Source organism: Vibrio clamense (assembly GCF_050337905.1).
GTDB lineage: Bacteria > Pseudomonadota > Gammaproteobacteria > Enterobacterales > Vibrionaceae > Vibrio > Vibrio cortegadensis.
The window spans coordinates 1-57,671 of the sequence record NZ_JAKJTJ010000026.1; the positions used below are offsets into that span (position 1 = coordinate 1).

General features: G+C 43.3%; 51 protein-coding genes and 2 tRNA genes (1 of these 53 running past the window's edge). 43 read left to right on the top strand and 10 right to left on the bottom strand.

The window, feature by feature from the left end; all coding sequences use genetic code 11:
• Together L4C39_RS14390 and L4C39_RS14395 are read left to right on the top strand one after the other, a co-directional pair.
• A tRNA-Asp gene (locus L4C39_RS14390) sits at window positions 1-77 on the top strand.
• Window positions 78-111: 34 nt separating this feature from the next.
• Window positions 112-188, top strand: a tRNA-Trp gene (locus tag L4C39_RS14395).
• Window positions 189-876: 688 nt separating this feature from the next.
• On the opposite strand, the gene L4C39_RS14400 is transcribed toward L4C39_RS14395, so the two are convergent.
• The 3 genes from L4C39_RS14400 to rdgC form a co-directional block, all read right to left on the bottom strand.
• Entirely contained in the window at window positions 877-1,131 is a 255-nt protein-coding gene (locus L4C39_RS14400; protein WP_084654890.1) for a YfhL family 4Fe-4S dicluster ferredoxin, read from the bottom strand.
• Between the two features lie 2 nt (window positions 1,132-1,133).
• The gene (gene trhP, locus L4C39_RS14405; RefSeq protein ID WP_429746574.1) at window positions 1,134-2,537 is read right to left on the bottom strand and encodes a prephenate-dependent tRNA uridine(34) hydroxylase TrhP; all 1,404 of its coding nucleotides are present in this window, start codon (window positions 2,535-2,537) and stop codon (window positions 1,134-1,136) included.
• Window positions 2,538-2,691: 154 nt separating this feature from the next.
• Window positions 2,692-3,606: a recombination-associated protein RdgC gene (gene rdgC, locus L4C39_RS14410; RefSeq protein WP_029203489.1), complete on the bottom strand. Its 915-nt coding sequence runs from the start codon at window positions 3,604-3,606 to the stop codon at window positions 2,692-2,694.
• A 191-nt stretch (window positions 3,607-3,797) separates the two neighbouring features.
• Between rdgC and phoB the strand changes: the two genes are divergently transcribed.
• From phoB to phoU, 7 genes are all read left to right on the top strand, one after another.
• A complete protein-coding gene (gene phoB / locus L4C39_RS14415) occupies window positions 3,798-4,487 on the top strand; it encodes a phosphate regulon transcriptional regulator PhoB (protein WP_017053737.1) in 690 nt (229 codons plus the stop codon).
• A 42-nt stretch (window positions 4,488-4,529) separates the two neighbouring features.
• Complete coding sequence (gene phoR / locus L4C39_RS14420) at window positions 4,530-5,828, top strand: phosphate regulon sensor histidine kinase PhoR (protein ID WP_429746577.1); 1,299 nt, start codon at window positions 4,530-4,532, stop codon at window positions 5,826-5,828.
• Window positions 5,825-6,820, top strand: coding sequence for a PstS family phosphate ABC transporter substrate-binding protein (locus tag L4C39_RS14425; protein ID WP_429746579.1), 996 nt, complete (start codon window positions 5,825-5,827; stop codon window positions 6,818-6,820). The genes phoR and L4C39_RS14425 overlap by 4 nt, the downstream gene beginning before the upstream one ends.
• A 128-nt stretch (window positions 6,821-6,948) precedes the next feature.
• Complete coding sequence (locus L4C39_RS14430; protein ID WP_429746581.1) at window positions 6,949-9,168, top strand: ABC transporter permease subunit; 2,220 nt, start codon at window positions 6,949-6,951, stop codon at window positions 9,166-9,168.
• 38 nt (window positions 9,169-9,206) lie between these two features.
• Entirely contained in the window at window positions 9,207-10,883 is a 1,677-nt protein-coding gene (gene pstA, locus L4C39_RS14435; protein WP_429746583.1) for a phosphate ABC transporter permease PstA, read from the top strand.
• Window positions 10,884-10,885: 2 nt separating this feature from the next.
• A complete protein-coding gene (pstB, locus tag L4C39_RS14440) occupies window positions 10,886-11,704 on the top strand; it encodes a phosphate ABC transporter ATP-binding protein PstB (protein WP_017053742.1) in 819 nt (272 codons plus the stop codon).
• Between the two features lie 43 nt (window positions 11,705-11,747).
• Window positions 11,748-12,446, top strand: coding sequence for a phosphate signaling complex protein PhoU (gene phoU, locus L4C39_RS14445; protein ID WP_017053743.1), 699 nt, complete (start codon window positions 11,748-11,750; stop codon window positions 12,444-12,446).
• 31 nt (window positions 12,447-12,477) lie between these two features.
• Here the strand turns inward: phoU and L4C39_RS14450 are convergent, their stop codons facing one another.
• Window positions 12,478-13,218 carry a copper homeostasis protein CutC gene (locus L4C39_RS14450; RefSeq protein ID WP_171756931.1) on the bottom strand — a complete coding sequence of 247 codons (741 nt, stop codon included), beginning with the start codon at window positions 13,216-13,218 and terminating at the stop codon, window positions 12,478-12,480.
• Between the two features lie 294 nt (window positions 13,219-13,512).
• Window positions 13,513-14,121: a peroxiredoxin C gene (locus L4C39_RS14455; protein ID WP_017053745.1), complete on the bottom strand. Its 609-nt coding sequence runs from the start codon at window positions 14,119-14,121 to the stop codon at window positions 13,513-13,515.
• Window positions 14,122-14,306: 185 nt separating this feature from the next.
• Between L4C39_RS14455 and L4C39_RS14460 the strand changes: the two genes are divergently transcribed.
• The 3 genes from L4C39_RS14460 to aceA all read left to right on the top strand — a co-directional run bounded on the left by L4C39_RS14460 (window position 14,307) and on the right by aceA (window position 18,908).
• Window positions 14,307-15,212: a hydrogen peroxide-inducible genes activator gene (locus tag L4C39_RS14460; RefSeq protein ID WP_113796597.1), complete on the top strand. Its 906-nt coding sequence runs from the start codon at window positions 14,307-14,309 to the stop codon at window positions 15,210-15,212.
• 569 nt (window positions 15,213-15,781) lie between these two features.
• Window positions 15,782-17,419 carry a malate synthase A gene (gene aceB / locus L4C39_RS14465; protein ID WP_429746587.1) on the top strand — a complete coding sequence of 546 codons (1,638 nt, stop codon included), beginning with the start codon at window positions 15,782-15,784 and terminating at the stop codon, window positions 17,417-17,419.
• Between the two features lie 178 nt (window positions 17,420-17,597).
• Window positions 17,598-18,908 (top strand): isocitrate lyase, encoded by a 1,311-nt coding sequence (gene aceA / locus L4C39_RS14470; protein WP_113796593.1) that lies wholly within the window; start codon window positions 17,598-17,600, stop codon window positions 18,906-18,908.
• A 94-nt stretch (window positions 18,909-19,002) separates the two neighbouring features.
• Here the strand turns inward: aceA and L4C39_RS14475 are convergent, their stop codons facing one another.
• Entirely contained in the window at window positions 19,003-19,452 is a 450-nt protein-coding gene (locus L4C39_RS14475; protein WP_371711934.1) for a CBS domain-containing protein, read from the bottom strand.
• A 256-nt stretch (window positions 19,453-19,708) separates the two neighbouring features.
• On the opposite strand from L4C39_RS14475, the gene queA reads away from it, so the two are divergent.
• The 5 genes from queA (at window position 19,709) to secF (ending at window position 25,370) form a co-directional block, all read left to right on the top strand.
• A complete protein-coding gene (gene queA / locus L4C39_RS14480; protein ID WP_136995422.1) occupies window positions 19,709-20,761 on the top strand; it encodes a tRNA preQ1(34) S-adenosylmethionine ribosyltransferase-isomerase QueA in 1,053 nt (350 codons plus the stop codon).
• Between the two features lie 185 nt (window positions 20,762-20,946).
• Window positions 20,947-22,077, top strand: coding sequence for a tRNA guanosine(34) transglycosylase Tgt (gene tgt / locus L4C39_RS14485; RefSeq protein ID WP_429746590.1), 1,131 nt, complete (start codon window positions 20,947-20,949; stop codon window positions 22,075-22,077).
• A 124-nt stretch (window positions 22,078-22,201) separates the two neighbouring features.
• The gene (gene yajC, locus L4C39_RS14490) at window positions 22,202-22,531 is read left to right on the top strand and encodes a preprotein translocase subunit YajC (protein WP_113796583.1); all 330 of its coding nucleotides are present in this window, start codon (window positions 22,202-22,204) and stop codon (window positions 22,529-22,531) included.
• 19 nt (window positions 22,532-22,550) lie between these two features.
• The gene (gene secD / locus L4C39_RS14495) at window positions 22,551-24,407 is read left to right on the top strand and encodes a protein translocase subunit SecD (protein ID WP_113796581.1); all 1,857 of its coding nucleotides are present in this window, start codon (window positions 22,551-22,553) and stop codon (window positions 24,405-24,407) included.
• A 15-nt stretch (window positions 24,408-24,422) separates the two neighbouring features.
• Complete coding sequence (secF, locus tag L4C39_RS14500) at window positions 24,423-25,370, top strand: protein translocase subunit SecF (RefSeq protein WP_017053756.1); 948 nt, start codon at window positions 24,423-24,425, stop codon at window positions 25,368-25,370.
• 236 nt (window positions 25,371-25,606) lie between these two features.
• On the opposite strand, the gene suhB is transcribed toward secF, so the two are convergent.
• Entirely contained in the window at window positions 25,607-26,410 is an 804-nt protein-coding gene (gene suhB / locus L4C39_RS14505) for an inositol-1-monophosphatase (protein WP_113796579.1), read from the bottom strand.
• Window positions 26,411-26,653: 243 nt separating this feature from the next.
• Between suhB and trmJ the strand changes: the two genes are divergently transcribed.
• The 21 genes from trmJ (at window position 26,654) to L4C39_RS14610 (ending at window position 46,449) form a co-directional block, all read left to right on the top strand.
• Complete coding sequence (gene trmJ / locus L4C39_RS14510; protein WP_113796577.1) at window positions 26,654-27,385, top strand: tRNA (cytosine(32)/uridine(32)-2'-O)-methyltransferase TrmJ; 732 nt, start codon at window positions 26,654-26,656, stop codon at window positions 27,383-27,385.
• A 114-nt stretch (window positions 27,386-27,499) separates the two neighbouring features.
• Window positions 27,500-28,006: a Fe-S cluster assembly transcriptional regulator IscR gene (gene iscR, locus L4C39_RS14515; protein WP_017053759.1), complete on the top strand. Its 507-nt coding sequence runs from the start codon at window positions 27,500-27,502 to the stop codon at window positions 28,004-28,006.
• 27 nt (window positions 28,007-28,033) lie between these two features.
• A complete protein-coding gene (locus L4C39_RS14520) occupies window positions 28,034-29,248 on the top strand; it encodes an IscS subfamily cysteine desulfurase (protein WP_017053760.1) in 1,215 nt (404 codons plus the stop codon).
• Window positions 29,249-29,281: 33 nt separating this feature from the next.
• Window positions 29,282-29,662: a Fe-S cluster assembly scaffold IscU gene (gene iscU, locus L4C39_RS14525; protein WP_017053761.1), complete on the top strand. Its 381-nt coding sequence runs from the start codon at window positions 29,282-29,284 to the stop codon at window positions 29,660-29,662.
• Window positions 29,663-29,736: 74 nt separating this feature from the next.
• A complete protein-coding gene (iscA, locus tag L4C39_RS14530; protein WP_017053762.1) occupies window positions 29,737-30,060 on the top strand; it encodes an iron-sulfur cluster assembly protein IscA in 324 nt (107 codons plus the stop codon).
• A gap of 62 nt (window positions 30,061-30,122) precedes the next feature.
• Window positions 30,123-30,638, top strand: a complete 516-nt coding sequence (gene hscB, locus L4C39_RS14535) for a co-chaperone HscB (protein ID WP_017053763.1) — start codon at window positions 30,123-30,125, stop codon at window positions 30,636-30,638.
• A 22-nt stretch (window positions 30,639-30,660) separates the two neighbouring features.
• Complete coding sequence (gene hscA / locus L4C39_RS14540; protein ID WP_429746595.1) at window positions 30,661-32,529, top strand: Fe-S protein assembly chaperone HscA; 1,869 nt, start codon at window positions 30,661-30,663, stop codon at window positions 32,527-32,529.
• 49 nt (window positions 32,530-32,578) lie between these two features.
• Window positions 32,579-32,917, top strand: a complete 339-nt coding sequence (fdx, locus tag L4C39_RS14545) for an ISC system 2Fe-2S type ferredoxin (protein ID WP_017053765.1) — start codon at window positions 32,579-32,581, stop codon at window positions 32,915-32,917.
• A 39-nt stretch (window positions 32,918-32,956) separates the two neighbouring features.
• Complete coding sequence (gene iscX / locus L4C39_RS14550) at window positions 32,957-33,157, top strand: Fe-S cluster assembly protein IscX (protein ID WP_017053766.1); 201 nt, start codon at window positions 32,957-32,959, stop codon at window positions 33,155-33,157.
• A gap of 179 nt (window positions 33,158-33,336) precedes the next feature.
• On the top strand, window positions 33,337-34,632 hold the full coding sequence (pepB, locus tag L4C39_RS14555) for an aminopeptidase PepB (protein ID WP_017053767.1): 1,296 nt from the start codon (window positions 33,337-33,339) through the stop codon (window positions 34,630-34,632).
• 60 nt (window positions 34,633-34,692) lie between these two features.
• The gene (gene ndk, locus L4C39_RS14560) at window positions 34,693-35,118 is read left to right on the top strand and encodes a nucleoside-diphosphate kinase (RefSeq protein WP_017053768.1); all 426 of its coding nucleotides are present in this window, start codon (window positions 34,693-34,695) and stop codon (window positions 35,116-35,118) included.
• A 233-nt stretch (window positions 35,119-35,351) separates the two neighbouring features.
• Window positions 35,352-36,470 (top strand): dual-specificity RNA methyltransferase RlmN, encoded by a 1,119-nt coding sequence (gene rlmN, locus L4C39_RS14565; protein WP_017053769.1) that lies wholly within the window; start codon window positions 35,352-35,354, stop codon window positions 36,468-36,470.
• A 474-nt stretch (window positions 36,471-36,944) separates the two neighbouring features.
• On the top strand, window positions 36,945-37,940 hold the full coding sequence (gene rodZ / locus L4C39_RS14570; RefSeq protein ID WP_017053770.1) for a cytoskeleton protein RodZ: 996 nt from the start codon (window positions 36,945-36,947) through the stop codon (window positions 37,938-37,940).
• Window positions 37,941-37,948: 8 nt separating this feature from the next.
• Window positions 37,949-39,070 (top strand): flavodoxin-dependent (E)-4-hydroxy-3-methylbut-2-enyl-diphosphate synthase, encoded by a 1,122-nt coding sequence (ispG, locus tag L4C39_RS14575; RefSeq protein WP_017053771.1) that lies wholly within the window; start codon window positions 37,949-37,951, stop codon window positions 39,068-39,070.
• A gap of 31 nt (window positions 39,071-39,101) precedes the next feature.
• Window positions 39,102-40,370 carry a histidine--tRNA ligase gene (gene hisS / locus L4C39_RS14580; protein WP_429746599.1) on the top strand — a complete coding sequence of 423 codons (1,269 nt, stop codon included), beginning with the start codon at window positions 39,102-39,104 and terminating at the stop codon, window positions 40,368-40,370.
• 107 nt (window positions 40,371-40,477) lie between these two features.
• Window positions 40,478-41,092 carry a YfgM family protein gene (locus L4C39_RS14585; protein WP_017053773.1) on the top strand — a complete coding sequence of 205 codons (615 nt, stop codon included), beginning with the start codon at window positions 40,478-40,480 and terminating at the stop codon, window positions 41,090-41,092.
• A gap of 12 nt (window positions 41,093-41,104) precedes the next feature.
• Window positions 41,105-42,262: an outer membrane protein assembly factor BamB gene (bamB, locus tag L4C39_RS14590; protein ID WP_017053774.1), complete on the top strand. Its 1,158-nt coding sequence runs from the start codon at window positions 41,105-41,107 to the stop codon at window positions 42,260-42,262.
• A 175-nt stretch (window positions 42,263-42,437) separates the two neighbouring features.
• The gene (der, locus tag L4C39_RS14595) at window positions 42,438-43,922 is read left to right on the top strand and encodes a ribosome biogenesis GTPase Der (RefSeq protein ID WP_017053775.1); all 1,485 of its coding nucleotides are present in this window, start codon (window positions 42,438-42,440) and stop codon (window positions 43,920-43,922) included.
• Window positions 43,923-44,049: 127 nt separating this feature from the next.
• Window positions 44,050-44,925, top strand: a complete 876-nt coding sequence (locus tag L4C39_RS14600; protein ID WP_429746602.1) for an alanyl-tRNA editing protein — start codon at window positions 44,050-44,052, stop codon at window positions 44,923-44,925.
• A 284-nt stretch (window positions 44,926-45,209) separates the two neighbouring features.
• The gene (locus tag L4C39_RS14605) at window positions 45,210-46,217 is read left to right on the top strand and encodes a sensor domain-containing diguanylate cyclase (protein WP_017053777.1); all 1,008 of its coding nucleotides are present in this window, start codon (window positions 45,210-45,212) and stop codon (window positions 46,215-46,217) included.
• Between the two features lie 4 nt (window positions 46,218-46,221).
• Entirely contained in the window at window positions 46,222-46,449 is a 228-nt protein-coding gene (locus L4C39_RS14610) for a zinc ribbon domain-containing protein (RefSeq protein ID WP_017053778.1), read from the top strand.
• Between the two features lie 92 nt (window positions 46,450-46,541).
• On the opposite strand, the gene xseA is transcribed toward L4C39_RS14610, so the two are convergent.
• Window positions 46,542-47,891, bottom strand: coding sequence for an exodeoxyribonuclease VII large subunit (gene xseA / locus L4C39_RS14615; protein WP_429746691.1), 1,350 nt, complete (start codon window positions 47,889-47,891; stop codon window positions 46,542-46,544).
• 222 nt (window positions 47,892-48,113) lie between these two features.
• Between xseA and guaB the strand changes: the two genes are divergently transcribed.
• The 4 genes from guaB to L4C39_RS14635 all read left to right on the top strand — a co-directional run bounded on the left by guaB (window position 48,114) and on the right by L4C39_RS14635 (window position 54,005).
• Window positions 48,114-49,577, top strand: a complete 1,464-nt coding sequence (gene guaB / locus L4C39_RS14620) for an IMP dehydrogenase (RefSeq protein WP_017053780.1) — start codon at window positions 48,114-48,116, stop codon at window positions 49,575-49,577.
• An 83-nt stretch (window positions 49,578-49,660) separates the two neighbouring features.
• A complete protein-coding gene (gene guaA, locus L4C39_RS14625) occupies window positions 49,661-51,214 on the top strand; it encodes a glutamine-hydrolyzing GMP synthase (protein ID WP_113796563.1) in 1,554 nt (517 codons plus the stop codon).
• Between the two features lie 228 nt (window positions 51,215-51,442).
• The gene (locus tag L4C39_RS14630; RefSeq protein WP_171756921.1) at window positions 51,443-53,173 is read left to right on the top strand and encodes a chitinase; all 1,731 of its coding nucleotides are present in this window, start codon (window positions 51,443-51,445) and stop codon (window positions 53,171-53,173) included.
• Between the two features lie 235 nt (window positions 53,174-53,408).
• Window positions 53,409-54,005 carry an acetate uptake transporter gene (locus L4C39_RS14635; protein WP_017053783.1) on the top strand — a complete coding sequence of 199 codons (597 nt, stop codon included), beginning with the start codon at window positions 53,409-53,411 and terminating at the stop codon, window positions 54,003-54,005.
• 139 nt (window positions 54,006-54,144) lie between these two features.
• Here L4C39_RS14635 and L4C39_RS14640 read toward each other — a convergent pair whose 3' ends face one another.
• Complete coding sequence (locus L4C39_RS14640) at window positions 54,145-55,692, bottom strand: alanine/glycine:cation symporter family protein (RefSeq protein ID WP_017053784.1); 1,548 nt, start codon at window positions 55,690-55,692, stop codon at window positions 54,145-54,147.
• 329 nt (window positions 55,693-56,021) lie between these two features.
• Entirely contained in the window at window positions 56,022-57,278 is a 1,257-nt protein-coding gene (locus tag L4C39_RS14645) for a D-amino acid dehydrogenase (protein ID WP_429746607.1), read from the bottom strand.
• 170 nt (window positions 57,279-57,448) lie between these two features.
• Here L4C39_RS14645 and L4C39_RS14650 point away from each other — a divergent pair, with 170 nt between their 5' ends.
• Window positions 57,449-57,671, top strand: the 5' portion of a protein-coding gene (locus tag L4C39_RS14650) for a LysR substrate-binding domain-containing protein (RefSeq protein WP_429746693.1). 686 nt of this gene lie beyond the right edge of the window; the window shows 223 of its 909 coding nt (coding positions 1-223); its start codon is at window positions 57,449-57,451; its stop codon lies off the right edge, out of view.

The following is a 57,671-nucleotide window of genomic DNA, read 5'->3' on the forward strand; positions in this document are numbered from 1 at the left end:
GGAGTGGTAGTTCAGTTGGTTAGAATACCGGCCTGTCACGCCGGGGGTCGCGGGTTCGAGTCCCGTCCACTCCGCCACTTATTCAGAGTTTCAGCTCTTTAAAACTGAGATAGGGGTGTAGCTCCAATTGGCAGAGCAGCGGATTCCAAATCCGCGTGTTGGGAGTTCGAATCTCTCCACCCCTGCCATATATCAAGCCTCAGCAGAAATGCTGAGGCTTTTTTATATTTGAATCTGAGAGTTTCAATACTCTAGAAAAAGCAGCGGATTCAGCTCATTCATAAAATAGCGCGTGTTGGGAGTTCGAATCTCTCCACCCCTGCCATACATCAAGCCTCAGCAGAAATGCTGAGGCTTTTTTGCATTTGAATCTGAGAGTTTCAATACTCTAGAAAAAGCAGCGGATTCAGCTCATTCACAAAATAGTGCGTATTGGGAGTTCGAATCTCTCCACCCCTGCCGTATATCAAGCCTCAGGAGAAATGCTGAGACTTTTTTGCATTTGAATCTGAGAGTTTCAATACTCTAGAAAAAGCAGCGGATTCAGCTCATTCACAAAATAGTGCGTGTTGGGAGTTCGAATCTCTCCACCCCTGCCATATATCAAGCCTCAGCAGAAATGCTGAGGCTTTTTTGCATTTGGATATGAGAGTTTTAATACTCTAGAAAAAGCAGCGGATTCAGCTCATTCACAAAATAGCGCGTGTTGGGCGTTCGAATCTCTTCACCCCTGCCATACATCAAGCCGCAGCAGAAATGCTGAGCTTTATTCGAGAGCATTTAGAAAGAGCTGGGAGTCCGGTTAACTTCGCGGATCTACAAAGCAAAAAAAAGCCCCAACAACTGAGTTGCTGGGGCTTTTATATGATTGGGGTATTAAGCAAAACCTTGGATAATTACAAACTTCTCAAGGAGCTGCTCTTCACTTTCAACATGCTTTGGATCTGTGATTATGCATTTCGTAATAGGGCAAACTGACTGACAAGTTGGCTTATCATAGTGTCCCTTACATTCAGTACATAAATTAGGATCGATCTCATAGATACTGTCACCCATTGTAATAGCACCATTTGGACATTCAGGATCACACATATCACAGTTGATGCAGCTATCTTGAATCAGTAATGCCATTACTACTTACCTGTTGGGTTTCGGGTGTCTTGCCCTTCACTAAGGTTACGCATTAATAAACCGAATTCTAAATCCATATCTTCAGGAACTGGAATGAAGACAAAGTGGCCATTACCTTTCGCATCATCAACATCTTGAGATTTACGGTTTTCCATTTTTTCTAAAGTGAAAACAACATTTCCGTTTGGAGTCATTAATTCTAGGCTATCGCCCTTGATGAATTTGTTTTTAACTTCAACTTCAGCTAACTCACCTTTGCGAACGCCAGTGAACTCACCAACAAATTGTTGAGAGTCTGAAATAGAGTAACCGTATTCATAATTTTGGTAGCTGTCATGAGTATGGCGACGAAGGAAGCCTTCGGTGTAGCCACGGTGCGCTAAACTTTCTAAAGTACCCATTAGGCTTTCGTCAAATGGTTTGCCTTCAACGGCATCATCAATTGCTTTGCGGTACACTTGAGCGGTACGAGCACAGTAGTAGAAAGACTTAGTACGCCCTTCGATTTTCAAAGAGTGAACACCCATCTTAGTTAGGCGTTCTACGTGTTGGATTGCGCGAAGATCTTTAGAGTTCATGATGTAAGTACCATGCTCATCTTCAAATGCCGCCATTTTCTCTTCAGGACGATGAGATTCTGAAAGTAGAACAACTTCATCAGTTGGTTTGCCTAAACCGAGAGTATTGTCTGGACGCTCTTCTTGAACTTCAATCTCTTGAGTTTCAACTTCTTGTATAGCAACACCTGTAGGGTTTGCGGCAACAATTTGGCCGTTCTCGTCTTCTTTAGCTGCTTCAGCTTTATATTCCCAGCGACACGCGTTCGTGCATGTACCTTGGTTTGGGTCGCGCTTGTTCATGTAACCAGACAGTAGGCAGCGACCTGAATACGCCATGCATAGAGCACCGTGTACGAAAATTTCTAATTCAGTTTCAGGACAGTGTTCGCGAATCTCTTCAATTTCTTCTAGCGATAGTTCACGAGATAAGATTACTCGCTCTACGCCTTGAGTTGACCAGAATTTCACAGTTGCCCAGTTAACGGCATTTGCTTGTACCGAAAGGTGAATAGCCACTTCAGGGAAAGCTTCACGAACCATCATGATCAAGCCTGGATCCGACATAATTAGAGCGTCTGGGCCCATATCAACGATTGGTTTTAAATCACGAATGAAGGTTTTTAACTTTGAATTATGTGGTTGGATATTACATACCACATACAGCTTTTTACCTTGAGCATGCGCTTCATTAATGCCGATCTGTAGGTTTTCATGGTTGAATTCGTTGTTACGAACGCGAAGGCTGTAACGTGGTTGACCTGCATATACAGCATCTGCACCGTAGGCAAAAGCGTAACGCATATTTTTAAGGCTACCCGCAGGGGAAAGGAGTTCTGGTTTAAACATTGCTTAATTCTCTAGTTCTGATCACAAGTCAGGTCGATGTCACCGAGTGATATCGAAGGGGCGCAAATTTTACGTCAATTACAAGTGATAGTACAGAAAAGAGAATGCCGAAAGAACATCTCTCGGCATTATATAACGGTTGATGCTTGGGTTGTTACGCTTCTGGGTGAGGAAGGCCACCTAATGTTTCATATAAGTTAGGCAAGAAAGCGCCTAGCTCTGCACACATTAGAGAGAAATCTGCATCAAAACGCGCAGCCTGATCTTCTCTTGGAATATCGTCATTCTCATCTTTCAACTCATCGCAGAATTTGAGTCGCTTGATACTGCCATCTTCAGCAAGAATAAACTCAATGCGATCTTGCCAGTTTAGAGCCAATTTAGTCACAAGCTTATCTGCGTGAATATGGCTTAGAATTTCATCCGCTGAAAGCTCTTGTTTTTTACAACGAATCACGCCGCCATCTTCAAGAACGGATTTCAATTCAGCTTCATCAAGCATTGTTATGCCTTGAGGGGTATCGCCACTCTTAACCCACTCGGTTAAGGTTGTTTCAATAGCTTGCTCTGGGATCGCAGGGACAACAGGCAAGCTGCCCATTGTTTTACGTAAAAGTGCTAAAACATCTTCTGCTTTTTTGTAGCTACCAGAGTCAACGAGGATCATGCCTTGCTTAGGAAGAATAAGAGCAAACGTAAGACTGCTGCGGCTGAAAGCTCGTGGCAGAAGATCGATAATGATGTCTTCTTTTAGGTTGTCTTTCTCTTTTTTCTTTAGAGGGCGACCTTCTTGCGCTTCCATCATATCCACTTTCGCGTTTAACGAATCTTTGATAACAGATGCAGGTAACATTTTTTCTTCTTTTTTAGCACAGATTAGAATGCGATCTTCAGAAGTGTGAGTCATCATGTCGCCATGTCTGCCCATTGCATTTACCCAGCCAAATTTTTGTCTGTCTTGGCTGCCACAAGGAGTGAAGCGAAACTCTTCCAATTGTTTTTCTAGTTGATCTGCATTGAAGTCGATACCGCGATTAAAGCGATACACCATACAGTTTTTAAACCACATATTATTTCTCTGAGCTTGTAAGAAGGAGCCCATGATAGGAGATTTCAAATCTTTTGTCCTACTCCAAATTCAAAATATCACAATGAATATGCTAATAAACTTATATTAATAATTGTTTTCAAAGGTCACAAAAGTGTCATAATTAACCTTGATAATGCTTTGCGTCGATGAATTATAAAGGTTAATCAATAATGTCTAGAAGGATTCTGGTTGTTGAAGATGAAGCACCCATTCGTGAAATGCTGTGTTTTGTTCTTGAGCAGAAAGGCTATCAAGCGATAGAAGCGGAAGATTACGATACCGCGGTGAATAAACTCTGTGAACCTTTCCCCGATCTTGTTCTGTTAGATTGGATGTTGCCTGGTGGTTCTGGAATTAACTTCATTAAACATATGAAGCGTGAAGAGCTGACTCGAAATATTCCTGTCGTGATGCTAACGGCTCGTGGAGAAGAAGAAGATAAGGTTCGAGGTTTAGAAGTTGGTGCCGATGATTACATCACCAAGCCATTCTCTCCAAAAGAGCTAGTTGCTCGCCTTAAAGCCGTAATTCGACGTGTAACACCGACTGCACTTGAAGATGTTATTAATGTCCAAGGGCTGAAGTTAGATCCTGTTTCCCATCGTGTGACAGCGAATGATGAACCGTTAGATATGGGACCAACCGAATTTAAGATGCTGCATTTCTTCATGACTCATCAAGAACGTGTTTATAGCCGCGAACAGCTGTTGAATAATGTTTGGGGTACTAACGTATACGTTGAAGACCGCACTGTGGATGTCCACATTAGACGTTTGAGAAAAGCGTTAGAGCAGGGCGGACATGATAAGTTAGTTCAAACCGTCCGTGGTGCTGGCTACCGTTTTTCTGTAAAAGCGTAATGAAGGACTAAGATTAACTAGAGTGACATATCGGAGATTTGAATGGTTGAACGACTGACCTTAAAAAGGCTGGCATGGGAGCTGGCTTTTTTTTACACCCCTTGGATTATTGTGGGGTGGATCTTCGGTTACATGCCGTGGCTACTCTTCATTGCCACCGCTCTACAATTAGCTTGGCATCTGCATAATCAGATGAAGTTGTCGACCTGGTTGTGGGATGAAAAACGCCTAACACCACCTTCAGGAACGGGGAATTGGGAGTCGCTATTTAATGGTATTTATCGGTTGCAGCAACGACAACGAAAAAAACGCAAAGAGTTAACGAACTTAATCCGTCGATTTCGTAACGGTGCTGAATCTTTACCCGATGCGGTTGTTGTCTTTCGCAGTGAAGGCAATATTGTGTGGTGCAACAAACTCGCCCAGCACCTTTTAGGTTTTCACTGGCCAGATGATAATGGTCAGCCAATTTCCAACTTGATTCGAACCCCTGATTTTATTAAGTATCTCAACAAGCAGGACTTCTCTGAGCCTCTTGAGATGTGCTCTCCATTAAACGTAGAGCGGATGCTTGAATTACGTATCGTGCCATATACAGAAGGCGAGCACTTGATGGTTGTGCGTGACGTTACCCAACTCAAGCAGCTAGAAGGTATGCGCCGTAACTTCTTCGCTAATGTTTCTCATGAACTTAGGACTCCGATGACGGTGCTCAAAGGCTACCTAGAGATGACAGAAGATCCCGATATGGTGGTTGGACCGATGTGGCCAAAGGCTCACGGTGTGATGACAGAACAGCTTAACCGAATGAATAGTTTAGTGAGCCAACTACTCACATTATCTAAAATTGAAGCCGCACCAATGCATGAGTTAGATGAAGTCGTCAACGTTCCATTAATGCTAGAGAACCTTGAAAAAGAGGCTCAAAGCTTGAGCGGTGATAGAGGACATCGACTCGACTTTCAAATCGATCCAAAACTGAAAGTACTTGCCGATGAGGATCAACTGCGCAGTGCGATCTCCAACCTTGTTTATAATGCGGTTAAATACACGCCTGAAGGGGCGGAAGTAAAAGTTCGCTGGTATCAGTCGATTCAGGGAGCGTGTTTGGAAGTGTCTGATAGCGGAGAGGGAATCGAGCCACAGCATTTACACCGGTTAACTGAGCGTTTTTACCGAGTAGATAAAGCTCGCTCAAGAGATACGGGAGGCAGTGGACTTGGTCTTGCGATTGTAAAACATGCGCTTACTCATCATGATTCACACCTTGAAATCCAAAGTACAGTTGGGGTTGGGAGTAAATTCTCATTCATTTTACCTAGTCGGTTGATTGTTAAATGATGAAGAAAATGAGCCCCTTACCTTTTGTAAAAGTGATGACTTGGCTGACTATCACCATGGCTTCTGTGCTGAGCTTTCGAGTCATGGCTCAGTTGCCAGATTATCAACGGGTGTTTGGTGTTTCAGGAAGCTTACTTTCTGTCGGCTCAGACACGCTTGCTGGAATGACAACGCTATGGGTTGAAGAGTTTGAATCGATATACCCTAACGTTAATGCTCAAGTTCAAGCTTCGGGTTCATCTACCGCGCCACCAGCATTAACTGAAGGTACGGCGCATTTTGGGCCGATGAGTCGACCGATGAGATTACGCGAAATTGAGGCATTTGAGCGAGAGCATGGTTATAAACCGACAGTGCTGAAGGTGGCAATTGATGCTATCGGCATTTTTGTCCACCGAGATAATCCGATTCAAGGTCTTAATTTTCAGCAGATTGATAGTATCTTTTCGGTTACGTTAAGGTGCGGGGCGACTAAGTCGTTAAACAACTGGCACGAGTTAGGTCTAGACAGTGATTGGTCGAAGCGAAAATTCCAACTGTTTGGTCGTAATTCAGTTTCTGGTACATATGGTTACTTTAAACAAAATGCTCTATGCGACGGTGATTTCAAAAAAGGTGTCAATGAGCAACCAGGGTCGGCATCTGTTGTTCAGTCCATTGCCTCATCCATCAGTGGGATTGGCTACTCTGGTGTTGGTTATCAAGTCGCAGGGATCAAATTAATTCCAATCGCGAGATCTGGCGATGACTATATTTATCCGACACGTAAAAACATCTTAAATGGGCGTTATCCTCTCTCTCGTTTTTTATATGTTTATGTGAATAAGCATCCAACTAAACCATTAAGTAAGGTTCAATCTGAGTTCATTCGATTTATTTTTTCGAGGCAAGGACAAGAGCTTGTTCGAAAAGATGGGTATGTGCCGATTAGTCAAAGTCTCGCGAAACAGGAGCTCGAGAAAGTTGAATTAACGTTATCTGACCAGAATTGACTAATTCATTGTTATAAAAATAAATTAGTCGGAAATATTACTGACAGAACTCGTCACTTGAGTTGTAATATATCTGTCATTAAAATGACATAAACTTAAGGTTTGCTCAAAAGAAGGTAGAACAGTACATGGCTCAAGCCGAGTTTTCACTCAAAGAACAGGATCGTAAGCGTTTTATTCAAGATCGCCTGATTCGTCTTGTAGTGACATGTGGCGGCGTGAGTGTACTGGGCGCTTTAGTGCTTATCTTTGTCTATTTGGCGATCGTGGTTGCACCAATTTTCTCGGATGCGAATATTGAGCCGGCAGATATCGATACTCAAATCTCTGTTCATTCGCCAGTCGCGATTGGGGTGAATGAGTACGGTGATCATGCTTATACATTTGATAAATCAGGATCATTAAGCTTTTGGTCTTTGACTGATAAAAAACCGCAACCTGAATTTACCCAGAAAATTGCCCCGTCCATGTTATTTGCTCGTAGCGATGCCTCCTCCGGTTGGTTAGCTTCAGTCGATGCAGAGAGCAACATAACTCTCTTCAAGCCAGTGTTTTCAACCAGTATTAATAAAGCGGGTCGCTATTTTGATCCTGATGTTGAGTTTTTCAATAACGGTGCCGACTTGTCGCTTTTCGATGATTCAAACCCACTGAGCTTACTTGGATTGTCAGCACAACCGAGCAGCATGACTTTAGTTGGCCAAGCGAGTGATCGAACGGTGTCCGTCCTGACCTTAAAAAAAGGACAAGGGTTGAACCAAGAGAAGGACGCTTGGTTGCCTCAACGGTTTACCTTCCCGACCGCATTTCCTACCTTGGATCAAATCTTGGTTACACCTAATGGTCAGCAACTGTTCCTACGTTCGGGTTCTGAATTAATGATTGCGATGAAGCGTGGCGAGCAATTCCGCATTCGAGAGATTGTTGATTTGACTCAAGGGGAACCACAGCAACAGGTGAAGAATATTGACCTATTGTCAGGTGAGTATTCTGTGCTCGTCACTTATTCAAACGGTCTTGTTTCTCAGTGGTTTGATGTTCTTCAAAATGAAGTCCGATCACTGACCCACATTCGAAATTTTCAGTTAGCGCCTGAAGTGGACTTTTTACTTCCCGATATTTATCGCAAAGGCTTTTATAGTTTCTATCAAAATGGCACGTTACAAAGTCATTATACGACCAGTGAAAAGCTGGTTTTGTTTGAACGTCCGTATTCAAAATCCCCTGATCTTGCTGCGATGTCTAAAAACGAAAAGCATTTATTAGTCCTATCCGGTCAGCAACTCAATGTTGCGAAAGTGAATAATGACTTTCCAGAGATATCGTTTTCATCGCTGTGGAATAAAGTCTGGTATGAGAGTTACCCGGAACCCGAATACGTGTGGCAGTCGACATCGGCTAGTGATGAATTTGAAGAGAAATTCAGTTTAGTGCCGATTGCGTTTGGTACATTAAAGGCGGCGGTATTTGCGATGATTTTTGCGGTGCCGATTGCGGTGTTAGGTGCGATCTATACGGCCTATTTTATGTCTCCAAGCATGCGCCGAGTGGTTAAACCGACCATTGAACTCATGGAAGCATTACCCACGGTGATTATTGGTTTCTTAGCGGGGTTATGGTTTGCGCCGATTGTTGAAACTCATTTAACAGCAGTAATGGCATTGCTCATCATATTGCCTTTAACAACACTTGTGGCTGGAGGCTTATGGCATTGTGTCCCTCAAGCTGTCACTCGTCGTTTGCCTAATGGTTGGCATGCGGTGATCTTGATCCCTGCGTTGTTGATTTCTATCGTAACCGTATTCTTGTTTGGCACTGATATTGAAACGATACTGTTCGCTGGCGATGTGAAGTTGTTTCTGTCTAGCTATGGAATCGACTTTGATCAACGTAACGCCTTAGTGGTGGGGTTTGCTATGGGGTTTGCGGTGATCCCGACGATTTTCACTATCGCGGAAGATGCTATTTTTTCTGTGCCTAAACATTTGTCTGATGGCTCGTTAGCTTTAGGGGCAACACCGTGGCAGACCTTATTGTATGTGGTGCTGTTAACTGCTAGCCCAGGGATTTTTTCTGCGGTGATGATGGGGTTAGGCAGAGCGGTTGGAGAGACCATGATTGTGTTGATGGCGACAGGGAATACACCGATCATGGACTGGAATATATTCGAAGGGATGCGCACACTTTCTGCCACGATCGCCGTTGAACTTCCTGAATCAGAAGTGGGCAGTTCTCATTATCGATTGCTGTTTTTGGCCGCATTATTACTGTTCATATTTACTTTCGCTGTGAATGCTCTTGCGGAAGTGGTTCGACAAAGGCTTAGAGATAAATACCGTGCATTGTAGCTTTCAATATTGTTCATTTATCAGCACAGAGTTCACTTATGTTTAAGTGGCTTCGATCTGGCTCACCTTGGATTTGGCTCACTGGTGGAGCCGTGAGCATCAGCCTATTATCCGTATTAGGCTTACTTTTATTGATTGGTTGGAAAGGACTCACTTACTTCTGGCCTGCTCCTCTGTATCAATGGGAAGTAGTGAATAACAATATCTTGCCCCAAAGTGTGGAGGCGAACCATCGACTTATCGGTCAACTTTATCAGCGAGACTATATCCCGATTGATCATATTGTGGATGCAGAGAATAAGTTGCCGGCAGCCGTTTTAGAGGAGGGTGTTGTCGGGCGATTGAGTATCAAAGTCGCTAATCGAGAGCTTTATCCCGCAGATTTTGTCTCGGTTCTTGAGCCTGAATTAACGGCGTCGACTCAGCCAGCAGAGTGGGCCGTAATAGAGAGAACTCGAGGTGGCGACTTCTTTGGCAAACCGATAGGCTTTTCCAGTTTAGACGGCATTCGAACTAAGAATATTCACCAAGAGCTGATACGAGGGCTCGACTTTGCGGACTCATTACGATCGGAAATTGATCGTATCAGTAATCAGGAAATTCGTTTAATCAGCTGGCAGCTTGAACAATTGCGTTTTAAAAAACGAAAATATGAGTTGAATGAAGAACTGAATGAAGAGTTCATCGTCTCTTATCAACAAGAAACGCAAGCGTTAAATGAAAAGCTGTCAGAATCAGAAAAAAATCTGGATTTGCTTAACTCACAACTACAAATAGAGTCGTTATTGCTTGAAGACATGAGTGGTCAAAAAACACGAATACCACTTAGTCAGATTTTAGATATTTGGTACCCCAACCAGATGAGCTACACCGAAAAAGTGGCGCATTGGGGAAAGCAGGTCTGGAAGTTTTTGTCCCAAAACCCACGAGAGTCCAACTCTGAAGGCGGTGTTTTTCCTGCTATTTTTGGTACGGTATTTTTGGTGATAGTGATGTCTATCATTGTCATGCCTCTTGGGGTTGTGGCGGCAATATACTTACATGAGTACGCCAAAAGTAACGCCTTTACGAGAATTATTCGGATAGCTGTGATTAACCTCGCGGGTGTGCCATCCATTGTCTATGGTGTCTTCGGCTTAGGCTTTTTTGTTTATACCATCGGTGGATCAATTGATACGCTGTTTTATACCGAGAAACTTCCGGCTCCAACATTTGGCACTCCGGGGTTATTGTGGTCAGCATTAACGTTAGCAGTATTGACATTGCCAGTGGTGATTGTGACGACGGAAGAAGGGTTAACGCGGATCCCAAGCTCAGTTCGGCATGGTTCGTTAGCGTTAGGTGCGACACAGTTTGAAACCCTATGGCGAATTGTCTTGCCGATGGTTAGCCCTGCGATCATCACTGGGCTGATTCTTGCGGTTGCGCGAGCGGCAGGTGAGGTTGCCCCATTAATGTTAGTTGGTGTGGTTAAACTCGCGTCGAGCTTACCTGTGGATGCTCAATTTCCATACGTTCATTTAGAACGCAAATTCATGCATCTGGGCTTTCATATTTACGATATCGGTTTCCAAACATCAAACATTGAAGCTGCGAGACCACTGGTTTATGCCACTTCATTTTTACTGGTGACGGTTATTGTCGGGCTGAATTTAACTGCGATTAGTATTCGTAACAATTTACGCGAAAAGTACCGAACCCTAGGACAAGACTGATTATGTTCTCATTAAGTGACACTCTAGGTTATCAAGCGCCGTTGGATGTACATAAACTAACGGATGAGCAAACCGCGATCTCAATTGAAGGTCTTAATCTTTATTACCAGCAGACTCAAGCGCTTAACGATATTTCAATGCGAATACCTAAAGGTAGAGTCACCGCATTTATTGGGCCTTCAGGTTGTGGTAAGTCGACCCTGCTACGCTGCATTAATCGTATGAACGATTTAGTGGAAGGCTGCCGCGTCGAAGGTGAAGTTAAGCTATACGGAAATAATGTGTATCACCCTAAAGTCGATGTGGCGACATTGCGCCGCCGAGTTGGGATGGTATTCCAGCGTCCCAACCCATTTCCTAAATCGATTTATGAAAATGTGGTGTATGGACTTCGGTTGCAAGGTGTCAAAAATAGCCGAACCTTAAATGATGCGGTTGAACGTTCATTACGCGCGGCTGCGTTGTGGGATGAAGTAAAAGATCGTTTGCACGAAAATGCTTTTGGACTCTCAGGTGGGCAACAGCAACGTTTGGTTATTGCACGGGCCATTGCCATTGAGCCAGAAGTGTTATTGCTTGATGAGCCGACATCCGCACTGGATCCTATTTCTACACTGACGATTGAAGAGTTGATCAGTGAATTGAAAACGCAATATACAGTGGTCATTGTCACTCATAACATGCAGCAGGCTGCGAGGGTGAGCGATCACACGGCATTTATTCATATGGGAAAATTGATCGAGTACTCAGATACCGATTCAATTTTCACCTCACCATTGAAAAAACACACAGAAGACTACATTACAGGTAGATATGGATAAAATAGTCATTATGATGATTGAGCACTCTTTATAAGGAATTTTCATGCAGTTTGGTCGACACATTTCAGGTCAATTTAATGTAGAGCTTGAGTCTATTCGAACCCATGTGTTGACGATGGGAGGTTTAGTCGAGCAACAGCTTTCATTTGCCATGCAAGCGCTGCATAAAGATGACATTGATCTGGCGAAAAAAGTGGTTCGGGATGATCATAAAGTGAATTCGATGGAAGTTTCTATTGATGAAGCATGCACTCGTATTATTGCTAAGCGACAGCCAACGGCAAAAGATCTGCGATTAATTATGGCGATCATCAAGACGATTACCGACCTTGAGCGCATTGGCGATGTGGCAAGTAAAATTGCAACGGTTGCTATTGAAAGTCCACCACTGAAAGATCAAACCTTCCAAATATCTCTTGAGCCTCTGGGGCGACAGGCCATCGCAATGCTACACCAAGTGCTGGATGCGTTTGCTCGAATGGATGTCGATGCCGCAGCGAGCGTGTATAAGCTAGACGATAAATTGGATGCGGAATACGAAGCGGTTATTCGTCAATTGATGACCTATATGATGGAAGACCCTAAAAGCATCCCCAATATTATTCAAGTGATGTGGTCGGCGAGAGCGATCGAAAGAGTTGGCGATCGCTGCCAGAATATCTGTGAATACATTATTTACTTCGTCAAAGGTAAAGATGTACGTCACTTAGGTGAGCAGAGTATTGATGACCTGCTGAAATAGCTAGAAGTGGCTGTTGGAAGCCACTAGTTAGCTAAGAACATAATCTGTCCAAAACCGCTGCGATTTTTTTACTGTCTGTTATTGGAATAGCAAAGTCATCACTATCACCCATCTTGGCTTGGTTCGATACTAACGTCATTTGGCTTTCACGGGTCGATTTTCCTGAAAGGTGCAACGATTTAATGCCAGTCTGCTGAGTAATGTGTAGAGCATTATCCGCAGTGACGCCAGCTCCAGCCATAATGTCTACACGGCCACTGGCTTGAATTACCATCTTTTTAAGCACATCAAGCCCATCAACGGCGGCGGGTGCTAGCCCTGAAGTGAGTATTCGCTCACAACCTAAATTCACAATATCTTCAATAGCTTGAGAGTAATCTGCACATTGGTCTATGGCTCGATGAAATGTAGCACCTAATTGGCATTCAGTCGCCACTGTCATGATACGTTGAGCTAAGCGCATATCGATAGAACCATCAGCTTTCAGTACACCAAATACAATCCCATCAACGCCTGCGGTGGCTGCTGCGTGTATATCTTCAATCATAGAATCAATATCATCAGCGCTGTAAAGGAAATCACCTTGTCGAGGCCTGACCATGGCATAGATTGGAACTGACGATAGCTGAGCGGCTAATTTCATCAAACCGAAACTTGGCGTTAAACCACCTAACGCTAAAGATGAACAGAGCTCAATTCGAGTCGCGCCTCCCGCAATCGCATTATGAAGAGACTCTAAGTTATCGATACAGACTTCAATTTGATAAGACATATAAATCCTAGTTGGTGCAATTTAATAATACAGAGCTTAACAAGATTTACGGTTGGTTTATGCAATGAGCATAGGGAAAATAGAGGTAATGTTTTACAAGAAACGATTCCTCATTTTAAAGACAGTAAGAGTGCGATACACAGATATCATCTCGTGGGACTAAAACGAGAAAAGCCCGAAGCGTAAACTTCGGGCTTTTTTATTTGGCTAACTAATGACTTCTTCCGATTGGCAGTGCGTTTTTCGCTTATATTGTCCAACCATCAACCCGTTTGAGCGCGGGTGAAGGAGTTATTATTTGCTTAGGTCGTCAGCGTGCTCAGATAGGAATGCTGCAACACCTTTTGGAGATGCGTCCATACCTGATTTGCCTTCTTCCCATTGTGCAGGACAAACTTCACCATTCTTCTCGTGGAAGTTTAGTGCGTCTACCATGCGTAGCATTTCGTCGATGTTACGGCCTAGTGGAAGGTCGTTAACAACTTGGTGACGAACAAGACCGTCAGCATCGATTAGGAAAGAACCACGGAAAGCAACGCCTGCTTCTGGGTGCTCAACATCGTATGCTTTGCAGATTTCGTGCTTAACGTCAGCAACTAGAGGGTACTTAACTTGACCGATACCGCCATCTTCGATAGCAGTGTTACGCCATGCGTTGTGTGAGAATTGTGAATCGATAGAAACACCAATTACTTCAACACCTTTAGCTTGGAAATCTTCTAGACGATTGTCAAAAGCGATTAGCTCTGAAGGACAAACGAATGTGAAGTCTAGTGGGTAGAAAAATACAACAGCTTTTTTACCTTTAGTGAACTCTGCGAAGTTGAAGTTATCAACGATTTCGCCGTTACCTAGAACAGCTGCTGCAGTAAAGTCAGGGGCTTGACGACCTACTAGTACCATTTTGAAATCTCCTAAAATATGATGACCAAACATCTTTGTTTGGGCTTTCGTTTCTACGGGACAAACTATAGTACAAACGTTACTATAGAAAAAAGCGAATTAAATAGATTAACTTAATCGAAAAAAGCGATGAGGATGCTTTCTCATCAAATCTTCTATCTTATTAATATGACAAAGTAATTAGCATGAATAAATGGCCCAGCTTAAAGCAGTTGCATTATTTAGTAACTTTGCACGAAACCCGTCATTTTAGTGATGCCGCAGAACGCTGTTTTGTGAGCCAGTCGACACTCAGTAAAGGGATCCAAAACCTTGAAGAGTTGATTGGTTGTCCTTTATACGAAAAAAAAGATAAAAAAAGCCCTTTAGTCTTTACTCAAGCGGGTGAATTAGTCGTCATTCGTGGCCGAGAGTTACTGGCGAAAGGACAAGATTTGGTTGAGCTTGGCAGTTTATGTCAGGGGGAAAGTATGCAGGGGCAGTTAAAACTGGGCTGCATTCCTACTATTGCTCCATTTCTATTATGCGATGTCGTACAAGAGGTTAACGCTCGCTTTCCTCAACTTCATCTATTACTACGTGAAGATACCACCACCAACTTATTAGCCGCCTTGAATCAAGGTGAGTTAGATGTATTGATACTGGCACTCCCCGTTGATATAGGGCATATGTATAGCAAAGTCGTCGGACAAGACCCGTTTAGGATGGTCATTAGTCGTAACCAAGCTGATGGGATTAGAGTGCCAATCCGATACGATGATTTACCCGATGAATCGGTTTTCCTATTAGAAAATGAACACTGCTTAACTGAACATGCCGTTTCAGCATGTAAGCTCACAGACAAAGAGAAGATAAATCCGTTTTCAGCAACGAGCTTACATACCTTGGTACAGATGGTTGCGAATGGGCTCGGTACTACATTTATACCTCAGATGGCGATTGAGCATGGCCTGCTTGATAATCAAAATCTAGTGGTGATTGATCCCCCTGGTCAGCAAGCTTATCGAGAAATAGGGCTGGTTTGGCGGCCAAGTACTTCTCGTTCTGAGACCTTTGAGCAATTAGCTGAAGTGGTATCAGAACTGCTCTAGCGGTTGGTCTAACCTAAAAAGCACACTGTTTTTGGTGTGCTTTTTAGGTTTTTATTCTGTTAGTGTTGTTTGACTTGTAAAATTTTACAAACCTTTTTTGACGTGCCTTTCATAAAAAATCCTTTCTTTACACACCTAATTTCACATCTTTCTTTTATTTTGTTGTTTGAATGGTCATTCGTGTCTATTCGCTAACCCCTTCTGTCAAAGGTTTTGAGCGAAAATATAAAATCCGAACGCCTGTTTAAAACAAAATTAGCATTAAAAATGTGTGTAATTTAATTACGTAATAAATTACACAAATAGCCAATTTACAGAGCCCTAAATCCAAACAATACAAAACTTTGAATTTAACCTTTTGTTAACTTTAGTACTTTTACTCTAGTGGTTGTTGAGGTAAGTTTAATACTGTCTTGTAAGACCTATGTCTACATCGGGGGCTGTTGAAATACAGGTTTGGATAGGTGAAGGTAATAGACACAAACCGAAACGAATCATGAATATTGAGCTTTAGGATGTTGCTTGTCTTTGTGGTTTTTGAGTTACAAATGTAATTTAAGGAAAGAATTATGCTTGCTGAAACAACACCAACAAATTCAAATAATATAAAAAGAACATCGCCTCAAAGTATGTTGGTGATTAATAGTGAGCTTGCTCCTGAGCATCAAGAAATTTTCCCTTTAGAAGCCCAAACCTTTTTATCTTTTTTATGCGCTCAATTTAGTGAGCGAGTGGATTCATTACTCGAAGAGCGAGAACAGAAGCAGTTACGTATTGATGCTGGGGAGCTACCGGACTTTTTAAGTGAGACTCAAGATATCCGAGAAGGCAGTTGGAAAATACTAGGTATCCCACAAGATTTACAAGATCGTCGAGTAGAGATCACAGGTCCAACCGACCGAAAAATGGTGATCAATGCATTAAACGCCAATGTAAAAGTATTTATGGCGGACTTTGAAGATTCTATGTCACCAGCATGGGGCAAAGTGCTCGATGGACAGGTGAATTTACGTGATGCTGTTAACGGCGACATCAGCTATACCAATGAGAGTAACGGAAAACAGTACCAATTAAGTGATGAACCGGCGGTGCTTATCTGTCGTGTTCGAGGTCTGCACTTAAAAGAGAAGCATGTAGAATTTAACGGTCAGATTATTCCGGGAGCGCTATTCGATTTCGCACTGTATTTCTATAACAACTACAAAACCCTGCTGAAAAAAGGCAGCGGCCCATATTTTTATATTCCTAAGCTGCAATCTCACCAAGAAGCGAAGTGGTGGAGTGATGTTTTCCATTTCACTGAAGACTTCTTTGGTCTGGATACTGGAACCATCAAAGCGACGGTATTGATTGAAACTCTACCTGCTGTATTTGAAATGGACGAGATCCTGTTCAACTTAAAAGAGCATATCGTTGGTCTTAATTGCGGGCGTTGGGACTATATCTTTAGCTACATTAAAACCTTGCGTAACCACCCTGATCGTATTCTGCCAGATAGACAAGTTGTGACAATGGATAAACCCTTCTTAAAGGCTTACTCGCAACTGCTAGTAAAAACGTGTCATCGCCGCGGAGCGTTTGCAATGGGAGGAATGGCCGCCTTTATTCCAGCCAAAGATCCACAAGTGAACCAACAAGTACTCGATAAGGTTCTGGGAGATAAATCTTTAGAAGCGAACAACGGACATGATGGAACGTGGGTCGCGCATCCAGGGCTTGCCGATACGGCAATGTCAGTGTTTGACCAAAAATTGGGTGAACGAACCAATCAATTGAATGTGCTACGGAAAGACGATAGCCCTATAACTGCACAGGTGTTACTTGCGCCTTGTGATGGTGCCATCACTGAACAAGGCATGCGTCATAACATTCGTGTTGCTCTGCAATATATAGAAGCGTGGATCTCAGGTAACGGTTGCGTTCCTATTTATGGATTAATGGAAGATGCGGCGACGGCTGAAATATCACGAGCTTCGATTTGGCAATGGATTCAGCACGAGCAAAAATTGGATAACGGACAAGTCGTCACCAAGTCACTGTTCGAATCTTACCTGACCGAAGAGATCCAAGTTGTTCGTCAAGAAGTTGGAGAACAACGATTCATTAATGGTCGATTTGAAGAAGCGTCAGCATTGATGTCAGAACTCACCACCAGCGATGAACTGACGAATTTCTTAACGGTTCCAGGCTACGATTATTTGCCATAACTCATTGAAATACTTAGCTAGCACAAATTTATAGCCAACGCTAAGCGCACATTAAAAAAATGAATACAATTTATTACTAACAACGTGAAACAAAGAGTTCGAGGTCAGAGAGAGTTGTACTGACGGAGAAAAGGATGACAGATGCATGAAGCATCGTATTACTACAGAGGGATAGACCATGACATTAACTCGCCGCCAACAAATCGAAGCTCTAGAGAAAGACTGGGCAACTAATCCACGCTGGAATAACGTAAAGCGTACTTACACAGCAGAAGAAGTCGTTGAACTTCGTGGTTCAGTGACGCCTGCCAATACTATCGCCCAACGTGGTGCTGATAAATTATGGTCTTTGGTCAACGGGTCATCTAAAAAAGGTTATGTAAACTGTTTGGGTGCACTCACAGGTGGTCAAGCGGTTCAGCAAGCCAAAGCGGGTATCGAAGCGATTTACCTATCAGGTTGGCAAGTTGCTGCAGATAACAATACGGCATCAACCATGTACCCTGATCAATCTTTATACCCTGTAGATTCAGTACCTTCAGTGGTTAAACGCATTAACAATTCATTCCGACGTGCAGACCAAATTCAGTGGGCTGGTGGTAAGAGCCCAGAAGATGAAGGTGGTATTGATTACTTCTTACCTATCGTTGCGGATGCAGAAGCAGGGTTTGGTGGCGTTCTCAATGCTTACGAGTTGATGAAGAATATGATCGAGTCTGGCGCTGCTGGAGTTCACTTTGAAGACCAGCTAGCATCAGTGAAAAAATGTGGTCACATGGGCGGTAAAGTACTGGTTCCTACCCAAGAAGCGGTACAAAAACTTGTCGCGGCACGTTTAGCCGCTGATGTTTCCGGCACAACAACACTTGTGATTGCGCGTACTGACGCCAACGCAGCGGATCTTCTGACTTCCGATTGTGACCCGTACGATCGTGACTTCATTCAAGGTGAGCGAACCGCTGAAGGTTTCTATCGAGTGAAAGCGGGCATCGACCAAGCTATTTCTCGTGGCCTAGCTTACGCGCCATATGCAGATTTAATCTGGTGTGAAACGGCAAAACCGTGTTTAGAAGAAGCGCGCAAATTTGCCGAAGCAGTACATGCAGAATACCCAGATCAGCTATTGGCGTATAACTGTTCACCATCGTTTAACTGGGAGAAAAACCTAGATTCAGAAACGATTGCAAAATTCCAGCAAGAGCTTGCGGATATGGGCTACAAATACCAGTTCATTACACTAGCGGGCATCCACAACATGTGGTTCAACATGTTTGAATTGGCTCATGCCTATGCGCAAGGCGAAGGTATGCGTCACTATGTTGAGAAAGTACAGCGTCCAGAATTTGAAGCAGCAGATAAAGGTTACACATTTGTGGCGCACCAACAAGAAGTGGGTACAGGATACTTTGACCGTATGACCAATACGATTCAAGGTGGAAACTCTTCGGTGACGGCACTGACAGGATCAACAGAAGAAGAGCAATTCTAGCGATAGCTTTACTCTTTATAATCCATTTGAGCGGCGATATAGCCGCTCTTTTTATGCTGACATATCGACTTTATTTGAGCGAGATATGGCAGCATCAAACATCAGTATCGACTTCTTCTGGTTCGGCATCTTCTTGTAGCTCAAGCAAATTAATGGCAATGGTGACAAAGTCACTGTCAGTAATAATTCCGACTAGCTCTCCATCTTCCACCACAGGTAAGCAGCCAACTTTGTGCTTTTGCATGTAAGTGGCACTCTCTTTTAATCCTGCTCTTGGCTCTACAGTCATGATATTACGGTGCATTACCTCATTGAGAGGGGTCGCTAGAGTATAAGATTGTGTGCTTGGAATATTTTGCAGGCTAGACTCTTGAGCGGCAAGAATATCACGCTGAGTCACTACGCCGAGCAGTCTTCTTTCTGCATCCACAACAGGAATGTGGCGGATATCTAAGGCTTCCATTGTACTTTTAGCTTCGGCTAACGAATGTGATCGTAATAGAGTGTGAGGGTTACGAGTCATCATGTCTTCGACTTTGATCATCACGATCTCCTTTTATGGGTCGGTGTAGTTTAACTATAGGTTTTTATTGTCTTAATATCTGGGAGCTAACTCATTTTTATTGAGCTTTATGCAACGAATTAGAGTGCGATCAAGTTTATGGTAGGAGCAAGTTTTACCCTTAGTTACTATTATCCCTTCGAACAACCCTTGCTATTGCGTTTTGTCTGCCTATACTACCCCACTGCGAAATTTTTACTCGCAACCCTTTATTTATCAACCAAACAAGATAAGTCGCATGCAAGTTTCTGATTTTCATTTTGAATTACCTGATGAGCTGATAGCTCGTTACCCTCAAGCGGAACGTACCGCGAGTCGCCTTCTACAATTAGATGGAAATACTGGAACCTTGAGTGATGGTTCATTTAAAGACGTATTAGATCTTGTTCAACCGGGTGATTTAGTTGTTTTTAATAATACACGAGTGATTCCAGCTCGGCTGTTTGGTCGTAAAGAGTCTGGCGGTAAGCTAGAAGTCTTAGTCGAACGTATGATTGATGAGAAAAGCATTCTTGCTCACGTACGTTGCTCTAAATCACCTAAGCCAGGTACTACTCTATTCCTTGGTGAACATGATGAGTACCAAGCTGAAATGGTCGCACGCCATGATGCTCTGTTTGAGATCCGCTTTACCTCTGATCAAAGTGTATTAGAGATTTTAAATGCGGTTGGTCATATGCCATTACCGCCTTATATTGATCGTCCTGATGAAGACGCAGATAAAGAGCGTTATCAGACGGTATATAACAAAAAGCCGGGTGCCGTTGCAGCACCAACAGCAGGTTTACACTTTGATGAGCAGCTACTAGAGCAGATCAAAGATAAAGGTGTCGAGTTTGCTTACGTTACTTTGCATGTTGGAGCGGGTACATTCCAACCAGTAAAAGTGGATAATATCCATGATCACCACATGCATGCAGAGTATGTAGAAGTGCCACAAGAGGTTGTGGATGCGATTGCTGCGACAAAAGCTCGTGGTGGACGTGTCATCGCGGTTGGGACGACATCTGTTCGTTCATTAGAAAGTGCCGCTCAAGATGCACTGAAAAAAGGTACTGAGCTCGTTCCATTTTTTGGCGACACAGAAATCTTTATTTTCCCAGGCTACGAGTATCAATTGGTTGATTGTTTGATCACCAACTTTCACTTGCCTGAGTCAACATTAATTATGCTTGTTAGCGCTTTTGCAGACTACGACAAAGTGATGGCCGCTTACGATCATGCTGTTAAAAATGAATATCGCTTCTTCAGTTATGGCGATGCGATGTTTATTAATAAGAAGACTAAGTAATTACAGCTCGTTAATTATCGTTTTTCAGATATATATTCGAGTAGAACAAGTTTAATAGTCGAGTGCTAGCATTGAGCTAGGAAGGGAAGGTAACTTTACTTCTCGCAAGGATAAGCGACCGCTCTCGGTAGGGTGAATAACCCAGTAAAATCGTCAGATTGTTTCTCTGGCATATTGGAGGTCTCGTGAGATTAAAGTACGAACTTAAAAAAACAAATGGTAACGCACGTCGTGGTCAACTTCAGTTTGAACGCGGTACAGTAGAAACACCAGCATTCATGCCTGTAGGTACCTACGGTACTGTGAAAGGTATGACACCGGAAGAAGTGAAAGACACTGGTGCAGAAATTCTGCTTGGTAACACTTTCCACCTTTGGTTACGCCCTGGTCAAGAGATCATGAAATTACATGGTGATCTCCATGACTTCATGAACTGGAAAGGCCCAATCCTAACCGATTCAGGCGGTTTCCAAGTATTTAGCTTAGGTAAGACTCGTAAAATTACTGAAGAAGGTGTTCACTTCCATAGCCCTGTGAACGGCGATAAGATCTTTATGGATGCTGAGAAATCAATGCAAATCCAATACGATCTTGGTTCTGATATCGTGATGATCTTCGACGAATGTACGCCATTCCCGGCAACCCACGATGAAGCTCGTATTTCAATGGAGCGTTCTATTCGTTGGGCGGACCGTAGCCGTAATGAATTTGATCGCCAAGACAACACCAATTCACTATTTGGTATTGTACAAGGTGGTGTTTACGAAGATCTACGTGATGTGTCTGTTGAAGCGCTAACTAAAATTGGCTTCGATGGTTACGCTGTCGGTGGTTTAGCGGTAGGCGAACCTAAAGAAGACATGCACCGTATTCTTGAGCATACTTGCCCACAACTACCTGAAGATAAGCCTCGTTACCTCATGGGCGTAGGCAAACCTGAAGATCTCGTTGAAGGCGTTCGTCGTGGTATCGATATGTTCGACTGCGTAATGCCGACTCGAAATGCTCGTAATGGACACCTATTTGTGACTGGCGGTGTGATCAAGATCCGTAATGCGAAACATAAAACGGATACAACACCACTAGATCCACAGTGTGACTGTTACACTTGCAGCAACTATTCAAAATCATATCTACACCACCTAGATCGTTGTAATGAGATCTTAGGTGCAAGACTGAATACTATTCATAACCTACGTTACTACCAACGTTTGATGCAAAGTATCCGTAACGCGATCGATGAAGACCGTTTTGATGCTTTTGTAGAAGAATTTTACGCTCGCCGTGATCGTGAAGTTCCACCAATGAATAAATAATTTGTCTCTATCGCCCTATTTTTGCGACCTCAATCTCTAAACTAGACTTTGAAGCCTTGAAAATAGGGCGATGCAGCCCAATTAGTTGGATTATCAATAAAAATTAAATAGAGGATGTTTTTAAATGTTTATTTCTCAAGCTCACGCAGCTGCTGAAGGCGCTGCACCAGGTGGCGGTTTCGAAATGCTAATCATGCTAGGCATGTTCGCAGTAATCTTCTACTTCATGATTTACCGTCCACAAGCGAAACGTGTAAAAGAGCACAAAAGCTTAATGAGCGCGATGGGTAAAGGCGACGAAGTACTGACTAGTGGCGGCCTTGTAGGCAAAATTACTAAAATCGCTGAAGACAATGACTATGTGTCAATTGCACTTAACGATAATAACGAAGTTGTAATCAAAAAAGATTTCGTTACTGCAGTGCTACCTAAAGGTACGCTTAAGTCTCTATAACAGCTAGAGGATCCTCGCTGTGCTAAACCGTTACCCGTTATGGAAGTATTTAATGGTGGTGTTTTCCATCGCCATTGCAGCGCTATACGCTCTTCCAAATATATACGGTGAAGATCCGGCGATTCAAGTCACAGGGGTGCGTGGCGCCTCTGTAGATATGTCGACGCTGGATGCTGTCACCGAAGCTCTTGATGAAAAGAGCTTATCTCATAAATCCGTTGCTCTAGAGAACGGTTCTATTCTTGTTCGTTTTACCGATACTGACACTCAAATCAGTGCTCGCGATATTGTTAGCGAAGCATTAGGCAAAGATGTCATTGTTGCTCTTAACTTAGCGGCTTCTACTCCTGATTGGCTTGAATCTATTGGTGCTGCACCAATGAAACTTGGCCTTGATTTACGTGGTGGTGTTCACTTCTTAATGGAAGTGGATATGGATGCTGCGATGGGTAAGCTTGTTGGACAGCAAGAAGAAGCCTTCAGAAGTGAACTGCGTGAAGAAAAAATTCGTTACCGCTCTATTCGCCCATCGGGTAAAGACGCGGTAGAAGTATTACTTCGCAATGAAGAGCAACTCTCCCAAGCTAAACAGAGCCTTGCATCAAAGCACCAAGATATGACTTTTACTGAGTCTGCATCAAATGGTCGTTTTGCACTGGTGGCTAAGTTTACTGAAGCTCGCCTTCAAGAGATTCGTAACTACGCAGTTGAGCAGAATATTACTATTTTGCGCAATCGTGTAAACGAACTTGGTGTTGCTGAACCTCTTGTTCAACGTCAAGGTGCAAGCCGAATCGTTGTGGAACTGCCAGGTGTTCAAGATACTGCTCGCGCTAAAGAAATTTTAGGTGCAACAGCAACACTTGAATTCCGCGAAGTGGATGATAAAGCTGACTTAGCAGCAGCGGCAAGTGGCCGAGCGCCTGCTGGCAGTGAAATCAAACAAGATCGTAATGGTCGCCCTGTCGTACTGAAGAAACGTGTCATTCTTGGTGGCTCAAGTATTACAGACGCAAGTTCAAGCGTTGATGAGTATGGTCGTCCACAAGTGAATATCTCACTTGATAGTGAAGGTGGCAGCAAAATGTCAGCGTTCTCACGTAAAAACATCGGTAAGCTTATGGCAACCGTATTTGCTGAGTACAAAGACAGTGGGCGTAAAAACCCAGAAGGCAGCGTAATCCTGACTAAGCATGAAGAAGTGATCAACCAAGCAACGATTCAATCAACGCTTGGCCGTAGTTTCCGAATTACAGGTATTGATTCAGCTTCAGAAGCTCATAACTTAGCTCTGCTACTTCGTGCTGGTGCTCTTATTGCTCCAATCTCAATCGTTGAAGAGCGCACAATTGGTCCATCTATGGGTCAACAGAACATCGATATGGGTGTGATGGCGTGTGTTTGGGGTATGGCGGCAGTTATGCTGTTTACTCTACTGTACTACCGTAAGTTTGGCTTAATTGCGAACATGGCACTAATGGCAAACCTAGTCTTGATTATCGGTGTCATGTCGATGATCCCTGGGGCAACCATGACGCTTCCTGGTATCGCTGGTATCGTTTTGACCGTTGGTATGGCGGTGGATGCGAACGTGCTGATATTTGAGCGTATTCGTGAAGAGCTACGTGATGGACGTAATCCACAACAAGCGATTCACCAAGGTTACGCCAATGCATTCAGTACTATTGCCGATGCGAACATTACGACCTTAATTACAGCAATTATTTTGTTTGCTGTAGGTACAGGTGCAATCAAAGGTTTCGCCGTGACTCTGTCTATCGGTATTCTGACCTCTATGTTTACCGCTATTGTTGGAACGCGTTGTGTCGTGAACCTGCTATATGGTGGCAAACGTATCGATAAACTGTCGATCTAAGCTAAGGGAAATGTGATGTTTCAGATTTTGAAAGCAGACAAAACGATCGACTTTATGCGTTGGTCTAAATTTGCCTTTGCTTTTTCTATAATCATGATTGGTGCTGCAATCTTTACTCTTTCAACAAAATGGTTGAATTGGGGTTTAGATTTTACGGGCGGTACTCTGATTGAAGTGGGTTTTGAGCAACCAGCAAACCTAGAAGATATTCGTGGTGCTTTACAGGCAAAAGGTTTTGGCGATGCAACGGTACAAAACTTTGGTTCTGCTCGTGAAGTAATGGTTCGCTTGCGTCCAAGAGATGACCTTCAAGGTGAAACTCTTGGTAACCAAATTCTATCAGCGATTGAAGATGGAACTGGCGAAAGCGTAGAGATGCGCCGTATCGAGTTTGTTGGTCCTAACGTTGGCGATGAACTAACTGAAGCGGGTGGTTTAGCCATTATCGTTTCATTAATCTGTATTTTGATATACGTATCAATGCGTTTTGAGTGGCGTCTGGCTGCTGGTGCGGTACTCGCATTAACGCACGATGTTATTATCACGCTGGGTGTATTCTCCATCATGCAGATTGAAGTGGACTTAACGATTGTGGCAGCACTATTGACGGTAGTGGGGTACTCCCTCAACGATACCATCGTAGTATTTGACCGTATCCGTGAAAACTTCCGCAAAATGCGTAAAGGTGAGTCTGCTGAAGTGATGAATAATTCAATCACACAAACATTAAGTCGTACTTTGATTACTTCCGGTACTACTTTGTTTGTTGTTATTGCATTGTTCGCACAAGGTGGGGCAATGATCCACGGCTTTGCAACGGCATTGCTGTTAGGTATCACTGTTGGTACTTACTCTTCTATCTATGTTGCATCTGCACTGGCTCTTAAACTAGGTATCACTCGTGAACACCTAATGCCACCACAGATTGACAAAGAAGGCGCTGAATTTGACGAGATGCCTTAACGAGAGTTAACTCATCTAGACAAGTTGTCACAAAAAGCCGCTGAGAAATCAGTGGCTTTTTATTTGCTTGTCACTTTTTGTTTGCTTGTCGCTATTTCATCAGAACCATGCATAAAAGCTTCATTTCAAAGATGGCACTATAAGATTCAAGTTTAAATCAGAAAGGACTCAGTAATAGGCATAAAAAAACGCCCGCATATTGCTATGCGGGCGTTTACAATTTTGAGTAAGTTAAATTACTTACAGATAGCTTCGTTACCGTGTTCACGGATAGTCTTAAGCATACACTTAACACCACGTGCACTTGATGCAACGATATTGCCAGACTTCATGTACTCAGTACCGCCAGCAAAGTCAGTCAGGATAGCACCAGATTCACGAGCAATAAGCTCAGCAGCTGCAAGATCCCAAGGTTTCAAGCCAAGCTCAAAGTAACCATCAACACGGCCAGCTGCTAGGTAGCATAAGTCTAGCGCAACAGAACCTGTACGACGGAAATCAGAACAATCAGCAAATAGAGCCGAAAGTACTTTTAGGTAGCTTTCAGAGTGCTGCTTTTGATTGTAAGGGAAGCCTGTCGCTAAAACAGTACCTTGGAGGTCTTTAAGTTGAGATACACGTAGACGAGCATTGTTTAGTTGAGCGCCAGCACCACGTTGAGCTGTGAATAGCTCATTTAGCATTGGGTCATAAACACAAGCGACTTCAGTTTTACCGTTGATACGAACAGCGATAGATACTGAGAAGTGTGGGAAGCCTTTTACGAAGTTATTCGTGCCATCCAGTGGGTTGATAATCCATTGTACACTTGAATCAGAGCCTTCGATAAGGCCGCTTTCTTCCGCAATCGTGCTGTGATCTGGGTAAGAAGCTTTGATAGTTTCAAGAATAAGGTATTCAGCTTCTTCATTGATATTAGTAATAAATGAGTTATTACCTTTTTGAGTGATCTCAATTTTATCAACAGTTTCTAACGATTTAGCAATATGATTGCCTGCTTTACGCGCAGCGCGTATAGCAATATTTAGCATAGGATGCATAAGGATTTTCCCAACGGATGTTAAAGAACGATTTAAAGCGGCGGGGAGTATACCAAACTTTTATTAAAAGGGAAGTGGTTATTTAATGAGCTTTTGAATCGGATAACAGATGAAAACTGTGATCTAACGAGTTTAGTGTGTTTTTAAATGTCTTGAATGACAGGAGTATCGCGGTGGCTATATAAGCTTGTTTTGTTTTTTGTTATTATCTCGCGGTTTTAATTTTAGTGGTGTCGTCAAGTTATGTTAGACAATGTAAAAGTCGTTTTAGTAGGAACCTCTCATCCCGGTAACATTGGTTCAGCAGCTCGTGCAATGAAAGTTATGGGGCTTAACCAAATGGTATTGGTGGCTCCCCAGTGTGAAGTCGATTCACAGACGATGGCATTGGCTGCCGGGGCTGGGGATATTGCAATGAACGCTCAAATCGTTGAGACGTTAGATGAAGCAATCGCAGATTGTGGTTTAGTTGTAGGATCAAGTGCTCGTTCGCGTACTCTAGAGTGGCCGATGCTAGAACCAAGAGAGTGCGGTGAAAAGTTTTCCGTAGAGGGTGAAAAGCACCCAGTGGCACTTATTTTTGGTCGTGAGCGTACAGGTCTTACTAATGAAGAGCTGCAAAAATGTCACTTCCACGTTTGTATACCTGCTAACCCAGAATACAGTTCATTGAATTTAGCAATGGCAGTACAAACCTTAAGCTATGAAATTAGGGTTGCACATCTTGAAAGAGAGAAAAGCCAATATGCACCTCAAGAACAAGAAGAGTACCCACGTCACAAAGAGCTAGAAATGTTCTATGAACACCTTGAAAAAGTGATGTTGGATACCCAATTCATCTCTAAGGAACAGCCTGGGCAAGTGATGAATAAATTACGTCGATTATTTAGCCGAGCTAGACCAGAGTTACAAGAGATCAATACCTTAAGAGGTGTTTTGACCTCTGTAGAAAGAAGCATAAATAGCTCAAAATAACCGCTTTTATATTAGGGTTAAATACTTGACTAAAACAGTCAAATAAATACTTGACTAAAATAGTCGGGTATGGAAAAATCGTATCCACATAATCAATGTGGATACGGTGATGGTATGAAACTTACATCTAAAGGAAGATATGCGGTGACAGCCATGCTGGATGTTGCATTGCATTCGACAAATAACCCCGTGCCTCTGGCTGATATTTCAGAGCGACAAGGTATTTCACTCTCATATTTAGAGCAGTTATTTTCCAAGTTACGCAAAGCGGGTTTAGTGGCAAGTGTACGTGGCCCTGGTGGTGGATATCGTTTAGGCGCAGATGCCAATGATATCGCGATTGGAACCGTGATTGCCGCCGTCGATGAATCAGTAGATGCAACTAAGTGCCATGGGCGAGAGGGTTGCCAGGGTGGCACTCGCTGTCTTACTCATACACTTTGGCGCGATTTAAGTTCACGCATTAGCGACTTCTTAAATAACATCACTCTTGGAGAGTTGATGGAAGATAATGAAGTGTTAGAAATTTCAGGCCGACAAGACATTGATCTTGCGGTAAATCATGGGTTTGCACAAAAAAATACAAGCACCGCTCCCATCGGTGTCAATGTTCGCTCATAAGCGACCATGTTTACATTGGAGTAGAGAATGAAACTGCCTATTTATTTTGACTATTCAGCAACATGTCCAGTAGATCCTCGAGTGGCTGAAAAGATGGTTCAATGCATGACGATGGACGGAAACTTTGGTAATCCGGCATCTCGTTCGCATCGCTATGGCTGGCAGGCTGAAGAAGCAGTTGATAACGCTCGTGAGCAGATCGCAGGTTTATTGAATGCAGACCCACGTGAAATCGTATTTACATCTGGTGCAACAGAATCAGATAACCTTGCGATAAAAGGTGCCGCGCACTTTTATGGTAAGAAAGGTAAGCATGTCATTACCTGCAAAACAGAACACAAAGCCGTATTAGATCCATGTCGCCAACTTGAGCGTGAAGGTTATGAAGTTACTTACCTTGCACCAGAAGCGAATGGCATCATCGATCTGAATAAGCTTCAAGAAGCAATGCGTGAAGACACCGTTCTTGTCTCTATCATGCACGTGAATAACGAAATTGGTGTGATTCAAGATATCTCATCAATTGGTGAAATGTGTCGTGAACGCAAAATCATTTTCCACGTCGATGCCGCACAATCAGCGGGTAAAATTCCACTAGACGTACAAGAGATGAAAGTGGATCTGATTTCACTATCAGCTCATAAAGTGTATGGACCTAAAGGCATTGGTGCGCTTTATGTTAGCCGTAAACCACGTATTCGCCTAGAAGCGCAAATGCATGGTGGTGGTCATGAGCGTGGTTTCCGTTCAGGTACTTTAGCGACGCACCAAATTGTGGGCATGGGTGAGGCTTTTGCCATTGCTAAACAAGATATGCAGTTCGATTTTGATCATGCTAAAGCGTTACGTGAGCGTTTACTCAACGGCGTGAAAGATCTTGAAGCCGTAACCGTTAACGGTGATTTGGACCAACGTGTTCCGCACAACCTTAACGTTAGCTTTGCCTTCGTAGAAGGTGAGTCGCTGCTTATGTCTCTTAAAGATCTTGCAGTGTCTTCAGGTTCAGCTTGTACATCAGCAAGTTTGGAACCGTCATATGTTCTACGTGCACTTGGTCTAAATGATGAATTAGCACATAGCTCAGTAAGATTTTCATTCGGCCGTTTTACTACGGAAGAAGAAGTGGACTACGCAATTGAACAAATTCGTGTAGCCGTAAACAAATTACGCGACATGTCTCCTCTATGGGATATGTATAAAGAAGGGATTGATCTGGACACTGTTGAGTGGGCGCATCACTAATCCCTAGTCAGTAGAGGAAGAGAGGAAACTATCATGGCTTATAGCGAAAAAGTAATTGATCACTACGAAAATCCACGCAACGTTGGTGCTTTTGATAAAGAAGACCCAAGTGTAGGTAGCGGCATGGTTGGTGCTCCAGCATGTGGCGATGTAATGAAACTACAAATCAAGGTAACACCAGAAGGTATTATCGAAGATGCGAAGTTTAAAACGTACGGTTGCGGTTCTGCGATTGCTTCTAGCTCACTGGTTACTGAGTGGGTTAAAGGTAAAAGCATTGACGAAGCGGCAGCAATCAAAAATGCAGAAATTGCAGAAGAGCTAGAATTGCCTCCAGTGAAAGTACACTGTTCAATTCTTGCCGAAGATGCAATTAAAGCGGCTGTTGCTGATTACAAAAAGAAACACGATTAATAACCTCGATTAATAACAATGGGAGGTGAAAGCCTCCTAAATGAATTCCACAAAAAATAGAACAAGGTTGTAGTATGGCCATCACAATGACAGAAGCAGCAGCAAGCCGAGTTAGAGCATTTCTAGATAATCGAGGCAAAGGCATCGGTTTGAGACTAGGTGTAAAAACGACGGGCTGTTCCGGCATGGCTTATGTTTTAGAATTTGTGGATGACTTGAATGAAGAAGACAAAACGTTTGAACATTCAGGTGTCACCGTTATTATCGACCCGAAAAGCTTGGTTTACCTAGATGGCACTGAGCTTGATTATGTGAAAGAAGGGCTTAACGAAGGCTTTGAATTCAACAACCCGAACGCGAAAAGCGAGTGTGGTTGTGGTGAAAGCTTTAACGTATAAATAGCCATTCCATATTAGCTAGGCTCTTAGCTAGGGCCTAGAACTTAGGACCTGATTTTTACATGAATCATTTTGAATTATTTGGGCTACCAATTCAGTTTTCACTGGATGGTAGCCTTCTTTCTTCGCAGTTTAGAGAACTGCAACGTCGTTTTCACCCAGATAACTTTGCGACGGCATCTGAGCGTGATCGCCTGCTTTCAGTTCAAAAAGCGGCGCAAATTAACGATGCATATCAAATATTAAAAAATCCCATTTCTCGTGCAGAGTACATGCTTTTATTGCAAAGTATTGATATTCGAGCAGAGCAGCAGACGATGCAAGATCCTGAGTTTCTAATGGAACAGATGGAACTACGTGAAGAGCTAGAAGATATCGCTGCAAGTGCTGATGTTGAAGATGCTGTCTATGACTTTGATAGCAAAGTAAGCAAAATGTATAAGCAGCATTTAAAAGCCATAGAAGAAGAATTAGATCAAAACCTATGGATTCAAGCTGCGGATAGAGTAAGAAAGCTAAAGTTTGTTGCGAAATTAAAGCATGAAATAGAACTCGTCGAAGATCGTTTACTCGGTTAGTTTAGATAATAAGGACCAACCCATGGCACTACTCCAAATTGCAGAACCCGGCCAAAGCTCTGCACCTCATGAACATAAACTTGCCGTCGGTATCGACCTCGGTACGACTAACTCATTAGTGGCAAGTGTTCGTAGTGGAAACGCGACGACCCTATTGGATGAGCAACAGCGCAGTATTTTGCCATCGGTTGTTCATTACCCGGCAGCACAAAGCGATGCCGTGACGCACTCAGTCGGTCATGACGCACGTGCATTGGCGCAGACAGATCCAAAAAATACGATCATTTCAGTAAAACGTCTGATTGGTCGTTCATTAGCCGATATTCAATCTCGCTATCCTTCACTGCCTTACCAATTTGTTGCAAGTGATAACGGACTTCCAGTTTTAGAAACCGCGCAAGGGGCTAAAAACCCGATTCAAGTATCGGCGGATATTTTAAAAGCACTATCTCATCGCGCAGAGCAAACGCTCGGTGGTGAACTGTCTGGTGTGGTTATTACTGTCCCTGCTTATTTTGATGATGCCCAACGTGCGGGAACAAAAGATGCGGCAAACCTTGCTGGCTTACATGTTCTACGTCTACTAAACGAACCAACAGCAGCAGCCATTGCATACGGTCTCGATTCAGGTCAAGAAGGCGTTATTGCTGTTTACGATCTCGGTGGTGGTACTTTTGATATCTCGATACTTCGACTGTCTAAAGGTATCTTTGAAGTGTTGGCGACAGGCGGCGACTCAGCACTAGGCGGAGATGATTTTGACCACTTGATCGCTGAACATTTCCAAAGCCAAATTAATCTTGATGCTCCAATCACAGCGGAGCAGCAACGCCAGTTATTGGATGCTGCGACTGACGCTAAAATTGCCCTTTCAGATAGTGATATTGCCCAAGTCAGTATACTCGGCTGGAATGGCACATTAAGCCGTGACGAACTGAATGATATTTTACGACCACTTGTTAAAAAAACCTTATTGTCTTGCCGACGTGCGCTGAAAGATTCAGATGTAGATGCTGATGATGTACAGAACGTCGTGATGGTGGGCGGTTCAACAAGAACGCCATTAGTGCGTGACATGGTGGGTGACTTCTTTGGTAAAACACCTCTAACAAGCATTAACCCTGATGAAGTTGTCGCGATAGGCGCAGCGATTCAAGCGGATATTTTAGTAGGCAACAAACCTGATTCTGAAATGTTACTGCTAGACGTTATCCCACTGTCACTCGGTATTGAAACCATGGGTGGTTTGGTTGAAAAAATTATTCCACGTAATACCACTATCCCAGTAGCTAAAGCTCAAGAATTTACCACCTTTAAAGATGGGCAAACGGCAATGACCGTACATACCGTCCAAGGTGAACGAGAAATGGTAGACGATTGTCGCTCACTGGCTCGTTTTGCGCTTAAAGGTATTCCACCAATGGCGGCAGGTGCAGCGCATATCCGCGTGACATACCAAGTAGACGCTGATGGCCTACTGTCTGTTACTGCTATGGAGAAAAGCACTGGCGTTCAAGCGGAGATACAAGTTAAACCTTCCTATGGTTTAAGTGAGAATGAAGTCGCAAGCATGCTGAAAGATTCGATGACATACGCTCAAGAAGATATGGATGCACGTACTCTGGCAGAGCAAAAAGTGGAAGCGGACCGAGTCATAGAAGGCTTGATTGTTGCGATGAATGCGGATGGCGATGAACTGCTCTCAGAGACAGAAAAGCAAGCTTTGCTAGCCTCCATCGAATCATTGATTGAATTGCGAAATGGCCACAGTGCCGAAGCGATTGAATTAGGAATAAAAGAGACAGATAAAGCAAGCCAAGACTTTGCTTCTCGTCGTATGGACAAATCGATTCGAGCTGCTTTATCAGGGCAGTCAGTCAACGATATTTAATCGTTAATTTGACCAATATTAATTAGTTATATGAAGACCGAGATTAAGAATGCCTAAAATAATTGTTTTACCTCATGAAGATCTTTGCCCTGAAGGCGCAGTATTTGAAGCTCAAAAGGGCGAAACTGTTCTTGATGTAGCACTAAAAAATGGTATCGGAATTGAGCATGCATGTGAAAAATCATGCGCTTGTACCACTTGCCACGTGATCATCCGTGAAGGGTTTGACTCGCTAGAAGAGAGTGAAGAGCTGGAAGATGACATGCTAGATAAAGCATGGGGACTGGAGCCTGAATCTCGCTTAGGTTGCCAAGCCGTAGTAACCGATGAAGACCTTGTCGTTGAGATCCCTAAATACACATTGAACCACGCATCTGAAGATCATTAAGACGCGCTTCAACGTTAACGATAATTAAAGGAGTTGATTATGAGCTTAAGATGGACTGATTCGCGAGATATTGCGATTGAGCTTTGCGACTTATATCCAGACACCGATCCTAAAACCGTTCGCTTCACTGATTTACATCGATGGATCACGGAATTAGACGGATTTGAGGATGAACCCAATAACTCTAATGAGAAAATATTAGAAGCGGTAATTCTATGTTGGATGGATGAAGCGGATTAATTGAATGATTCGTGTTTTGAAAACGTAGCGCAGTTAACATTTCTTACTAAAAATAGCGGACCTTATGGTCCGTTTTTTTATCATAGCGACCTTTTATCTCTACAAAATGCTAACATCTAGCCAATATCACAAAGTAATCACACATGGCGTAGAAACGCTATCTCGGACAAGGAGAAACCATGTCTACACAGATGTCTGTATTTTTAAGTAAAGAAACTGCCCAGCCTCAGTGGGGAGAGAACGCAATTTTGTCATTTTCTGAAAATGGCGCAACGATTCACTTAAATGAGTCGCATGATTTTGGCGCCGTTCAACGCGCTGCACGTAAGTTAGACGGACAGGGCATTCAGTCTATTGCACTACAAGGCGAGGGCTGGAGCTTAGAAAGTGTCTGGGCCTTCCATCAAGGCTACCGTGGACCAAAGAAAAAAAACTATCTTGAGTGGGATTCACTTGCCGAGGGTGAACAAGCGGAGCTCGAAGCTCGAATCAAAGCGACCGATTGGACTCGCGATATCATCAATAAAAGCGCAGAAGAAGTGGCTCCCCGTCAACTTGCCACAATGGCCGCTGAGTTTATCAAGTCAGTCGCTCCAGAAGGCACAATTACCGCTAAAATCGTGAAAGACAAAGATCTTCTTACAGAAGGCTGGGAAGGCATTTATGCCGTTGGTCGCGGCTCTTCACGCACCTCAGCTATGCTGCAATTAGATTACAACCCAACAGGCGATGAAAATGCCCCTGTTTTCGCTTGTCTTGTGGGTAAAGGTATCACTTTTGATTCAGGCGGTTACAGCTTGAAACCATCTGGATTCATGACCGCAATGAAATCTGATATGGGCGGTGCTGGCACGATCACGGGTGGTTTTGCCCTTGCGATTAGCCGTGGCCTCAATAAGCGTGTGAAGCTTATCTTATGCTGCGCAGAGAATATGATTTCAGGCCGAGCATTGAAACTTGGTGATGTGATCACTTATAAAAATGGCAAAACCGTTGAAGTAATGAATACCGATGCGGAAGGTCGCTTAGTGCTAGCGGATGGTTTGCTGTACGCCAGTGCGCAAAGCCCTGCGTTAATCATTGACTGCGCAACACTCACCGGTGCCGCGAAAAACGCGCTGGGTAATGACTACCATGCACTACTGAGCTTTGATGATGAACTATCACACCAAGCGCTAACCAGTGCAGCTCAAGAGAAAGAAGGGCTATGGCCTCTACCTCTTGCCGATTTTCACCGTAGCATGTTGCCATCCAACTTTGCTGATCTCTCCAATATCAGCAGTGGCGATTACAGCCCTGGAGCAAGTACAGCCGCGGCATTCTTGTCTTACTTTGTGGATGATTACAAAAAAGGTTGGTTGCACTTTGACTGTGCTGGCACTTACCGTAAATCAGCGAATGATAAATGGGCGGCAGGCGCAACTGGTATGGGCGTTCGCACCTTAGCGAACATACTTATCGAACAAGCAAAATAATATTCAGGGACTCTCTGTTCGAGTCCCCATAACAACAAATGGAAGTAGAAGGGATACCTTATGGCTCTAGAAAAAACGTTTTCTATCGTTAAGCCCGATGCAGTAGAACGTAACTTAATTGGTGAAATTTATCACCGAATTGAAAAGTCAGGTCTAAGAATCATTGCCGCTAAAATGGTGCATTTGACAGAAGAGCAAGCGAGTGGCTTTTATGCTGAACATGAAGGCAAAGAGTTCTTCCCAGCATTAAAAGAGTTCATGACCTCTGGACCTATCATGGTTCAAGTACTTGAAGGTGAAAATGCGATTGCTCGTTACCGTGAGCTGATGGGTAAAACAAACCCAGAAGAAGCAGCGTGCGGAACGATTCGTGCCGATTACGCACTCAGCATGCGTTACAACTCAGTTCATGGTTCAGATAGCCCTGTATCGGCTGCTCGTGAAATCGAGTTCTTTTTCCCTGAATCTGAAATTTGCCCTCGCTAGAGTATTCAGTGGGTAATGAGTCATTAATATACCCAGTGACAGATTTATGACTAATAAAAAGGAAGCTTCGGTTTCCTTTTTTTGTCTCCGCTATTAAATATTGGGTATGATTAAAAAATAACCAACATAAAATTAATGCCTTAACAAAGTCATGGATTTACAACTCTTGTTGTCCCCGAATAAAGGCTGTACAATTCGCGCCCTTAAATATCGTTCCATCATTGAGAGGCAACATGTCCACTGAAAAAGTAAATCTACTCGATTTTGATCGCAAAGGTCTGCGTAAATTTTTTGCTGAAGAGCTTGGCGAGAAAGCGTTCCGTGCCGATCAATTAATGAAGTGGATGTATCACTTTGGTGTCGATGATTTCGATGCAATGAACAATATTAATAAAAAGTTACGTGAAAAATTGAAGCATCGTACAGAAATCAAAGCACCTACTGTTGCAGATGCTCAATATTCTGAAGACGGCACCATCAAATGGGCAATGCGCGTTGGCGATCAAGATGTAGAAACGGTTTATATCCCAGACGGCGATCGAGCGACGTTATGCGTTTCTTCTCAAGTGGGTTGTGCGCTTGAATGTAAATTCTGCTCAACTGGTCAGCAAGGTTTTAACCGTAACTTAAAAGTATCGGAAATTGTCGGTCAAATCTGGCGTGCCGCTCGTGAAATCGGTTTAGAAAAAGAGACAGGTCGTCGTCCAATTACCAATGTCGTTATGATGGGTATGGGTGAGCCTCTTCTTAACATGAAAAACTTGATTCCATCGTTAGAAATCATGCTCGACGATCTTGGTTTCGCGTTATCAAAACGTCGTGTAACCGTATCAACGTCAGGTGTCGTTTCTGGTCTTGATCAAATGACTGATAACATCGATGTAGCCCTCGCTATTTCTTTGCATGCGCCAAATGATAAATTGCGTAGCGAAATCATGCCGATTAATGATCGTTGGGATATTGAAGCTTTCCTTGCGTCGGTACGCCGTTATATTGCCTCTTCAAATGCAAACCGTGGGCGTGTAACGGTTGAGTATGTACTGCTTGACCACGTCAACGACGACATGGATCACGCGCATGAATTGGCAGAACTATTGAAAGATACGCCTGCGAAAATCAACTTAATTCCGTTTAACCCTTACCCAGGCTCTCCATACAAGAAGCCAAGTAACTCTCGTATTGACCGTTTCATGAAAACGTTGATGCAATACGACTATACCGTTACGGTAAGAAAAACACGTGGTGACGATATCGATGCTGCATGTGGTCAGCTAGTGGGTGATGTGATCGATAGAACTAAGCGCACAAAGCAGAGACAAGCGGGTGAAACGATTCCTGTGAAAGCTGTGTAGAGCAGTAAGCCGCTACAATCTGAAAAGCCAAAAGATGCACTCTTTTGGCTTTTTTGTATTTTAGGTCGCGGTTTTGGGGGATCATCGAGCTTTTTGTTAATTAAACACGCTGTTTATTCGGACATTTCCGTTAATTTTTGGACAAAAGTTTGAGTTCGCTGTAAATTCTAATGCAGAGTTTTTACCTTGTTATGAGATTCGCTTATCATGACTTTTTTACTTGGAAGTAAAAAATAAGTTTGGTAGGGATTATCGGCAGCATGTAGAGAGTTTTAGAATCGTTAGTTTTCCGCTTAATAGACCACTATTTATCGATTTCACTTACTAACAATAAAACTTTTTTCAGCTGTAATACACGAGATCATTCATTTACATATCGTGAGCGTCAATACGCATATACCAATAAATAGAATTAAAAAGGTAGGCGTAGTGTTTAGTTCAGCTGACGATATCAGATTAAGAAGTACATTACAGATGACGACGGAACAAGAAAGCTGTACAGATCAAGCACCAGTACAAATAGAAGCTGGAACGCTACTGAAACAAAAACGTGAGTTGCTTGGGTTAAGCCAAAAGCAGATAGCCGATCGTTTAAGATTACGTATTTCGACCATCCAAAAAATAGAAAATAATGAATTTGAATCTGTTCAAGTGGCGACGTTTACCCGTGGCTACCTAAGATCATACGCTAAAGCTGTTTCTCTTGATGAAAAAGAGGTGCTTTCCGCTCTTGATCATACTGGCGATGCTCAACATAAAGAGCAAGAGATGCAAAGTTTCTCGCGCAAAACCAAAGTAGAGAAGCATAACAACAGAATTATGAAGCTGACTTGGGGCATTTTCGCCATTATTGCGGGTATTTCCTCGCTATGGTGGTGGCAAAACCAGCAACAAGATACGCTGACCATATCATTGAATGAAACGACTGAGGCCAAGGCTGAAGTTAAAGATTTAGCTGAACCAGCTGCCGTTGATACGATCAGCACTGAATCAGAAGAGTTAGTCGCGCCCGCTGTTGAGGATACGCTATCTCAAGATGCAAATGATTTGACGTCTGAAGTACCTGTGGCAAACAGTGTTGAAGTTGACTCAGGTTCAGCAGATTTATCTTCTAATATCGCCGCGTCTGAGCAGATTCAAGAACCGGTAGTTCAAGATAAGATGGTACAGCCAACTGCGACGGCTACGATCAGCACACCAACCACCGAATCGAACACTTCCGCTGACTCAAATGAGAAAGCGATCAGTATGACTTTTACATCGGACTGTTGGATCTTATTGAAAGATTCTAATGGAAAAACACTTTCTACGGGTGTTAAAAAAGCAGGACAGACTATTCAATTGTCCGCGATTGGACCTGTAAAAGTGATTCTAGGTGCGCCAGAAGGCGTATCAATGACATTTGCGAGTGAACCTGTCGACCTTTCTGGGTATACTTCAGGGAAAGTAGCAAGATTCACCTTACCTTAGAAGCCAATATGCAATACGAATCCCCAATTATTCGCCGTCCATCATCACGTATTTACGTTGGTGATGTGCCGATCGGTGATGGTGCGCCAATTGCGGTGCAATCCATGACCAACACAAGAACAACTGATGTTGAAGCAACGGTTGCTCAGATTAAAGCACTGCAAAATGTTGGTGCCGATATTGTTCGGGTTTCTGTCCCAACAATGGATGCGGCAGAAGCATTTAAGTTAATCAAGCAACAAGTATCGATTCCTCTGGTTGCGGATATCCACTTTGATTACCGTATTGCCTTAAAAGTGGCGGAGTACGGTGTGGATTGTTTGCGCATCAACCCTGGTAATATTGGGAGCGAAGAGCGTATTCGTAGTGTTGTTGACTGCGCTCGTGATAAAAACATTCCGATTCGTATCGGGGTTAACGGTGGCTCACTAGAAAAAGAAATTCAAGTGAAATACGGGGAACCAACGCCAGCTGCTTTAGTCGAATCAGCTATGCGTCATGTTGATATCTTAGATCGTCTGAACTTCGATCAATTTAAGGTCAGTGTGAAAGCATCAGATGTCTTTTTAGCGGTTGAGTCCTATCGCTTGCTAGCAAAAGAGATTATTCAACCGCTCCATCTTGGTATTACCGAAGCGGGTGGTGCTCGTGCTGGCGCGGTTAAATCTTCTGTTGGCCTTGGTATGCTGTTAGCGGAAGGGATTGGCGATACGCTACGTATCTCTTTAGCGGCGGATCCTGTCGAAGAGATTAAAGTAGGTTTTGATATATTAAAATCCCTACGAATTCGTTCTCGCGGTATTAATTTTATCGCTTGTCCTAGCTGTGCTCGTCAAGAGTTTGATGTGATCAACACAGTGAATGCATTAGAAGAGCGTTTAGAAGATATTATTACCCCTATGGATGTCTCTATCATTGGCTGCGTCGTCAATGGCCCAGGTGAAGCGGAAGTTTCTCACATGGGAATCGCTGGTGGTAATAAGAAGAGTGCGTTCTATGAAGATGGTCAACGCCAAAAAGTCCGTTTCGATAATGATGATCTTGTAAATCAGCTAGAAACCAGAATTCGTGCTAAAGCGTCAATGCTTGATGAAAATAATCGCATTGATGTGAAAAGCGTAGAAGAATAATTACTCTCAACGAGATATTACGGTAAGTATTGTGGCAAAAACTATTCAAGCAATTCGAGGCATGAACGATTGTCTCCCAACTCAGTCTCCACTTTGGCAAAAAGTTGAAGGCGCAGTTAAAAATGTTATCAGCGCATATGGATACAACGAAGTTCGTATGCCAATCGTTGAGATGACGCATCTATTTAGCCGTGCAATTGGTGAAGTCACCGATGTGGTTGAAAAAGAGATGTACACATTTGAAGACCGTAATGGCGATAGCTTAACTTTACGTCCAGAAGGTACTGCGGGCTGTGTTCGCTCTGGTATCGAAAATGGCCTGCTGTATAACCAAGAGCAACGCCTTTGGTATATGGGGCCAATGTTCCGTCATGAGCGTCCACAAAAAGGTCGCTACCGTCAGTTCCACCAGTGTGGTGTAGAAGTGTTTGGTCTAAACGGCCCTGATGTTGATGCTGAGCTTATCATGATGACGGCTCGCTTATGGCGCGAACTTGGTATCGAGAAACATGTACGTTTAGAGCTTAACTCGATTGGTTCACAAGAAGATCGCGCGAACTACCGTACTGCTTTGATTGCATTCTTAGAGCAGCATATGGATGTACTCGACGAAGATTGCAAACGTCGTATGCACACTAATCCATTGCGTGTTTTAGATACTAAAAACCCAGCTGTTCAAGCGATTTTAGGGGATGCTCCAAAACTAGCAGAATATTTAGGCGAAGAGTCAAAACAACATTTTGCAGGTTTGTGTGAACTTCTTGACGCTGCGGGTATCGAATACCAAGTTAATCAGCGTTTAGTTCGTGGTTTAGATTACTACAACCGCACGGTGTTTGAGTGGATCACTGAAAGCTTAGGTGCTCAAGGCACTGTTTGTGGTGGTGGACGTTATGATGGCCTAGTTGAACAGCTTGGTGGTAAAGCAACACCTGCAGTTGGTTTTGCTATGGGCTTAGAGCGTCTCGTTCTGATGATGGAAACCCTAGAGCTGACGGATGTTCGCCGTAGTGTCGATGCTTATATCGTGACGTCTGGTGAAGGCACCATGATGGCAGGAATGAAGCTCGCAGAGCAACTACGAGAATCCATTCCAGGTGTTCGAGTAATGAATCACTTTGGCGGTGGTAACTTTAAGAAGCAGTTTAAACGTGCAGATAAAGTCGGTGCCGTTGTGGTTATGATGCTTGGCGAGAGTGAAGTTTCAGACAATACAGTCGTCGTTAAAGATTTGGTTCGTGGAGAGCAAGAAATTGTCGCACAAACTGAAGCGGCAACGAAGCTAAGCAGCTTACTATAGAAAATATTTATTGAGGGGTGAGAATAAGCTCGTCCTTCAATGGTTAGAATTAGTCTGAAGTGATCAAATTGAATCCACTTTAGAAACAGAATAAAAGAGGACAGGAAGTGGAACTCTACGATAGCGAAGAACAACAAGTTGAAGCGATTAAAGATTGGTGGAAAGAGAACGGTAAAGCGGTAATTTTTGGTGCAGTTCTTGGCTTAGGTGGTCTTTTTGGCTGGCGCTACTACCAAGATGCAGCTCTTGAGGCTCGCGATCTTGCTTCTGAAAGCTACATCAAAACCATCACCACACTGACTGAGCAAGGTGCAGACGCGCAAGCTCAAGTACAAGGTTTTATTGATGAAAACCAAGATATCGAATATTCGGTATTAGCGGCACTTCAACTCGCAAAAGTTCAAGTGGATGCAGGCGAGTATGACAACGCGCTTAAGCAACTAGAGTGGGCGAAAGCGTCAACCAAAGATGCCGCTTTAGCACCACTAGTTAGTTACCGCGTTGCTCGTATTCAAGCTGAGCAAGGTAACCTAGATGCAGCGATGGCTGAACTCAATACTATCACTGATGATAGCTGGACAGGTCGTGTTGCGGAACTTCGTGGTGATCTAGCACTTCGTCAAGGTGATAAAGACGCAGCTTACCGTGCTTACTCTGAGGCTCAACAAGCCGCTGATGCAAGCCAAGGCCTCAAATTTAAGCTTGATGATCTTGCTAAATAAGGGCAATCATTGATGAAAAAGATGTTCAACAAAGCTCTCCTCTGCGCTGTCGTCATTGGTACAATGGCAGGTTGCGCAAGTGAAGAAGATACGGTCATCATGGCTCCTGTGCCAGTGGTATCGAGCGAGTTTACGCCTAGCATCGACTGGTCTGCATCGATTGGTGATGGTGTCGGGCACTATTTCTCGAAGTTAACGCCAGAATTAGCTTACAACAAAATCTTTGTCGCAAGTCGCGATGGTGTTGTCAAAGCATTAGATCCTGAAACAGGCAAAGCGATTTGGGAATCGGATCTTGAACAAGATGTGATTGCTCGTTTATCCGGTGGTTTAGTTGCCGCTTACGGTCAAGTTTACATCGGTAGTGAGAATGGTGAAGTCATTGCTTTGAACCAAGAAACGGGTGAAGAAGCGTGGCGTGCTGAAGTGAATGGGGAAGTATTAGCGGCACCTGTAGCTGAAAATAACTTAATCATTGTTCATACCAGTCGCGGAATGTTAATTGCGCTAGATAAAGAGAATGGTGAGCAGAAGTGGACGATCAGCACCGACGTACCTAACTTAACATTGCGTGGTGATAGCTCTCCCGTTGCGGTTTCAGGCGGCGTGTTCTGGGGAACGGCAAACGGACGTTTAGCCGCAGCCATTGTTGAACGTGGTCAACTAATTTGGCAACAACCCGTTGGAACACCAAAAGGCGCGACTGAAATTGATCGGTTGGTTGATGTCGATGCTTCTCCGATTGTGTTAGGTGGAAAGCTGTATACCGTTGGTATTAATGGTCAGTTAATGTCGATTGATCTTCGTTCTGGAAAGCCAGTTTGGAAGCGTAACTACTCTTCTGCTATCGATATGGGAAGTGACGGGCGAAGCTTGTTTGTTGTGACTGATAAAGATCATATCGCAGCGGTAGATGCTCGAAGTGGTACAGAGCTTTGGAGCAATGATCAGTTAGAAAATAGACTGCTAACGGCACCTAGCCTTATTAATGGCTATGTCGTTGTGGGTGACAGCGAAGGCTATCTACACTGGATCGATCGTAACTCTGGTGAGTTTGTCGCACAGCAATTTGTCGATAACAGTGGTTTTGCCATTGGTCCTATAGAACTGGAAAATGGTTATTTAATCGTCACACGTGATGGTGATGTAAAGAAACTGCAGATCAAATAAGATAACGTGATATAATTCACATTCGGCTCCTAGTTGGTAACAGCTAGGAGCTGTTTTATTACTGAAATATGGATATCAGTAAAATAAAATATTGTGTGGTTATAGGTAAATACACCAAGAATGGTATTAGAATTTACCTATAACTACATCAGACTAGAAAATTTTAGAGGTTGTTATGGTTCCTGTTGTTGCTCTTGTTGGGCGTCCTAATGTAGGTAAATCTACGTTATTTAACCGTTTGACGCGTACTCGTGATGCGTTGGTTGCGGATTTCCCTGGTTTAACACGAGACCGTAAGTATGGCCATGCTCATTTGGGTGAACATGATTTCATCGTAATCGATACTGGCGGTATTGATGGAACGGAAGATGGTGTTGAAACTAAAATGGCTGAGCAGTCGCTAGCGGCGATTGATGAAGCTGATGTTGTGCTATTTATGGTAGATGGCCGTGCGGGTCTGACACCTTCTGATGAAGCCATTGCAACGCATTTACGTAAAATTGAAAAGCCATTCATGCTTGTCGTGAATAAAGTGGATGGTATTGATGCGGATGCTGCTTGTGTTGAGTTCTGGAAACTTGGCGTATCAGATATGTATCAAATTGCCGCGGCTCATGGCCGTGGTGTGACGGCGATGATTGATCTTGCGCTGACACCATTTGCTGAAAAACTTCAGAATGAAAGTGGCGAAATTGTTGATCTGACGGATATTGAAGATGCTGAAGAAGAGCAACTTGAATACACTGAAGCTGAGGCTGAAGAAGAGTACAAACGTCTACAAGAGCAACCAATTAAACTCGCAATCATTGGTCGCCCAAACGTAGGTAAATCAACACTGACTAACCGTATTCTGGGTGAAGAACGCGTTGTAGTATACGATATGCCAGGTACGACACGTGACTCTATCTATATCCCAATGCAACGTGATGAGCGTGAATACGTATTGATCGATACGGCGGGTGTTCGTCGTCGTAAGAATATCAATGAAACAGTAGAAAAATTCTCAGTAGTGAAAACACTGAAAGCCGTTGAAGATGCAAACGTTGTGTTGCTGATCATTGATGCTCGTGAAAATATTTCAGATCAAGATCTCAGCTTACTGGGCTTTGCTCTGAACTCTGGTCGTTCTATTGTTCTTGCCATTAATAAATGGGACGGTTTGGATACCGATACAAAAGAGAGCGTGAAGAAAGAGCTCGATCGCCGTTTAGGCTTTGTTGATTTTGCTCGTATTCACTTTATCTCAGCTTTACACGGTACTGGTGTTGGTCACTTGTTCGAATCTGTGCAAGAAGCTTACAAATCAGCGACGACACGTGTTGGTACTTCAGTTCTAACTCGTATCATGAAAATGGCAACGGATGATCACCAACCACCATTGGTTCGCGGACGTCGTGTTAAACTGAAATACGCGCATGCGGGTGGTTACAACCCTCCAATCGTTGTTGTTCACGGAAACCAAGTTAAGTCGCTTCCTGATTCGTACAAACGTTACTTAATGAACTACTACCGTCGTTCTTTGGAAATCATGGGTACACCAATTCGTATTCAGTTCCAAAACAGTGACAACCCGTTTGAAGGTAAAACAAATAAAATGACATTGTCTCAAGAACGCCAACGTAAACGCGTGATGGGAATGATGAAAGGCCGTAAGAAGTAGTTAACGGTCAAATGCGAAATGAATAAAAAAAGCGCCTTCGTTATGTAGATAACGGGCGCTTTTTGTCTATCTGAAGGCGATAATTCTCCTTCGGTAGCGACGAACACTAATTTAAGAAGGTTATGTCATGCAAATAAGACCAACAAAAACCCTGTTTTGCCACGATACTTGGCAGTTAAAGTCTGAAATTCAATTAGTAAACAGACAAGATGGGCAGACTTATATTGTTGTGAGAGAGACGCCATTTCACCCTGTCAGTCATATCTGGCCAGATCATCCCGCAGATAGAGGAACGATCACTTTTGGCGAACATGAATATTGCGTGTCAGATTGTCAGGTTGGGGCTATTGAATATGAAAGTGGGTCATTGTATGTGGGGAAAGCGATCCCTGTAAAACGCGACACCGACGGTTGGAGCTTTGTTGTTGTTCACTGTTTGTCCGGCTCTGAAGTTGATTTAAATATAGGAAATGTCGTTTGCCTTAATGTTGATAAAGAATACCAGCAGAGCTTAAGCCGTGGACATAGTGCAGGTCATATTGCGTTTTTAGCACTGAATAAGGTACTTGCGCAGAGCTATTGGCGAAAAGATGCTGATCGAAAAGATCCTTTAGGACATTTTGATTTTAATAGCTACGCACAAGAAACCAGTTTTGTGACACCTGATCGATGCGATGATGTGTATCGACTTGGAAAAACATTAAGAAAGCGCGGGCTTAATACGGCAGACGTTTTCGCTGAATTAGCGGATATTGAGGTAAAAGTTAATCAACAAATTGGTGAATGGCTATCAACAGAGAGTATGGTCAGTATGAGACTAGATGGTGAAAGCTTAACGGACTCTAGATATTGGCAATGGCAACTCCCAGGGCATGATTTAGCGGTTATACCTTGCGGTGGAAGTCATATTTCATCGACGTCCGAGTTGGGTTCAATCTGTGTTTCTCTTATCCAGAAAGATGCACAAAATATTGAAATGCACACCCATGTAAAAACGATATAAGCCATACTCCGACCTTTTTAATATGCTGAAAATACTTTAACTAACATTATTATTTAGAGTTTTTGTCTGCTCAAAATTGAAATGCAGCATATGTAACTTATGCTTTCGGTGTGTGGTGATATAAATATTCTTTTAGGGGTAGATCGCTGATCAATCTAGATAAAGCAAAAGATCATATAACGATCTTTCACTCTGTATCGCTGTACGATACTTATGCTATCATCGCGTCGCAATAGAGCATGATGAGTTCATCGAAATAATAAATAGTAGAAAGCAGTTTAAGTATGGAATACCTTTTTTTATTAGACGCGCACCGTTCGGTGAACGTATTACTGCATAAATTAGCCCTTGGTATGGAACGAACGGTACTGAATCGAGAAATCATACAGTTGACTGAACATCTGTTTGGAAAACGTAAAGCGTCGATATTAATGCTCAATTCAGAATCTGGAACCTTGCATCTTGAATATGCTCCCAATTTGCCTAGCTTTTATAGTCAAGCCATTGAAGGTGTCGCTATCGGTGAGAATGTTGGTTCGTGTGGTGCTGCTGCTTTCTTAAAAAAACCGATTATTGTCGATGATATTAATACACATCCCAACTGGTCCCCATTCACCGAGTTGACTCAACAGGCAAATCTGCATGCATGTTGGTCAGTTCCTATCATGACCTCTAAAGGCTCAGTATTAGGAACATTTGCTATTTATAGCGAGTATCCATCCATACCGAATGAATTTGAGTTAGAGATTTTAGATTTATTAGCCTCGTTGTACTCTGTTGCCTTAGAGAAGTATGAACTGGAAGTACAGCTAAAATTTCATGCGGACAGAGATTCGCTGACTCATTGTTATAATCGCCGAGCTTTATTGAAGAAAGCGTCACTGCTTCTTAAAGAGCGCTGTTTTGGTCAGAAGATAATGGCCTGTTTGTTCATTGATATAGATAAATTTAAGTATATTAATGACACTTTTGGTCACCAATTAGGCGATGAAATCTTAATAAAAGTGGCTGATACATTAACGGATTCAATGGTGCACTGTGCCAAAATTGGGCGTTATGGTGGTGATGAGTTTGTCGCATTTAGCTGTTTTACTTCAGAGCAAGAGGCTCAACAATTTCTTCTTTATCTGAATGGACAGTTAGAAACTGTATTAAACGTGAATAATCATCAATTTTCAGTGAGTGTTGGCATGGCATGTAGTAAGCAAAATGAAGAGGTTGATCTGCCTTTTCTCATTGCTCAAGCCGACAAAAATATGTACAAAATTAAACAGAATAAAGTGAAGTGGTGATCTTATGAGTGGAAATATTTGCCCGAAGTGCGAACAAGAATTAGATTGGGATGGCCGTTACGTATGTAAACCTTGCAATCAACACTGGACAAAATCTGCGTTTTGCCCTGAGTGTGATGCGGAGTTAGAAAAGCTTCAAGCTTGTGGTGCTGCAAGTTACTTCTGTAATGCAGCATGTAACGAATTAAAATCTAAATCACGAGTGAAGTTCGTATTTACAGCTGTTGAGTAGTGTATTTGTCACTGTTGAAAAAAGCCTAAATATCTTCTCTTGTTTTCAGAGATATTTAGGCTTTTTCATTTGAGTTGGAAATGATTCGCTTTCTAGCTTGAAGCCGGAGTGATGGAGACGACATTTGAGTGGATAATACCATCTTCTACTTGTGTGGTAAGTGCTTCTCCCACCGATACATCTTTCACCGATGCGATGACACGGTTCTCGTTATCTGTAGAGTGCGTAATTGAATACCCACGTTTGAGCGTCGCTAACGGACTTACGGTTTCAAGCTTCTCTGCTGCCATCGCAAGTTGGTGTCTTGTCGTCAATAGCTTTCGATCCATCGCGTCTAATAAGCTCTGCTCAGCCTTCTGCATTTTTAGTTTTTGCTCGGCCAATCGCCTAATTGGAGAGTTAAGCTGTAAACGATGCTGTTTTCGTTCAACACCTTGTTGATGCCCAGAAATAAATCTTTGAATAGAAAGGTTTAATCTGTTTTCCAGATCATCTAGTTGCTGGCTCTGACGTTCTAACTGATAGCTAGGGTGGTACTTTTCTAATGTGTGCGATAAATGCTGAACATGATGGCGCTGCTCTGATAAATAGAGCTGTATCGCGGAAGTAAGCTTTTGTCTTCGACTGTCAATCGACTGAGTTTTGTTACCTTGATCTCTACTGACTAACTCTGCGGCAGCGGAAGGAGTAGGCGCACGCATATCAGCAACAAAATCAGCAATGGTAACGTCGACTTCATGCCCAACGGCACTAATGATTGGGATTCTGCTCGCCGCAATGGTGCGGGCGACGATCTCGTTATTAAAGCACCATAGATCTTCTAGAGAGCCACCGCCACGGCCAACGATCAATACATCACATTCATCACGTTCATTTGCTCGTCCAATCGCCTGAGCTATTTGAATGGAGGCACTATCGCCTTGCACCATGGTTGGGTAAACAATGACTGGTAAGCTAGGATCTCGGCGTTTGAGCACATCTAGGATGTCAAACAGAGCTGCCCCTGTTTTAGAGGTGATAACACCAACGCATTTAGGGTGATCTGGAAGAGGCTGTTTATTACTTTGAGCAAATAACCCTTCAGCCGCAAGGTTCATCTTTAGTTGTTCGAACTCTTGTTGTAACCGACCATCACCTTCTGGTTGCATACTGTCGATGATTAACTGGTAATCCCCCCTTGGTTCGTACAGGGATAAGCGAGCTTTAACCAGAACTTGATTGCCATTGGCTGGTTTGAAGGTGACACGGCGGTTATTGCCACGGAACATGGCGCATTTTACTTGAGCGCGAGAGTCTTTAAGAGTGAGGTACCAGTGGCCAGATACAGGCGCAGAAAAATTGGAAATTTCGCCAAAAAGCCAAACAATCCCCATCTCATTTTCGAGTAATAGGCGAACTTCTGCGTTGAGGCGTGAAACGGTAAAAATATTGTTATTGCTCAGGGAAGACACGGCTAATCTCAGGGGACGTAAATATGGAAATTAGCCGCAAGATAATACATAGCAAGGGGGGGAATGCAAATTTAAAATAAAAAAATGTGTGGTCAAGCGATTGCGCTGTGCGTATAATCCGTCTGCAATATCAAATCCAAATCACTTTATTATGCGAAACGATAGAGTGGGATTTACTCCCTTTAACATCAACTATGTTGTGAGATATTGCAAATGCTACGAATTGCCAAAGAAGCTTTAACGTTTGACGACGTTTTACTTGTCCCTGCACACTCCACTGTTCTTCCAAATACCGCTGATCTTCGCACTCAGCTAACGAAGAATATTTCACTAAATATTCCTATGATCTCAGCATCTATGGATACAGTGACAGAAGCGCGCCTTGCGATTGCACTCGCGCAAGAAGGTGGAATCGGTTTTATCCACAAAAACATGTCTATTGAACAGCAAGCTGAGCAAGTACGCTTGGTAAAAATCTTTGAAGCAGGTGTTGTCTCTGCTCCGGTTACTGTTCGTCCTGATGCGACTATCCTTGATGTAAAAGAGTTAACAGAAAAACATGGATTCGCTGGTTTCCCTGTCGTTTCTGAAAATAACGAACTTGTTGGTATTATTACTGGCCGTGATGTTCGTTTTGTGACTGACCTTTCTAAGAAAGTTGACGTAGTAATGACGCCTAAAGCTCGCCTTGCTTCTGTTAAAGAAGGTGCAACTCGTGAAGAAGTTCAAGAGAAAATGCACGAAGCGCGCGTTGAAAAAGTTCTTGTTGTTAATGATGACTTCCAACTAACTGGAATGATCACTGCAAAAGATTTCCATAAAGCAGAACGTAAACCAAACGCTTGTAAAGATGAGCGCGGCAGCCTACGTGTAGGCGCAGCTGTTGGTGCTGGTGCGGGTAATGAAGAGCGTGTTGCTGCTCTTGTTGAAGCTGGCGTAGACGTTCTACTTATTGACTCTTCACATGGTCACTCTGAAGGTGTACTTAACCGTATCCGCGAAACTCGCGCCGCATACCCTGATCTACAAATCATCGGTGGTAACGTCGCAACTGGCGCTGGCGCTCGTGCTCTTATCGACGCAGGTGTAAGTGCAGTTAAAGTGGGTATCGGCCCAGGTTCAATCTGTACGACTCGTATCGTTACTGGTGTTGGTGTTCCTCAAGTAACAGCAATCGCAGACGCAGCTGAAGTGGCTAACGAATACGGTATTCCAGTCATCGCAGATGGCGGCATCCGCTTCTCTGGCGATATCTGTAAAGCTATCGTTGCTGGCGCATCTTGTGTGATGGTTGGTTCAATGTTCGCTGGTACTGAAGAAGCTCCGGGTGAAGTCATCCTTTATAACGGTCGTTCTTACAAGTCTTACCGTGGCATGGGTTCTCTTGGCGCTATGTCTCAAGGTTCTTCTGACCGTTACTTCCAATCTGATAACGCTGCAGACAAGCTTGTTCCAGAAGGTATTGAAGGTCGTATCGCATACAAAGGTCGTCTAAAAGAGATCGTCCACCAACAAATGGGCGGTCTACGCTCAAGCATGGGCCTAACCGGTTCTGCAACTGTTGAAGACATGCGTACTAAAGCTGAGTTTGTTCGTATCTCTGGTGCGGGTATGAAAGAGTCTCACGTACACGATGTTCAAATTACCAAGGAAGCGCCAAACTATCGTTTGGGTTAATAGCTAACCACATTATTTTGAAGCTTATGGGGATGATTAATCTTGTCCCCATCCAATAAATTAATTTTTGAGATTTCCCCCAAATGACAACTAACATCCATGATCAACGTATTCTTATTTTAGATTTCGGTTCTCAGTACACTCAACTTGTTGCTCGTCGCATCCGTGAAATTGGTGTTTACTGTGAGCTATGGAGCTGGGACGTAGAAGAAGCAGATATTCGCGAATTTAATCCAGATGGCATTATTCTTTCAGGCGGCCCTGAAAGTGTAACGGAAGAAAACTCGCCACGTGCTCCACAATATGTATTTGATTCAGGTGTTCCTGTCTTTGGCGTATGTTACGGCATGCAGACTATGGCTGAGCAACTTGGCGGTAAAGTATCAACGTCTACTGAGCGTGAGTTTGGTTACGCTGCAGTTCAAGTGACGGGTGAATCTGCGTTATTTAAAGATCTTGAAGCGACTCAAGATGTTTGGATGAGTCACGGTGATAAAGTGACAGAGATTCCTTCTGATTTCGTGAAAATTGCAGAAACAGAAACTTGTCCATACGCTGCAATGGCGAATGAAGAGAAAAAATACTACGGTGTTCAATTCCACCCAGAAGTAACGCACACCAAGAACGGCCTAAAAATGCTTGAGAACTTCGTTCTTAACGTTTGTGGTTGTGAAGGTCTGTGGACTTCAGCGTCAATCATTGAAGATGCCGTTGCACGTATTAAAGAGCAAGTCGGTGACGATGAAGTTATCCTTGGTCTTTCTGGTGGTGTTGACTCATCTGTTGTTGCAATGCTTGCCCACCGTGCTATCGGTGACAAACTAACATGTGTATTTGTAGATAACGGCCTTCTTCGTTTAAACGAAGGTGAGCAGGTTATGGAGATGTTTGGTGACCAATTCGGGCTAAATATCATCAAAGTGGATGCTGAAGACCGTTTCCTTGACGCTCTGGAAGGGGAAGCGGATCCTGAAGCTAAACGTAAGATCATCGGTCACGTATTCGTCGATATCTTCGATGAAGAGTCTAAGAAACTGAAGAATGCTAAATGGCTTGCTCAGGGTACCATCTACCCAGATGTAATCGAGTCTGCTGCATCTAAGACTGGCAAAGCACACGTAATCAAATCTCACCACAACGTTGGTGGCCTTCCTGATGATATGGAAATGGGCCTTGTTGAGCCTCTACGTGAGCTATTTAAAGATGAAGTACGTAAGATTGGTCTAGAGCTTGGTCTTCCATACAACATGCTTTACCGCCACCCATTCCCGGGTCCAGGTCTAGGTGTTCGTGTACTTGGCGAAGTTAAGAAAGAGTACTGTGATTTACTGCGTCGTGCTGATGCTATCTTCATTGAAGAGCTTCACGCTGCTGACCTTTACCACAAAGTATCTCAAGCATTCACGGTATTCCTACCTGTACGCTCAGTTGGCGTAATGGGCGATGGCCGTAAGTACGATTGGGTTGTATCTCTACGTGCTGTAGAAACGATCGACTTCATGACTGCTCACTGGGCACACCTACCATACGACTTCCTAGGTAAGGTATCTAACCGTATTATCAACGAAGTTAACGGCATTTCCCGTGTTGTTTACGATATTTCTGGTAAGCCACCAGCAACAATTGAGTGGGAATAATCCTCAATTGTAAGCGATAAGATTCAATCATATTAACCAGCTTTCGGGCTGGTTTTTTTATACTTTTTTTTTGAACCTACCTATCAATCCAACCTGACTCAGATGTTAGGCTTACGTAATTAATACTAACCGACTCGCAGTTCCTTAATGACGGCTAAATCAGAGCTACAGGTATAAGCTATTTGCTGTTTAGCTTAGTGGGATTTTATTACCTTAAGGGATTGGTAAATGAACAAATTTAACTATCTTGCCGTCATGGTTGGGGTCGCGGTTAGCCAGCCTGCACTTGCTTCTATGAATATACAGCCAGATCCACAAAATCCAACGGGCTACGTTGTTTCACGTGCTGAGTTACAAGCCATAGAGCAGCAGAAAACAGCAGACCCAATGTATGCTATCTGGTCGAAAGCGTTACAAACTCGCACCAATACGGTGGTTGAAGCGATCGAGCCCGGTTTGAACTCAAATCCTGAAAACGTAAAGCGCGTTGAGCATGTTTTCCCTCAACCTGAATGGGATTTTCTCACCCAGATGGCGGCGCCAGAATACACATACCAACGCTTTTTACGCGCTATCGGTAAGTTTCCCGCATTTTGTGGTGAGTATACCGATGGGCGAGACTCTGACGCCATTTGTAAAAAATCGATAGTGACGGCTTTTGCACACTTTGCGCAGGAGACCGGAGGGCATATTGCTAAAGAGAACACTTGGGACAATCCGCAAGGTTTAGAAGAGTGGCAACAAGCATTAGTGCATGTTCGTGAAATGGGTTGGTCGGAAGGGCAAGCAGGGTATACCACGGGTTGTGGGCAGAACGATTGGCAAAATGCTCGTTGGCCTTGCGCGGCAGGTCAGGGGTATTTTGGTCGTGGTGCTAAGCAACTCTCTTATCATTTTAACTACGGTGCATTTTCTGAAGTGATGTTTGATGGCGATGCAACCGTGCTATTGAATAATCCCGGTCTCGTTGCGGATTCGTGGTTGAATCTTGCTTCTGCCATTTGGTTTTTTTTAACGCCACAAGCACCAAAACCCGCGATGTTACACGTTATCGATAGAACGTGGTCACCTTCAGTCCGAGAAACAGAAGCGGGTATTGGTTACGGTTTTGGTACCACAATCAACGTGATCAATGGTGGTATTGAGTGTGGTGCTCAAAATCAAGATAAAGGGCAGCCTGTCAACCGCATTCGTTACTGGGAGGGCTTGTCGGATTATTATCAAATTCCAGTTGAAGCGGATGAAAAGAACACATGTTGGCAGCAAACCCCCTATGGAAGTTTGAACCTTGATGGTGCAAAAGATGTGCTTTATACCAACTGGGATGGTAACTGGAAGTATTATGCGGATCGCCCTGGAGGAGTCTCATTTGAATGTGAGTTAGTCGGCTTCCAAACGGCATATTCAGCATTAGTTGAAGGTGATTATGAAAAGTGTGTGGCTAATTTTTATGGCTCTCACGCGAATTGGCCTGAAATCCGAGTGGTGGATAAGCTTGACCCTGTAGAACCTACCGATCCAACGAACCCTGTTCCCGGTGTTGAGAGTTGGGATGCAAATAAAGTCTATACTGGTGGTGATCAGGTGAGCTTTCAAGAGAGCGTCTATGAAGCGAAGTGGTGGTCACAAGGCAATGTTCCTGCGAAAGGTGATCCGTGGAAGTTAGTTTCGGGCTCCCCAATACCAACAGAACCTACACCGACAGAACCAACCCCGGTAGATCCTGAGCCGACAGACCCTAACCCTACAGAACCTCCCGTTATTGACCCACCGGTCGTTGAGCCCCCTGTAGCGCCAGTGCCGGATACTTATATCGAGTGGAAACCTGGCGTTTCTCAAGTCAGTAACGGTGAGAAAGTGACTTATCTCGGAAAATGTTTCATAGCAAGAAATGGCCCAGGAGTATGGGAGTCACCATCGAGGAGTAATTGGTTCTGGGATGAAATTGTGTGCCAGTAAAGGTAATGAAGTACTTTGATGTGAGCCAAAGGACTTAATCCTGATTATCCGGTAATTATAGTGGTATAAGCCAAAACAGCAGGCGTTATCTTTAGGTTAGCGCCTGTTTACTTTGTGAACAAGTTAGTGTGTTATTTTGCAATCTTAGTTTTCGTTATCGTCTTTTCCTTTTTCCTCTTAGCTCCATTAAACTCCGCGCGTAATTTTTACTAATATTTTTGAAAGGTACTCCTTCATGTCAACAAAATTAGCAAACCCGGCTCCACTTGGCCTTATGGGTTTTGGTATGACGACAATCCTGCTTAACATCCATAATGCAGGTTTTTTCCCAATTGATTCAATGATCCTAGCAATGGGTATTTTCTACGGTGGTTTGAGTCAAGTGCTAGTTGGCATGATGTGCTTTAAACGTGGTGATACATTTGGTACTACAGCATTTACCTCATACGGTCTATTCTGGCTAACACTTGTTGGACTTATTGTTATGCCACACATGGGTCTTCCTGCTAGCCCTGCTGGTTTCATGGGTTGGTACTTACTGCTTTGGGGCGTATTTACAGGCTTCATGTTCATCGGTTCACTATGCTACCCGAAAGCAAAACAAGTGGTATTTGCTTCACTAACCGTACTTTTCTTCCTATTAGCGGCTCGTGATTTTACGGGTAGTGAACTGATCGGCACTATTGCTGGCTTTGAAGGTATCTTCTGTGGTGCATCTGCAGTTTACTTTGCAATGGCACAAGTACTGAACAACGAATTTGGCCGTACTGTTATGCCTGTTGGCGAACCGACAATCGGTCGTACTGTTGCTGCTCAAACTGCAACAGCATAAGTTATCGTCTAAATATCATTGTTAGAAGATAAAAGAAAAGGGTTAGCGATTAAGCTAACCCTTTTTCATATCCACTGCCTTTCTTAAATTTATCTAGCGTTATATTTTTTAGGTAACGTCTAGATTGTCATCTACCTTGTTAGGTCGATGGTTGTTCAACCGCTTGGGACTCTTTTTCTTTTGAGGTTGGAGCCTGGCCAGTTTTACGTTTGTACTTCTCTTCCCAGTAAGTTGCCCCTTCAATACCAAGTTTAACAGGGTTAAATGTATATTCAGTGACACCCGCTCGCTGTTGTTCTTCATAGTCATGCAGAGCTTTAACCGCAGGCTTAGACATGAAGAAGATAATGATAATACCGACGATGTTTAACCAAGCCATTAAGCCTACACCCACATCACCCATTGCCCATGCAAGGTTCGCTGTTTTTACTGTGCCATAGAAAACGGCTGTGATGAGAACCGCTTTTAGAACAAACATCATTCCAGGAATTTTGATGGTACGACGTAGGTAAGCGATGTTCGTCTCAGCAATGTAGTAGTAAGCAAGAATTGTAGTAAATGCGAAGAAGAATAGCGCAAATGCGATGAATGGCTTACCGATACCAGGCATTGTGCTTTCAATTGCCATCTGCGTAAATACAGGGCCATTAGCACCAATATTGGCCGCAAGGTTTTGAACTAAGAATACACCTTCTGCGCCACCATGAACGTTATAAGCACCAGTGATGATGATCATAAATGCGGTCGCAGAACATACTAGAAGCGTATCAATGTAGATGGAGAATGCTTGAACGAGACCTTGTTGAGCTGGGTGATCAACACTTGCAGCCGCTGCTGCGTGAGGACCAGTACCTTGACCCGCTTCGTTTGAGTAAACACCACGTTTAACACCCCAACCAATTGCAGCACCAAAGCCAGCCATTGGTGTGAATGCATCACCAACAATCATTGCAAAAACAGCAGGTACTTGACCAATGTTTAGAAGAATAATGACGAAAGCGACAATGATGTAAGCCAATGCCATGAATGGCACTACGATTTGAGTGAAGTTTGCAATACGTTTAACACCACCGAAGATGATGAAAGCAAGAATGATTGCGATAACAGTACCAGTAAAAATTTTGGCAAAACTAAAGGTGCCGATAGCTGTTTCGATCATATCGCCAGAACCGAACGCCGCTTCTACTGCGTTACCGATACTGTTCGATTGCACGCCTGGAAGTAAAATACCGCAAGCGAAAATAGTTGAAATAGCGAAGATCCAAGCGTACCACTTTTGACCCATCGCTTTTTCAATGTAGTAAGCAGGGCCGCCACGGAACTGACCTTCATCTTCTTCTTTATAGATTTGAGCCAGTGTTGATTCTGCGTATGCTGTTGCTGCACCGAAGAAGGCAACCACCCACATCCAGAATACCGCACCAGGGCCACCAAAACCGATAGCAGCAGCAACTCCAGCGATGTTACCAGTACCAACACGACCAGAAAGCGATACCGCAAGTGCTTGGAAAGATGAAATACCTTTGGTTGAACTTTTTCCTGATAGGAGTAAACGCCACATTTCAAAGAAGTGACGGACTTGTACAAAGCGGGTTAGAACCGAGTAGAACAATCCAGCACCTAAGCACAAATAAATCAGTACTGGGCTCCAGATTATTCCATTCAAAAAATCAACTATAGACTGCATGAGTATTTTCCCTGTTTAGTAATTGTATGGCTCTTGTGTTTCTTATGGTTGTTTTGTGTTCGATATATTAATCGACTTGTAACTCATTTGTTAACTGATTTATCTGTTTTAGTCTCGTAGCGTGACTACGGACACAAAATGCTAATAAAATGTTAAAACGCAGTTGTATCACTCCGTTAACGGTGGTGACGGTCATAGGTTTCGACAATGAATGACTATGCCTGTCGACGAATGTCTATTCACATTTTGATTTTCCCGCTAGCTTTTCATGCTAGATGAGGGGCGATTTTTGAATTTAATAACTGCTAATATTCATCTTGATGCATCTTTTAAGATTGATACCGAAACATATTGAGATCCGTGTCGTCGATCTCGCAAGGCGATCCAGAAACGATATCGGCAAGTAATTTTGCGGAGCCACAAGCCATTGTCCAACCTAAAGTTCCGTGTCCGGTATTGGTATAGAGGTTCAGGAAAGGGGTCTTTCCGATAATCGGTGTCCCGTCTGGCGTCATTGGGCGTAAACCTGTCCAAAATTCAGCATCATCAAATTCACCCGCTTGAGGAAAAAGATCACGTACGACCATTTCGATTGTGGCTTTGCGCTTTTCTGGTATTGAATAGTCATAGCCTGTTAGTTCAGCCGTACCTGCGACTCTAATTCGATCACTGAAACGTGTGATGGCGACTTTATAGGTTTCATCCATTACCGTTGATAACGGAGCTTGGTCCGGATCCTTGATTGGAGCGGTGAGTGAGTAACCTTTAACAGGGTAAATAGGAATGTTAATCCCTAACGGATGAAGCAGCTCAGTAGAGTAACTGCCCATAGCGACAACATATTGATCGGCGGTGAAAGTACCTTGATCGGTTTGGACACCAATGATCTGGTTATCTTCATATAATAGTTGTTCAATTTGGGTATTGAACTTAAAGGAGACCCCTGCTTTTTGGGCAAGCTCAGTCAACTGCTGGCAAAAGAGAAAGCAATCGCCGGTTTCATCCCCAGGAAGAAGTAAGCCTCCCACTAATTTTTCTTGTACAGCGGCTAACCCCGGTTCATGAGTAATGCAGCCTTCAACATCAAGCATTTGGTAATGGGTGCCACTCTCTTGTAAGAGTTTGAGGTCTTTTTGAATCGCTTGTAGTTGTTTCTGGTTTCGAAAAACTTGCAGTGTCCCTTTTTGTCTTCCTTGGTAATTAAGTTGATACGTTTCTCTTAAATCCGCTAAACATTGACGGCTATAGTTGGCAATGCTCAGCATGCGCTGTTTATTTTTGTTATATCGTGAGGCACTACAATTTATCAGCATTTGAGAGGCCCAGCTTGCGAGCTCGGGAGAAAGAGAGGGCTTTATCTTCAGTGGCGCATGCTCTTGGAATAGCCATTTTAACGCTTTTTGCGGGATCCCCGGAGCTGCCCAAGGGGAGGAGTAGCCATAGGATATTTGTCCTGCATTGGCAAAACTGGTCTCTTCAGCACTGCGGGGTTGACGATCAATGACCGTAACTTGATGGCCTTTGTTGGCAAGATACCAAGCAGAAGTTACACCTATTACTCCTGAACCTAAAACGATGATTTCCATTATTATTCCTGCCCATTATGCATTGAATCGTCGACTGAAGGTGTCTAATTCTTAATCTTTGTTACTGGCGAAATAGTGAGTGCTTTACATTTTTATAACAATCGATATTATTTGAATCCTGTTTATAGAAATTCTAAAGGCTGGTGGTTGTGAAGCATGTAAAAAGTAGCATGGGAAGTGGGTTGATTACTTTTGTCGAAACTGCCAAACATCGTAGCTTAACCAGTGCCGCAAAAGCGTTATGTGTAACGACGGGTGCGGTAAGCCAGCAGTTGATTCAGCTTGAAAATCAATTAGGTTTCACTCTGTTTCATCGGCACTCAAGAGGTATTCAATTGTCTGATGAGGGGAAAGAGTTACTTGATGTCGTTGAAAGCAGTTTAGAAGATATTG

Coding starts and splice junctions, on each gene's coding strand:
- bamB (WP_017053774.1), top strand. CDS start 41,105: ATGAAAAAGATGTTCAACAAAGCTCTCCTCTGCGCTGTCGTCATTGGT.
- yajC (WP_113796583.1), top strand. CDS start 22,202: ATGTTTATTTCTCAAGCTCACGCAGCTGCTGAAGGCGCTGCACCAGGT.
- L4C39_RS14400 (WP_084654890.1), bottom strand. CDS start 1,131: ATGGCATTACTGATTCAAGATAGCTGCATCAACTGTGATATGTGTGAT.
- L4C39_RS14630 (WP_171756921.1), top strand. CDS start 51,443: ATGAACAAATTTAACTATCTTGCCGTCATGGTTGGGGTCGCGGTTAGC.
- rodZ (WP_017053770.1), top strand. CDS start 36,945: ATGACGACGGAACAAGAAAGCTGTACAGATCAAGCACCAGTACAAATA.
- rlmN (WP_017053769.1), top strand. CDS start 35,352: ATGTCCACTGAAAAAGTAAATCTACTCGATTTTGATCGCAAAGGTCTG.
- iscR (WP_017053759.1), top strand. CDS start 27,500: ATGAAACTTACATCTAAAGGAAGATATGCGGTGACAGCCATGCTGGAT.
- trmJ (WP_113796577.1), top strand. CDS start 26,654: ATGTTAGACAATGTAAAAGTCGTTTTAGTAGGAACCTCTCATCCCGGT.
- guaB (WP_017053780.1), top strand. CDS start 48,114: ATGCTACGAATTGCCAAAGAAGCTTTAACGTTTGACGACGTTTTACTT.
- ispG (WP_017053771.1), top strand. CDS start 37,949: ATGCAATACGAATCCCCAATTATTCGCCGTCCATCATCACGTATTTAC.
- L4C39_RS14645 (WP_429746607.1), bottom strand. CDS start 57,278: ATGGAAATCATCGTTTTAGGTTCAGGAGTAATAGGTGTAACTTCTGCT.
- hscB (WP_017053763.1), top strand. CDS start 30,123: ATGAATCATTTTGAATTATTTGGGCTACCAATTCAGTTTTCACTGGAT.
- L4C39_RS14430 (WP_429746581.1), top strand. CDS start 6,949: ATGGCTCAAGCCGAGTTTTCACTCAAAGAACAGGATCGTAAGCGTTTT.
- L4C39_RS14635 (WP_017053783.1), top strand. CDS start 53,409: ATGTCAACAAAATTAGCAAACCCGGCTCCACTTGGCCTTATGGGTTTT.
- der (WP_017053775.1), top strand. CDS start 42,438: ATGGTTCCTGTTGTTGCTCTTGTTGGGCGTCCTAATGTAGGTAAATCT.
- queA (WP_136995422.1), top strand. CDS start 19,709: ATGCAAGTTTCTGATTTTCATTTTGAATTACCTGATGAGCTGATAGCT.
- aceB (WP_429746587.1), top strand. CDS start 15,782: ATGCTTGCTGAAACAACACCAACAAATTCAAATAATATAAAAAGAACA.
- ndk (WP_017053768.1), top strand. CDS start 34,693: ATGGCTCTAGAAAAAACGTTTTCTATCGTTAAGCCCGATGCAGTAGAA.
- pstA (WP_429746583.1), top strand. CDS start 9,207: ATGTTTAAGTGGCTTCGATCTGGCTCACCTTGGATTTGGCTCACTGGT.
- L4C39_RS14475 (WP_371711934.1), bottom strand. CDS start 19,452: ATGATCAAAGTCGAAGACATGATGACTCGTAACCCTCACACTCTATTA.
- phoB (WP_017053737.1), top strand. CDS start 3,798: ATGTCTAGAAGGATTCTGGTTGTTGAAGATGAAGCACCCATTCGTGAA.
- pstB (WP_017053742.1), top strand. CDS start 10,886: ATGTTCTCATTAAGTGACACTCTAGGTTATCAAGCGCCGTTGGATGTA.
- aceA (WP_113796593.1), top strand. CDS start 17,598: ATGACATTAACTCGCCGCCAACAAATCGAAGCTCTAGAGAAAGACTGG.
- secF (WP_017053756.1), top strand. CDS start 24,423: ATGTTTCAGATTTTGAAAGCAGACAAAACGATCGACTTTATGCGTTGG.
- iscA (WP_017053762.1), top strand. CDS start 29,737: ATGGCCATCACAATGACAGAAGCAGCAGCAAGCCGAGTTAGAGCATTT.
- pepB (WP_017053767.1), top strand. CDS start 33,337: ATGTCTACACAGATGTCTGTATTTTTAAGTAAAGAAACTGCCCAGCCT.
- phoU (WP_017053743.1), top strand. CDS start 11,748: ATGCAGTTTGGTCGACACATTTCAGGTCAATTTAATGTAGAGCTTGAG.
- fdx (WP_017053765.1), top strand. CDS start 32,579: ATGCCTAAAATAATTGTTTTACCTCATGAAGATCTTTGCCCTGAAGGC.
- iscU (WP_017053761.1), top strand. CDS start 29,282: ATGGCTTATAGCGAAAAAGTAATTGATCACTACGAAAATCCACGCAAC.
- rdgC (WP_029203489.1), bottom strand. CDS start 3,606: ATGTGGTTTAAAAACTGTATGGTGTATCGCTTTAATCGCGGTATCGAC.
- hscA (WP_429746595.1), top strand. CDS start 30,661: ATGGCACTACTCCAAATTGCAGAACCCGGCCAAAGCTCTGCACCTCAT.
- L4C39_RS14455 (WP_017053745.1), bottom strand. CDS start 14,121: ATGGTACTAGTAGGTCGTCAAGCCCCTGACTTTACTGCAGCAGCTGTT.
- L4C39_RS14425 (WP_429746579.1), top strand. CDS start 5,825: ATGATGAAGAAAATGAGCCCCTTACCTTTTGTAAAAGTGATGACTTGG.
- L4C39_RS14640 (WP_017053784.1), bottom strand. CDS start 55,692: ATGCAGTCTATAGTTGATTTTTTGAATGGAATAATCTGGAGCCCAGTA.
- suhB (WP_113796579.1), bottom strand. CDS start 26,410: ATGCATCCTATGCTAAATATTGCTATACGCGCTGCGCGTAAAGCAGGC.
- L4C39_RS14600 (WP_429746602.1), top strand. CDS start 44,050: ATGCAAATAAGACCAACAAAAACCCTGTTTTGCCACGATACTTGGCAG.
- trhP (WP_429746574.1), bottom strand. CDS start 2,537: ATGTTTAAACCAGAACTCCTTTCCCCTGCGGGTAGCCTTAAAAATATG.
- iscX (WP_017053766.1), top strand. CDS start 32,957: ATGAGCTTAAGATGGACTGATTCGCGAGATATTGCGATTGAGCTTTGC.
- L4C39_RS14610 (WP_017053778.1), top strand. CDS start 46,222: ATGAGTGGAAATATTTGCCCGAAGTGCGAACAAGAATTAGATTGGGAT.
- L4C39_RS14520 (WP_017053760.1), top strand. CDS start 28,034: ATGAAACTGCCTATTTATTTTGACTATTCAGCAACATGTCCAGTAGAT.
- L4C39_RS14460 (WP_113796597.1), top strand. CDS start 14,307: ATGAATAAATGGCCCAGCTTAAAGCAGTTGCATTATTTAGTAACTTTG.
- guaA (WP_113796563.1), top strand. CDS start 49,661: ATGACAACTAACATCCATGATCAACGTATTCTTATTTTAGATTTCGGT.
- L4C39_RS14450 (WP_171756931.1), bottom strand. CDS start 13,218: ATGTCTTATCAAATTGAAGTCTGTATCGATAACTTAGAGTCTCTTCAT.
- phoR (WP_429746577.1), top strand. CDS start 4,530: ATGGTTGAACGACTGACCTTAAAAAGGCTGGCATGGGAGCTGGCTTTT.
- L4C39_RS14605 (WP_017053777.1), top strand. CDS start 45,210: ATGGAATACCTTTTTTTATTAGACGCGCACCGTTCGGTGAACGTATTA.